The 56,409-nt window shown below is 67.7% G+C and carries 47 protein-coding genes, 2 rRNA genes and 1 pseudogene (1 of these 50 running past the window's edge); 17 read left to right on the top strand and 33 right to left on the bottom strand.

All coding sequences use genetic code 11. The features are described 5' to 3' along the window. Positions 1-1,085 carry the 5' end (the start) of an excinuclease ABC subunit UvrA gene (uvrA, locus tag AAG689_RS00265; protein ID WP_406624300.1) on the bottom strand. It extends 4,672 nt beyond the left edge of the window, so the window shows 1,085 of its 5,757 coding nt (coding positions 1-1,085); the start codon lies at positions 1,083-1,085; its stop codon lies beyond the left edge, outside the window. A 300-nt stretch (positions 1,086-1,385) separates the two neighbouring features. On the opposite strand from uvrA, the gene AAG689_RS00260 reads away from it, so the two are divergent. Continuing rightward, complete coding sequence (locus AAG689_RS00260; RefSeq protein ID WP_406624299.1) at positions 1,386-2,498, top strand: ABC transporter substrate-binding protein; 1,113 nt, start codon at positions 1,386-1,388, stop codon at positions 2,496-2,498. A 61-nt stretch (positions 2,499-2,559) separates the two neighbouring features. After that, positions 2,560-3,690: an ABC transporter substrate-binding protein gene (locus AAG689_RS00255; protein ID WP_406624298.1), complete on the top strand. Its 1,131-nt coding sequence runs from the start codon at positions 2,560-2,562 to the stop codon at positions 3,688-3,690. 78 nt (positions 3,691-3,768) lie between these two features. Here the strand turns inward: AAG689_RS00255 and AAG689_RS00250 are convergent, their stop codons facing one another. The 12 genes from AAG689_RS00250 to AAG689_RS00195 form a co-directional block, all read right to left on the bottom strand. Continuing rightward, on the bottom strand, positions 3,769-3,930 hold the full coding sequence (locus tag AAG689_RS00250; protein WP_020227779.1) for a hypothetical protein: 162 nt from the start codon (positions 3,928-3,930) through the stop codon (positions 3,769-3,771). Between the two features lie 143 nt (positions 3,931-4,073). Continuing rightward, a complete protein-coding gene (locus tag AAG689_RS00245; RefSeq protein ID WP_406624296.1) occupies positions 4,074-5,105 on the bottom strand; it encodes a porin in 1,032 nt (343 codons plus the stop codon). Between the two features lie 243 nt (positions 5,106-5,348). Then, complete coding sequence (locus AAG689_RS00240; protein ID WP_034690246.1) at positions 5,349-7,019, bottom strand: MFS transporter; 1,671 nt, start codon at positions 7,017-7,019, stop codon at positions 5,349-5,351. A 382-nt stretch (positions 7,020-7,401) separates the two neighbouring features. Then, positions 7,402-8,055, bottom strand: coding sequence for a 2-hydroxychromene-2-carboxylate isomerase (locus tag AAG689_RS00235; RefSeq protein WP_406624295.1), 654 nt, complete (start codon positions 8,053-8,055; stop codon positions 7,402-7,404). Continuing rightward, the gene (locus tag AAG689_RS00230; protein ID WP_406624294.1) at positions 8,052-8,306 is read right to left on the bottom strand and encodes a DUF1289 domain-containing protein; all 255 of its coding nucleotides are present in this window, start codon (positions 8,304-8,306) and stop codon (positions 8,052-8,054) included. Before AAG689_RS00230 ends, AAG689_RS00235 begins: the two co-directional genes overlap by 4 nt. After that, a complete protein-coding gene (locus AAG689_RS00225) occupies positions 8,303-8,806 on the bottom strand; it encodes a YbaK/EbsC family protein (protein ID WP_406624293.1) in 504 nt (167 codons plus the stop codon). Before AAG689_RS00225 ends, AAG689_RS00230 begins: the two co-directional genes overlap by 4 nt. A 3-nt stretch (positions 8,807-8,809) precedes the next feature. After that, positions 8,810-9,724, bottom strand: coding sequence for a hydroxymethylglutaryl-CoA lyase (locus AAG689_RS00220; RefSeq protein WP_406624292.1), 915 nt, complete (start codon positions 9,722-9,724; stop codon positions 8,810-8,812). 22 nt (positions 9,725-9,746) lie between these two features. Next, positions 9,747-10,667 (bottom strand): 2-hydroxyacid dehydrogenase, encoded by a 921-nt coding sequence (locus AAG689_RS00215; RefSeq protein ID WP_406624291.1) that lies wholly within the window; start codon positions 10,665-10,667, stop codon positions 9,747-9,749. Positions 10,668-10,704: 37 nt separating this feature from the next. Continuing rightward, positions 10,705-12,729: an acetyl/propionyl/methylcrotonyl-CoA carboxylase subunit alpha gene (locus tag AAG689_RS00210; protein WP_406624290.1), complete on the bottom strand. Its 2,025-nt coding sequence runs from the start codon at positions 12,727-12,729 to the stop codon at positions 10,705-10,707. Then, positions 12,730-13,443, bottom strand: coding sequence for a DUF4126 domain-containing protein (locus tag AAG689_RS00205; protein ID WP_406624289.1), 714 nt, complete (start codon positions 13,441-13,443; stop codon positions 12,730-12,732). Between the two features lie 2 nt (positions 13,444-13,445). After that, positions 13,446-14,222: an enoyl-CoA hydratase/isomerase family protein gene (locus AAG689_RS00200; RefSeq protein ID WP_406624288.1), complete on the bottom strand. Its 777-nt coding sequence runs from the start codon at positions 14,220-14,222 to the stop codon at positions 13,446-13,448. Between the two features lie 12 nt (positions 14,223-14,234). Further along, positions 14,235-15,842, bottom strand: a complete 1,608-nt coding sequence (locus AAG689_RS00195; protein WP_406624287.1) for a carboxyl transferase domain-containing protein — start codon at positions 15,840-15,842, stop codon at positions 14,235-14,237. A 132-nt stretch (positions 15,843-15,974) separates the two neighbouring features. Here AAG689_RS00195 and AAG689_RS00190 point away from each other — a divergent pair, with 132 nt between their 5' ends. From AAG689_RS00190 to AAG689_RS00150, 9 genes are all read left to right on the top strand, one after another. Further along, positions 15,975-17,048, top strand: a complete 1,074-nt coding sequence (locus AAG689_RS00190) for an AraC family transcriptional regulator (RefSeq protein ID WP_406624286.1) — start codon at positions 15,975-15,977, stop codon at positions 17,046-17,048. Positions 17,049-17,084: 36 nt separating this feature from the next. Then, complete coding sequence (locus AAG689_RS00185) at positions 17,085-17,756, top strand: glutathione S-transferase family protein (protein WP_406624285.1); 672 nt, start codon at positions 17,085-17,087, stop codon at positions 17,754-17,756. Continuing rightward, entirely contained in the window at positions 17,753-19,375 is a 1,623-nt protein-coding gene (locus AAG689_RS00180) for a GMC family oxidoreductase (protein WP_406624284.1), read from the top strand. The genes AAG689_RS00185 and AAG689_RS00180 overlap by 4 nt, the downstream gene beginning before the upstream one ends. Positions 19,376-19,459: 84 nt before the next feature. Next, positions 19,460-20,656, top strand: coding sequence for an ABC transporter substrate-binding protein (locus AAG689_RS00175; RefSeq protein ID WP_020227794.1), 1,197 nt, complete (start codon positions 19,460-19,462; stop codon positions 20,654-20,656). 128 nt (positions 20,657-20,784) lie between these two features. Beyond that, entirely contained in the window at positions 20,785-21,705 is a 921-nt protein-coding gene (locus tag AAG689_RS00170) for a branched-chain amino acid ABC transporter permease (RefSeq protein WP_406624283.1), read from the top strand. After that, entirely contained in the window at positions 21,705-23,498 is a 1,794-nt protein-coding gene (locus tag AAG689_RS00165) for an ABC transporter permease subunit (RefSeq protein WP_406624282.1), read from the top strand. The genes AAG689_RS00170 and AAG689_RS00165 overlap by 1 nt, the downstream gene beginning before the upstream one ends. Then, entirely contained in the window at positions 23,488-24,210 is a 723-nt protein-coding gene (locus AAG689_RS00160) for an ABC transporter ATP-binding protein (protein ID WP_406624281.1), read from the top strand. The genes AAG689_RS00165 and AAG689_RS00160 overlap by 11 nt, the downstream gene beginning before the upstream one ends. A 1-nt stretch (position 24,211) precedes the next feature. Next, a complete protein-coding gene (locus tag AAG689_RS00155) occupies positions 24,212-25,840 on the top strand; it encodes a GMC family oxidoreductase (protein ID WP_406624280.1) in 1,629 nt (542 codons plus the stop codon). After that, positions 25,834-27,483 carry an AMP-binding protein gene (locus AAG689_RS00150; RefSeq protein ID WP_406624279.1) on the top strand — a complete coding sequence of 550 codons (1,650 nt, stop codon included), beginning with the start codon at positions 25,834-25,836 and terminating at the stop codon, positions 27,481-27,483. The genes AAG689_RS00155 and AAG689_RS00150 overlap by 7 nt, the downstream gene beginning before the upstream one ends. 12 nt (positions 27,484-27,495) lie before the next feature. Here AAG689_RS00150 and AAG689_RS00145 read toward each other — a convergent pair whose 3' ends face one another. Beyond that, complete coding sequence (locus AAG689_RS00145; protein ID WP_406624278.1) at positions 27,496-28,890, bottom strand: PLP-dependent aminotransferase family protein; 1,395 nt, start codon at positions 28,888-28,890, stop codon at positions 27,496-27,498. Between the two features lie 70 nt (positions 28,891-28,960). On the opposite strand from AAG689_RS00145, the gene AAG689_RS00140 reads away from it, so the two are divergent. Next, entirely contained in the window at positions 28,961-30,253 is a 1,293-nt protein-coding gene (locus tag AAG689_RS00140; RefSeq protein WP_406624277.1) for a hydroxymethylglutaryl-CoA reductase, degradative, read from the top strand. Between the two features lie 59 nt (positions 30,254-30,312). On the opposite strand, the gene AAG689_RS00135 is transcribed toward AAG689_RS00140, so the two are convergent. After that, positions 30,313-30,975: an HAD family phosphatase gene (locus AAG689_RS00135; protein ID WP_020227802.1), complete on the bottom strand. Its 663-nt coding sequence runs from the start codon at positions 30,973-30,975 to the stop codon at positions 30,313-30,315. Further along, positions 30,965-33,010, bottom strand: coding sequence for a diguanylate cyclase (locus AAG689_RS00130; RefSeq protein WP_406624276.1), 2,046 nt, complete (start codon positions 33,008-33,010; stop codon positions 30,965-30,967). Before AAG689_RS00130 ends, AAG689_RS00135 begins: the two co-directional genes overlap by 11 nt. A gap of 97 nt (positions 33,011-33,107) precedes the next feature. Between AAG689_RS00130 and AAG689_RS00125 the strand changes: the two genes are divergently transcribed. After that, entirely contained in the window at positions 33,108-34,637 is a 1,530-nt protein-coding gene (locus tag AAG689_RS00125) for an ABC transporter substrate-binding protein (RefSeq protein ID WP_406624275.1), read from the top strand. Positions 34,638-34,650: 13 nt separating this feature from the next. Here AAG689_RS00125 and AAG689_RS00120 read toward each other — a convergent pair. The 4 genes and pseudogenes from AAG689_RS00120 to AAG689_RS00105 form a co-directional block, all read right to left on the bottom strand. Then, a pseudogene (locus AAG689_RS00120) lies at positions 34,651-36,207 on the bottom strand (malonate--CoA ligase); the annotation flags it as partial. A gap of 35 nt (positions 36,208-36,242) precedes the next feature. After that, entirely contained in the window at positions 36,243-37,412 is a 1,170-nt protein-coding gene (locus tag AAG689_RS00115; protein WP_406624274.1) for a CaiB/BaiF CoA transferase family protein, read from the bottom strand. Further along, entirely contained in the window at positions 37,409-38,371 is a 963-nt protein-coding gene (locus AAG689_RS00110; protein WP_406624273.1) for a Bug family tripartite tricarboxylate transporter substrate binding protein, read from the bottom strand. The genes AAG689_RS00115 and AAG689_RS00110 overlap by 4 nt, the downstream gene beginning before the upstream one ends. A 44-nt stretch (positions 38,372-38,415) precedes the next feature. Next, on the bottom strand, positions 38,416-39,165 hold the full coding sequence (locus AAG689_RS00105) for an enoyl-CoA hydratase/isomerase family protein (RefSeq protein ID WP_406624272.1): 750 nt from the start codon (positions 39,163-39,165) through the stop codon (positions 38,416-38,418). 40 nt (positions 39,166-39,205) lie between these two features. Here AAG689_RS00105 and AAG689_RS00100 point away from each other — a divergent pair, with 40 nt between their 5' ends. Continuing rightward, positions 39,206-39,949 (top strand): GntR family transcriptional regulator, encoded by a 744-nt coding sequence (locus tag AAG689_RS00100; RefSeq protein WP_406624271.1) that lies wholly within the window; start codon positions 39,206-39,208, stop codon positions 39,947-39,949. Positions 39,950-40,021: 72 nt separating this feature from the next. Here the strand turns inward: AAG689_RS00100 and AAG689_RS00095 are convergent, their stop codons facing one another. Together AAG689_RS00095 and AAG689_RS00090 are read right to left on the bottom strand one after the other, a co-directional pair. After that, the gene (locus AAG689_RS00095; RefSeq protein ID WP_406624270.1) at positions 40,022-40,435 is read right to left on the bottom strand and encodes a YchJ family protein; all 414 of its coding nucleotides are present in this window, start codon (positions 40,433-40,435) and stop codon (positions 40,022-40,024) included. A gap of 9 nt (positions 40,436-40,444) precedes the next feature. Continuing rightward, complete coding sequence (locus AAG689_RS00090; RefSeq protein ID WP_406624269.1) at positions 40,445-41,392, bottom strand: LysR family transcriptional regulator; 948 nt, start codon at positions 41,390-41,392, stop codon at positions 40,445-40,447. Positions 41,393-41,495: 103 nt separating this feature from the next. On the opposite strand from AAG689_RS00090, the gene AAG689_RS00085 reads away from it, so the two are divergent. After that, complete coding sequence (locus AAG689_RS00085; protein WP_406624268.1) at positions 41,496-42,242, top strand: sulfite exporter TauE/SafE family protein; 747 nt, start codon at positions 41,496-41,498, stop codon at positions 42,240-42,242. A gap of 107 nt (positions 42,243-42,349) precedes the next feature. Here AAG689_RS00085 and AAG689_RS00080 read toward each other — a convergent pair whose 3' ends face one another. Next, the gene (locus AAG689_RS00080; protein WP_406624267.1) at positions 42,350-43,231 is read right to left on the bottom strand and encodes a LysR family transcriptional regulator; all 882 of its coding nucleotides are present in this window, start codon (positions 43,229-43,231) and stop codon (positions 42,350-42,352) included. Between the two features lie 71 nt (positions 43,232-43,302). Between AAG689_RS00080 and AAG689_RS00075 the strand changes: the two genes are divergently transcribed. Together AAG689_RS00075 and AAG689_RS00070 are read left to right on the top strand one after the other, a co-directional pair. After that, positions 43,303-44,001, top strand: coding sequence for a class I SAM-dependent DNA methyltransferase (locus AAG689_RS00075; RefSeq protein WP_406624266.1), 699 nt, complete (start codon positions 43,303-43,305; stop codon positions 43,999-44,001). A gap of 244 nt (positions 44,002-44,245) precedes the next feature. After that, positions 44,246-44,452 carry a hypothetical protein gene (locus AAG689_RS00070; RefSeq protein ID WP_406624265.1) on the top strand — a complete coding sequence of 69 codons (207 nt, stop codon included), beginning with the start codon at positions 44,246-44,248 and terminating at the stop codon, positions 44,450-44,452. A gap of 54 nt (positions 44,453-44,506) precedes the next feature. Here the strand turns inward: AAG689_RS00070 and AAG689_RS00065 are convergent. The 10 genes from AAG689_RS00065 to AAG689_RS00020 all read right to left on the bottom strand — a co-directional run bounded on the left by AAG689_RS00065 (position 44,507) and on the right by AAG689_RS00020 (position 56,363). Continuing rightward, a protein-coding gene (locus tag AAG689_RS00065) for an IS3 family transposase (RefSeq protein ID WP_406622737.1) occupies positions 44,507-45,630 on the bottom strand; the annotation gives its coding sequence in 2 pieces (ribosomal slippage) (positions 44,507-45,375 and positions 45,375-45,630; 1,125 coding nt in all). Between the two features lie 203 nt (positions 45,631-45,833). Continuing rightward, positions 45,834-46,961: an acyl-CoA dehydrogenase family protein gene (locus AAG689_RS00060; RefSeq protein ID WP_406624264.1), complete on the bottom strand. Its 1,128-nt coding sequence runs from the start codon at positions 46,959-46,961 to the stop codon at positions 45,834-45,836. A gap of 17 nt (positions 46,962-46,978) precedes the next feature. Beyond that, the gene (locus AAG689_RS00055; protein WP_406624263.1) at positions 46,979-47,647 is read right to left on the bottom strand and encodes an SDR family oxidoreductase; all 669 of its coding nucleotides are present in this window, start codon (positions 47,645-47,647) and stop codon (positions 46,979-46,981) included. Positions 47,648-47,715: 68 nt separating this feature from the next. Further along, complete coding sequence (locus tag AAG689_RS00050; RefSeq protein ID WP_406624262.1) at positions 47,716-48,909, bottom strand: acetyl-CoA C-acyltransferase; 1,194 nt, start codon at positions 48,907-48,909, stop codon at positions 47,716-47,718. Further along, positions 48,906-50,732, bottom strand: coding sequence for a bifunctional isocitrate dehydrogenase kinase/phosphatase (aceK, locus tag AAG689_RS00045; RefSeq protein ID WP_406624261.1), 1,827 nt, complete (start codon positions 50,730-50,732; stop codon positions 48,906-48,908). The genes AAG689_RS00050 and aceK overlap by 4 nt, the downstream gene beginning before the upstream one ends. A 24-nt stretch (positions 50,733-50,756) precedes the next feature. Further along, complete coding sequence (can, locus tag AAG689_RS00040; protein ID WP_020230000.1) at positions 50,757-51,416, bottom strand: carbonate dehydratase; 660 nt, start codon at positions 51,414-51,416, stop codon at positions 50,757-50,759. A gap of 50 nt (positions 51,417-51,466) precedes the next feature. After that, positions 51,467-52,657 (bottom strand): isovaleryl-CoA dehydrogenase, encoded by a 1,191-nt coding sequence (locus AAG689_RS00035; protein WP_024001999.1) that lies wholly within the window; start codon positions 52,655-52,657, stop codon positions 51,467-51,469. Between the two features lie 53 nt (positions 52,658-52,710). Beyond that, on the bottom strand, positions 52,711-53,118 hold the full coding sequence (locus tag AAG689_RS00030; RefSeq protein WP_406624260.1) for a MerR family DNA-binding transcriptional regulator: 408 nt from the start codon (positions 53,116-53,118) through the stop codon (positions 52,711-52,713). 131 nt (positions 53,119-53,249) lie between these two features. Next, positions 53,250-53,362: ribosomal RNA gene (gene rrf, locus AAG689_RS00025) — 5S ribosomal RNA — on the bottom strand. Between the two features lie 125 nt (positions 53,363-53,487). Then, a 23S ribosomal RNA gene (locus AAG689_RS00020) occupies positions 53,488-56,363 on the bottom strand. Between the last annotated feature and the right edge of the window lie 46 nt (positions 56,364-56,409).

Raw genomic sequence — 56,409 nt, 5'->3', positions numbered from 1 at the left:
ATGCCGTACCACTGCTTGTTCCAGTTGCCTTCGCGGTAGCCGGGCGTGCCCTCGATGACCCATTTGCGCTGGTCGTCGGTCAGCTTGTACCAGGGCGTGTCGCGCGGAATGCCGGCGCTTTCGGCATGGCGCATCAGGTCGTCCTGGCATTCCTTCCACGCGGGCGTCTGGATGGGCTTGACGGCGCCGGCGCGCAGCGTGAGCTTGTCGTTGGGGATGACGAGGCCCCAGTCCACGCCGATCACGCGCCCGAACCCCCGGCACGCCTCGCACGCGCCCACGGCGGAGTTGAACGAGAACATCGAGGGGATGGGCTCGCTGTAGCGCAGGTCGCTGTCGGGGCAGTGCAGGCCGGTCGAAAAACGCCACAGCTCCGGCTCGCCTTCGTCGCGCAGGCGGTAGACGTTGAGCCGCCCGCCGCCGCGCTTCAAGGCCACTTCGATCGCCTCGACGGCGCGCACGCGCTCGGTGTTGCCCATGCGGAAGCGGTCGGCCACCACGTCGAGCAGCTTGCGGCCTTCGTGCTCGCGCTCGGCCTGCACCCTGGTGAAACCGCTGGCCGACAGCCATTGCTCCACCTGCTCGGGCGATGTGTTCGCGGGCAGCTCCACGGGGAAGGTGAGCACGATGCGCGGGTCGCCCTCGGCCTCGCAGCGCTGGCGCAGGGCGCCATAGATGGTGTCGGGCGAATCGTGGCGCACGGGCTGCGCGGTCTGCTTGTCGAAGAGCTGCCCGGCGCGCGCGTACAGCAGCTTCAGGTGGTCGTTCAGCTCCGTCATCGTGCCGACGGTGGAGCGGCTGGAGCGCACCGGGTTGGTCTGGTCGATGGCAATCGCCGGGGGCACGCCCTCCACCTTGTCCACGGCGGGCTTGTCCATGCGATCGAGGAACTGGCGCGCGTAGGCGCTGAAGGTCTCCACGTAGCGGCGCTGGCCCTCGGCGTAGAGCGTGTCGAACACCAGGCTGGACTTGCCCGAGCCGCTGGGGCCCGTGACCACCGTCAGTTCGCCCGTGCGGATGTCCACGTCGAGGTTCTTGAGGTTGTGCTGGCGCGCGCCGTGGATGCGGATCAGTCCCTGGGTCATACCGGTGGTCTTTCTGGGGTGGGGCGGGACATTCTAGAAGGCAGGGATAACCCCGGCAGGCGTGCGTCATGCGCGGTGTGCGTTGCGTCAGCACAACGCGCAAGGGGCTTTCCCATGCGACCCGTCAGGTCAATGCCACAGCTGCCCCGGCAGCACTTGCCACGAAGCCGGTAGCACGCAATAGTGGGCGTTCCTGCCTGCTCCCGCTGCCGCGGGAGCCGCGTCACCGCAGCCCCGGCAGGAGCCCCTGCCTCGGTCCACGGGGGCAAATCCCACAACACCATTCAACGGAGACATTCCATGAGGAGATGGCACAAGGCCGCCGCGCTGGCCGCGCTCGCCACCATGCTGGGCCTGCCTGCCCAGGCACAGATCCTGGTCGGCCAGACCGCAGGCTTCAGCGGTATCGTGGCCGCCGGCGTGAAGGAGACGGCGGACGGCGCGCAGCTGTACCTGGACATGGTCAACGCACGCGGGGGCGTGAACGGCCAGAAGATCGAGGTGATCTCGCTGGACGACAAGTTCGACCCCAAGCTCGCCGCCGAGAACGCCCGCAAGCTCATCGAGGAGCACAACGTCACCGCCCTCTTCCTCACGCGCGGCACGCCGCACAACGAGGCCATCGTGCCGCTGCTGGACAAGCACGGCGTGCCGCTCGTGGGTCCGTCCACCGGCGCCATGGTGCTGCACAAGCCAGTGCGCAAGCACGTGTTCAACGTGCGCGCCACCTACCAGCGCGAGGCGGAGAAGGTCGTCTCCCACCTGGCCTCCATGGGCATCACACGCATCGGCGTGGTGCTGGCCGACGACAGCTTCGGCGCCGACGGCTTGGCCGGCGCGCAGCGCGGGCTGGAGCAGGCCAAGCTGCAGCCCGTGGTGCTGGAGAAGTTCGACCGCGCCAAGCCCAACTTCGCGCCCATCGCGGCCAAGGTCGTGCAGTCGCAGGCACAGGCCGTACTCATGCTGGCGTCGGGCTCCGCCGTGGTGGACGGCTACGCGGCCTTCCGCAATGCCGGGTCGACCGCGCAGATCGTCACGCTGTCGAACAACGCCTCGTCGGGCTTCGCCAAGAGCCTGGGCGCCAACGCGCGCGGCGTGATCGTCACCCAGGTCTTCCCCAACGAGCGCTCCAGCCACTACCCGCTGGTGCGCGAGGCGCACGACCTAGCCAAGGCCAAGGGCCAGGAGATCAGCCCCGCCATGCTGGAGGGCTACACCGCCGCGAAGGTGCTGGTGGAAGGCCTGCGCCGCGCCGGCCCCAAGCCCACGCGCGAGAAGGTCCAGGTGGCGCTGGAATCCCTGCAGAAATTCGACCTGGGCGGGCTGGAGATCACCTACGGCCCCGACGACCACACCGGGCTGGACTTCGCCGACCTTTCCATCATCGGCACGGACGGCAAGTTCCGCCGCTGACGCGCCCGCGCCTCCACCGTACACTCCAGCACACCGCCGGGGTGCGGACTGGAGGCGAGGCATGAAAGCACTTTGGAAGACATGGGGCGCCCGCTGCGCCCTGGCGTTCGGCATCGCTGCGGCGGCGCTGCCCGGGGCGCAGGCCCAGCTCCTCGTGGGGCAGACCGTAGGCATCACCGGCTCCGCCGCCATCACGGTCAAGGAATCGATGCTGGGCGCGTCGCTGTACCTCGACCACGTGAACGCCACCGGCGGCGTGCAGGGGCAGAAGATCGAGCTCCTCGCGCTGGACGACAAGTTCGACCCCCAGCTCACGCTGGAGAACGCCCGGACGCTCATCGAGGACAAGGGCGTGCTGGCCCTCTTCATGACGCGCGGCACGCCGCATACGCAGGGCATTATCCCGCTGCTGGACAAGCATGGGGTGCCGCTCGTGGGCCCCTCCACCGGCGCCATGGTGCTGCACCAGCCCGTGCCCCGGAACGTCTTCAACATCCGCGCGCCCTACCAGCGCGAAGTGGAAAAGGCCATCGCCCACTTGGCGCTGCTGGGCGTGCAGCACATCGGCGTGGTCCACGTGGACGACACCTTCGGCGAGGACGGGCTGGCCGGCGCGCAGAAGGGCTTCCAGGCCAACCAGCTCAAGGCGCTGTTCGTGGAGAAGTTCGACCGCGCCAAGCCCGACTTCTCCGCCATCGCGCCGCGGGTACGCAGCCGCGAACCCCAGGCCGTGATCTTCATCGGCACGGGCGCGGCCGTGGTGAGCGGCATCCAGGCGCTGCGCGCCGCGGGGGTCGGCGGGCAGATCCTCACGCTGTCCAACAACGCCTCCGGAGGCTTCGTGAAGGCGCTCGGCGAGCAGGCCCGGGGCGTGGTGGTGACGCAGGTGTTCCCGTCGGAGCGCTCGCTGAACTATCCGGTGATCAAGGAAGCCCAGGGCCTGGCCAAGGCCCGTGGCCTGAAGGAACTCACGCCCGCCATGGTCGAAGGCTTCGTCAACGCCAAGGTACTGGTGGAAGGCCTGCGCCGCGCGGGCCCCCGGCCCGACCGTGTGCGCCTGCACGCCGCGCTGGAAGGCCTGAGCAAGTTCGACGTGGGAGGCCTGGAACTGTCCTACAGCAGCACGGACCACACGGGCCTGGACTTCGCCGACCTGTCCATCATCAGCACGGACGGCCGTTTCCAGCGCTGAAGCGGCGGCCCGCCAAGCAAAAAGCCCGCGAAAGCGGTGCTCTCGCGGGCTTTTCCATGGGAATGGCGCTTGGCGCGCTTACTGCGAGGCGCCGGACGCAGGTGCCGCTGCGGGCTCGGGCGCATGCACGGCATCCACGCCGTGCTTTTCCCCGCTCATGTCCACCTGGTCGCCGGCCTTCATGATCACGAACAACGCAATCGCCGCGAACACCACGAATCCCACCACGATCTTCCACATGCTCATCTCCTGATCAAAGTATTGTCGAAACACAAGGCCGCCAATGAAAAAGGCCTCACACGGAAGGTGTGAGGCCTGTTGTGGCTCAAGCCCCACCACATTGGATCAGGCTTGGATTGCAGGCAGCTTACGCTGCCGCGCCATCAGAAGTTGTGGCGCATGCCCAGGGCGATGGAGCTGAAGTCCTGGTCGGCAGTGCCCTTGTAGGCAAACGTGCCGTTGTTCACGCGGGTGTAGTAGCCGTACAGCTTGGTGCGCTTGCTCAGGTTGTAGTTGTAGCCCAGGGTCCACTGCGTTGCGTCCGTATCGGAACCGAGCCTGCTCCACTTGCCGGCGCGGCCCACGTTCACGTGGAATTCGGATGCGCCCAGAGCGTACATACCCGAAAGGCGGAAATTGTTGCGGGTGCCTGCGCCGCCAGCCACGAACTGGTTGTCGTCCTTGTTGCGCTGGTAGTAGCCGCCGACCGTAAATTGGCCGAAGGTGTACAGGGCGCGCAGGCCGAATTGGTTGTTGCTGTTGACCGCGCTATAGCCGGCACCCAGGTGCAGGGCGCCAACGTTGTAGTTGGCGGCCAAGTCAAACCCATTCTTCTGGGGAAGAGGCGTCGACACGCCGTTCACCACGTCGACGGTTCTTTCATGCAGCGAAACCGCAGCATCGACGGTCAGCCCGCCGAGGCTGGGAGTACGGTAGCCGACCTTGTTACGCGTGCTCATGCCGCCGAACCACACGGGGTCGTAGTACAGAGCGTCGGAGGAAGAACCCGTGTCATGGTTGTGCATGCTCACGTAATCGGCCGTGGCGTAGTACGACTCGGGGGTGAAGTTGCCCAGGCGGATCATGCCGAAGCCGCCCGACAGGTTCACTTCGCTCTGGCGGGCGAAGGTCATGCCGGTGGTGGGGTGGGTCCAGCCGGAACCCGAACCATCGTCGGAATTGAAGCCGCTTTCCAGCACGAAGCCGGCCTTCAGGCCGCCACCCAAGTCTTCCGTGCCACGGATGCCCCAGCGGGAGCTGTTGTTGAACAGGCCGGTCTTGGAGACGTCGCCGTCCTTCTGGTGCTCAACGGTGGTGTTCACGCGGCCGTAGAGAGTCACGCTGCTTTGTGCGAAGACAGCGGAGGTGCCCAGCAGAGCCAGGGTTGCGAGCAGCAAACGACTTGGTTTTTGCATGTGATTTCCTTGAATGCTTGTGTCCATCGGGTGGGTAGGCACAGTCCGCCGCCTGCGTTTGGCCGGTGAGCCCTTGTGCGACTACGAACTCAAATTCTAGGTGTAACGATCTGGTTAAGACACACGATTGTCACTTTCGGAATCCCCCTGACGTTTTGCCGCCACACTTTCCATTCGATGGAAGGTGTGGCGGCAACGGCCCGGGCTTGCAGGCCCGGACAGGGAGGCAGAAGCCGCAGGGCTTCAGTCGTCGGCGTAGATGTCCACGTCCTTGGTTTCGCGGATGAACAGCGTGCCAATCACCGCGGTCATGCCGGCGATGACGATGGGGTACCACAGGCCGTTGTACATGTTGCCGGTGGAGGCCACGATGGCGAACGAGGTGGTGGGCAGCAGGCCGCCGAACCAGCCGTTGCCGATGTGGTAGGGCAGGCTCATGGAGGTGTAACGGATGCGCGTGGGGAACAGTTCCACCAGCATCGCGGCGATGGGGCCGTACACCATGGTCACCAGGATCACGAGGTAGGTCAGGATGACCAGCATCATGATCTTGTTCATCTTGGCGGGGTCGGCCTTGGCGGGGTAGCCGGCGGCCTTCAGGTCGTCGCTCATTTCCTTCTTGAAGGCGGCGATGGCCTTGGTGCTTTCCTCGTCGAACTTGTGGTTGACCACGTTGCCGGTGGGCGCGGTGACGGTCTTGTCGCCGATCTTCACGACGGCCGGGCTGCCGGCGGGGCCGGCGGCGTTCTCATAGCTGACCGAGTTCTGCACCAGGTAGCGCTTGGCGATGTCGCAGGAGCTCTTGAAGTCGATCTCGCGCGCCACGGGGTTGCCCTGGAACGAGCAGGTGGCGGGATCGGCCGTCACCACCACGCCGGCGGTGGCCTGGGCGTTGGCGAGGTCGGGGTTGGCGGCGCCGGTGAGGGCCTTGAACACGGGGAAGTAGGTCAGCACGGCCAGCACGCAGCCCAGCATGATGATGGGCTTGCGGCCGATCTTGTCGGACAGCGTACCGAAGATCACGAAGAACGGCGTGCCGATCAGCAGCGCGGCGGCGATCAGCAGGTTGGCCGTGACGGCATCCACCTTGAGCTGCTGCGTGAGGAAGAACAGCGCGTAGAACTGGCCCGTGTACCACACGACGGCCTGGCCGGCGGTCAGGCCGATCAGCGCCAGGATCACGATCTTGAGGTTCTTCCACTGGCCGAAGGATTCGGCCAGCGGCGCCTTGGAGGTCTTGCCCTCGGCCTTCATCTTCTGGAAGGCGGGCGACTCCGACAGCGACAGGCGGATCCACACCGAGATGCCCAGCAGCAGGATGGACACCAGGAACGGGATGCGCCAGCCCCAGTCGTTGAACACTGCCTCGCCCAGCGCGGTGCGGGTGCCCAGGATCACCAGCAGCGACAGGAACAGGCCCAGCGTGGCGGTGGTCTGGATCCAGGAGGTGTAGGCACCGCGGCGGCCGTGCGGCGCGTGCTCGGCCACGTAGGTGGCCGCGCCGCCGTACTCGCCGCCGAGCGCCAAGCCCTGCAGCATGCGCAGCGCGATCAGGATCACGGGAGCGGCCACGCCGATGCTGGCGTAGTTGGGCAGGATACCGACGATGAAGGTCGACACGCCCATGATCAGGATGGTGACCAGGAAGGTGTACTTGCGGCCGATCATGTCGCCCAGGCGGCCGAACACCAGCGCGCCGAAGGGACGCACCAGGAAGCCCGCGGCGAAGGCCAGCAACGCGAAGATGAACGCGGCGCCGGCGTCCAGGCCGCTGAAGAACTGCTTGGCGATGATGGCCGCGAGCGAGCCGTAGAGATAGAAGTCATACCACTCGAAAACGGTGCCGAGCGATGACGCGAAGATCACCTTCTTTTCTTCCGGCGACATGGGCCGGTGTGCAGTGCTGGTAGCCATGTGTGCTGTCTCCTGCTTGTTGGGATGGGAAATCGGATGCGCGGAAAAATGCGCGAAAACCAAAGGGCCTGTAAGCACTTCTGCGGTGCCTGCTGCGCAATATCCGATCGCCGTCTGACCGAAAGCTGACATGCGCCGCGGGCCTGCGGAGCGGGCCGCTTACGCATGCCTGACAAACTCAGGTGCAACCCTCGCATTCCGTTTCTTGATGTGAGAATCCGGGGCCCACGGCGGTGCCGCACCGCTTCGGCCTGGGGAGAAGTTCAGGGTTAACCCGGTGTTTTGACGCAGGGTTTGCCCTTGCTAGGACAAACCCTTGATTCCTGACAAGGCGTTGTAAGCATCCCTCCCCCGTACCGGCAGGCCCGGGCAAGCGGGGCGTTCAGCCCTTGGCGGGCAGGCCAGAGGGCACGCGCGGCACGGCATCCCAGGCGGGGCCATCGAACCAGCTGTCTCCATCCAGATAGGCGCGCAGCATGGGCAGGCCGTCCAGCCCCCAGAACAGCCGTCCGTCGACCTCGTAGGCCGGAACGCCGAACACGCCGTGCGCCGTGGCGGCGTCGGTGTTCGCACGCAGGAGCGCCTTGGCCTGCGCGCCCGTGCCCTCGGGGTCGGGGCGCAGTTGCTCGGCCAGCGCTCCGGCCAGGGCGTCCAGGCGCGCGGGGTCCAGGGCATCGTGCCCGCCCAGCCACACATGGCGCAACACCGTGCCGGCGACGAAGCGGTTCACGGTGCCGTCGTCGCTGCAGGCCAATGCCTGGCGCAGCAGCGGCAGCGGGTTGAACGGATGGCGCGCCGGCATGTCCAGGCCGCAGCCCTGGGCATGGCCCAGCCAGGACACGTGGCGGTAGGTCCAGTCCCGCTTCGGGGGAATGCCCGCCGGGCCGGGGTTGCCGTGCTGCTGCAGCAGCGCGCCCAGCAGCACGGGGCGGTAGTGCAGGTGGTAGCTCAGGCCCTCCAGCACCTGCGGCAGGCGCTCGAAGGCCAGCCAGGCGTAAGGGGAGACGAAGTCCAGGTAGAACGTGATGTGCTTCATGCCAGTTCCTCGGGTGGGGTGACGCCCGCGCGGCGCAGCAGCGCGGCCCAGATGACGCGCCGCTCCGCGCCGCTGGCCTTGGACCAGGCGCGGATCTCGTCCAGCGTACGGAAGCACCCTTCGCAGTGGCTGCGGTCCGGCGTCATGCGGCACACGGACACGCAGGGCGAAGGCACTTCGGATTCAATGCCGAATTGGCCTGCAGCGCTTATTTGACAAGCGCGAGCAGCTATCAAACTTGAAGCACTCATACCGCAGGCGCCTGCACCACGTCGGCCACGGGCGCGCCAGTGAGCGCCTCCAGGTCCTGCGGGCGCAGCTGGAACACGCCGTGCGGGTGCCCCGCGGCGGCCCAGATCACGTCGAAACGGAACAGCTCGCGGTCGATCAGCGTGACGGGCGCGGTGGCATGGGCCACGGGCGAGACGCCGCCGATGGTGAAGCCGGTCTTGGCCTTGACGAACTCGGCGTCGGCGCGGCCGGTCTTGCCCACGAGCGCATCGACCTTCTTCTCGTCCACGCGCCGGTCGCCCGAGGCGATGACGAGCACCGCCGCGTCGTCGCTCTTGCGGCGGAAGATGATGCTCTTGGCGATCTGGCCCACGGCGATGCCCAGCGCATCGGCCGCCTGCTGGGCCGTGCGCGCCGCATCGTCGAGCATGACGGGCGCATGCGGATGGCCCCGGCCCGCGAGCGCCGCGGCCACGCGCTGCACGCCCTCGGGCAGTGCTGTCAGTTCGGCTCCGAACATGGCTCAGCCCGCCCGCTTGTTCAGCAGCGCCACGGCCACCCGGGAGTTGGGCTTGCGGTCCAGGAAACCGCTGATGTAGGCCCCCGCGTCGACGAGCTTGTCCAGGTCGATGCCCGTCTCGATGCCCATGCCGTGCAGCAGGTAGACCACGTCTTCGGTCGCCACGTTGCCCGTGGCGCCCTTGGCGTAGGGGCAGCCGCCTAGGCCGGCGATGGAGGACTGGAAGTTCCACACGCCCAGCTCCAGCGCGGCCAGCGTGTTGGAGAGCGCCTGGCCGTAGGTGTCGTGGAAGTGGCCCGAGACGTCGTCGATGCCGAAATGCGCGAGCGTGGCCTCGAACGCCGCCTGCACCTTGCGCGGCGTGCCCACGCCGATGGTGTCGGCCACGTCCACGCGCTCCACGCCGATGCCCTTCATCAGCCCGGCTAGGTAGCCCACGCGCGCGGGCGCGACGTCGCCCTCGTACGGGCAGCCCACGGTGCAGCTCATCGCGCCGCGCACGCGGATGCCAGCCGCGCGCGCGGCTTCCACCACGGGCGCGAAGCGCTCGATGCTCTCAGCGATGGAGCAGTTGATGTTCTTCTGGCTGAACGCCTCGCTGGCTGCGCCAAAGACGACGATCTCGTCAGGTCGGTCGGACACCGCGGCCTCAAAGCCTTTCATGTTGGGCGTGAGTACCGAGTAGCGCACGCCCGGCTTGCGCTGCATGCCCGCCATCACCTCGTGGTTGTCGGCCATCTGCGGCACCCACTTGGGCGACACGTAGCTCGTGACCTCGATCTCCTGGAGGCCTGTCTCCTGCAGGCGGTGCACCAGGCCGATCTTGATCTCGGCCGGCACGGGCGTCTTTTCGTTCTGCAGTCCGTCGCGCGGGCCGACGTCGATCAGCCTGACGCGGGCGGGAATGTTCGGGTTCATCGGGAGTCTCCTGGCTGGGTTGTCAATAGCCGCGCGCGGTGTCGACGGCGCCCGCGACGGCCTCGCCGCGCTCCATCGCCGCTATCTTGCCGGCGATCTGCGCGATGCTCTCGTCGCGCAGGGTGCGCGCCGAGGTATGGGGGGTGATGGTGATCTTCGGGTGGTTCCAGAACGGGTGGCCGGCCGGCAGCGGCTCGGTGCGGAACACGTCGAGCGTGGCGCCCGCCACGTGGCCCTCCTCGATCAGCGCGAGCAGGTCTTCCTCGACCAGGTGTGCGCCGCGCGCCACGTTGATGACGTAGGCGCCAGGCTTCAGGCGCGCGAGCGTGTCGCGGCGCATGATGCCCTGCGTCTCGGGCGTGAGCGGCAGCAGGTTGACGAGCACGCGCGTGGCGGCCAGGAATTCGCTGAAGCCCTCGGCGCCGCTGTAGGTGCGCACGCCCGCGACGGCCTTGGGCGAGCGGCTCCAGCCGAGCACGGGAAAGTCGAACTGCGCCACCGTGCGCGCCACGCGCTCGCCCAGCACGCCCAGGCCCATCACGCCCACGGGGAAGTCCTGGCGCCGCGGCGGCTTGAGATAGCCCCAGCGGCCAGCGCGCATCTGGGCCTCGTACTGGTCCAGCTCGCGGAAATGGCGGATCAGCGCATGGCTCACGTATTCAGCCATCTGCACCGCCATGCCCGCGTCGTCGAGCCGCACCACGCGCATGGACGGCGGCAGGCGCAGGCGCAGCAGCCCGTCCACCCCTGCGCCGATGTTGCACAGCGCGCGCAGGGCGGGCTGCTCGTCGATGAACTGCTGGGGCGGCGCCCAGACCACGGCGTAGTCCGCCTGCGGCGCACCCGGCTGCCAGACGCTGATGTCCGCCCGCGGCAGCGCGGCCGCCAGGCCCTGCAGCCAGGGCTCGGCCTTGGTATCGGTACAGCAAAAAGTGATCTTCATGGCGCCCGAGCGTACCGCGCCTGGCCGGCGCGCGCCGTCACTCCGAGGAAAGCCTGAGCAGCTCCGCGCCGTCCATCACCTGATCGCCCGGCGCGTAGAGCAGCTCGGCCACCACGCCGTCGGCAGGCGCGGCGATGGTGTGCTCCATCTTCATCGCCTCCATCACGGCCAGGGCCTGGCCCTTCTTGACCGCGTCGCCCGCCTTCACGGCGAACGACACCACCTTGCCCGGCATGGGAGCCGTCAAGCGGCCGCCCTCGCCCTGCGTATCGCCCGCGTGGGCCAGCAGGTCCAGCGCCTCGATGCGCGTGGCGCCGCGCGGGGTGAAGACGTGGTCGCTCTCGCCCTGCGCGTACACCACGGCGCGCGTGCGCCGGCCGGCGTAGCGTAGGTCGATGGCGCCGCCGCCCAGCGGCGTGAAGGACAGCGGCCCTTCGACAGCGGCGTCGCCCTCGCCTACGCTCAAGTGGTGGTCACCGCCCTGGGCGCCGTACGTGAGCCATGCCTTGGCGTGCGCGCCGCCGAAGTCGAATTCGAAACGGCGCCGGCAGGCGCCCAGCGAGCGCCAGCCGTCGCGGCGGCTGAAGGGGCTGGCGCCCTCCTCGGCCCGCTCGCGCAGCAGCGCACACGCCACGGCGGCGGCAGCCGCCAGCGGCAACCCCACCGGTTCCTGGCGGAACAGCGCGGCCTCCTCCCGCTGGATCAGCGCGGTGTCGAGCCGGGCGGAGGCGAACGCATCGCTGCGGCACACGTAGCGCAGGAACTGCACGTTGGTCGCCAGTCCCACGATGTGGGTCTGCGCCAGAGCCTCGTCCAGCCGCGCCAGCGCCTGTGCGCGCGTGTCGCCGTGCACGATGAGCTTGGCGATCATGGAGTCGTAGAACGGGCTGATCGCGTCGCCTTCGCGCACGCCGTCGTCGATGCGCACCGTGCCGCGCTCGAAGCTGGTGCACGCGGGCTTGCGGTAGACCGCCAGCGTCCCGGTGGCGGGCAGGAAGTTGTTGTCGGGGTTCTCGGCGCAGATGCGCGCCTCGATGGCATGGCCGATGATCCGCAGCTCGTCCTGGCGCTTGGGCAGGGGCTGGCCGCTGGCCACGCGCAGCTGCCACTCCACCAGGTCCTCGCCCGTGATGGCCTCGGTCACCGGATGCTCCACCTGCAGGCGGGTGTTCATCTCCATGAAGTAGAACTTCATCTGGTCGGGCGCGTCGTAGCCGCCCGGCTGCTCCACGATGAACTCCACCGTGCCCGCGCCCACGTAGCCCACGGCCTGGGCCGCTGCCACGGCGGCCTCGCCCATCTGGCGGCGCAGGGCCTCGGTCATGCCGGGCGCGGGTGCTTCCTCCAGCACCTTCTGGTGGCGGCGCTGCACGGAGCAGTCGCGCTCGAACAGGTAGACGCAGTTGCCCTGCGTGTCGCCGAACACCTGGATCTCGATGTGGCGCGGGCGCAGCACGTACTTCTCGACCAGCACCGCGTCGTTGCCGAAGCTGTTGATGGCCTCGCGCTGGCAGTTCGCCAAGGCGGCCGCGAAGTCCTCGCTCTTTTCCACCAGCCGCATACCCTTGCCGCCGCCGCCCGCGCTGGCCTTGATGAGCACGGGGTAGCCGATGCGGTCGGCCTCGCGCTGCAGCAGTTGCGGATCCTGATCCTCACCCTGGTAGCCGGGCACCAGCGGCACGCCCGCCTTGGCCATCAGGCGCTTGGACTCGGCCTTGAGCCCCATGGCGGAAATGGCCGAGGCTGGCGGGCCGATGAAGACCAGCCCCGCCGCGGCGCAGGCCTGGGCGAAGTCCTCGTTCTCGCTCAGGAAGCCGTAGCCGGGGTGGATGGCCTGCGCGCCCGTGGCCTGCGCGGCCTCGATGATGCGTTCCCAGCGCAGGTAGCTGTCCCTGGGCGCGCTGCCGCCGATGTGCACGGACTCGTCGCACACGGCCACGTGCTTGGCCTGGGCATCGGCGTCGGAATACACGGCCACGGTCTTCACGCCCATGCGGCGCGCGGTGGCGGCGACACGGCAAGCGATCTCACCGCGATTGGCAATCAGGATTTTGGAAAACATCTAGGCCACCTTGGGGGAAAAGAAAGACGACAGGCGCCGCACCACGGCGCGCAGGAACTTGAACAGCACGACGAGCAGCAGCACCGAGACGACCAGCACCGCCACGAGCACGACGGCGAACAGCACCGGATGGTTCGTCGCCAGCCACACCATGCCGACGACGAGCCCATCCTCCAGGAACGACAGCCCCCAGTTGGAGAACGGCTCGGGCGAGGTGTTGGCCGCCGCGCGCGTGGTCATCTTGGTGGCCAGCGCCGTGGCCGAGAGCGAGCCGCCCATCAGGCCCGCCGCCACGGCCATGGTGGCGTTGTCGGCGCCGAACACGCCGGCCGCGAGCAGCGCACCCGCCGGCACGCGGATGAAGGCGTGCACCGCGTCCCACGCGCTGTCGAGCCAGGGCACCTTGTCGGCGAAGAACTCCACGAGCAGCATGCAGCCGCTCGCGGTGAGCACGATCGGGTGCTGCAGCACCGCCAGCCCCGGCGGCAGCGGGAACCAGCCGGCCACGCCCATCAGCCCGACGATGAAGACCACGGCGTACAGGCGCACGCCGCTGGCCCAGCCTAGCACGGCGGCGAGCGCGAGCAGGCTGGGCATGTCGAGCTGCTGCGTGGCGCGCGCGGCTCCGTCGGCCACCGCCTGCGCGGTGCCTGCATCGACGTGCAGGCCCACGGTGTGGAGCCACTGCACGATCTGGAGCCACCAAGCGTCCATGGTCAGAGCCAGTTCGGCTTGCGCTTTTGCAGGAAGGACTGCACGCCTTCGCGGCCCTCGTCGCTCGCGCGGATGTCGGTGATGCCGTCCACGGTGGCGGCGATCAGGCTGGCATTGATTTCACGCTCGGCCACATCCAGCACCAGCCGCTTGCAGGCGCGCACGGCGTTGGGGCTCGCGCTGGTCAGCGCCTTGAGCAGCTCATGAACCTTGGCGTCGAGCTGATCCGCTGCCACCACTTCGTGCACGAAGCCGATGCGCAGCGCCTCGGCCGCGCCGAAGCGCTCGGCCGTGAGGAAGTAGCGGTGCGCCGCGCGCGCGCCCATGGCGCGGATCACGTAGGGGCTGATGGTGGCGGGGATCAGGCCGATCTTCACTTCGCTCAGGCAAAAGCTCGCCGTCTCCGCCGCCACGGCCATGTCGCAGCAGGCCACCAGGCCCATGCCGCCCGCGTACACGTCGCCCTGCACGCGGGCGATGGTCGGCTTGGGGCATTCGTAGATCACGCGCAGCATCTCGGCGAGCTTGCCCGCGTCGGCCACGTTTTCCTCGCGCGTGTAGTCGGCCATGCGGCGCATCCAGTTGAGGTTGGCGCCCGCGCAGAAGGCCGGGCCCTCGGCGGCGAGCACCACGGCGCGCACATCGGGCCGCGCGCCCACTTCGATGAAGGCGGCGGTGATCTCGGCGATGACCTCGTCGCTGAAGGCGTTGCGCACCTCGGGCTGGGTCAGGGTGATGGTGGCGCGGTGGCCTTCGTAGCGGATGGTGAGAGCGCTCATGGGGTCGCCTCCTTACATGCGGAACACGCCGAATTTCATGTCTTCGACCGGCGCGTGGCGCGCGGCGGCCAGCCCCAGCGCCAGCACGCGGCGCGTGTCGGCCGGGTCGATGATGCCGTCGTCCCACAGGCGCGCGGTGGCGTAGTAGGGGTGCCCCTGGTCTTCGTACTGGCGGCGGATGGGGGCCTTGAAGGCTTCTTCCTCCTCCATGCTCCAGGTGCCGCCCTTGGCTTCGATGCCGTCGCGCTTGACGGTGGCGAGCACGCTCGCGGCCTGCTCGCCGCCCATCACGCTGATGCGCGCGTTGGGCCACATCCAGAGGAAGCGCGGCGAGTACGCGCGGCCGCACATGCCGTAGTTGCCGGCGCCGAAGCTGCCGCCGATGATGACGGTGAACTTGGGGACATTGGCCGTGGCCACGGCCGTGACCATCTTGGCGCCGTGGCGCGCGATGCCCTCGTTCTCGTACTTGCGCCCGACCATGAAGCCGGTGATGTTCTGCAGGAAGACCAGCGGGATCTTGCGCTGGCAGCACAGCTCGATGAAGTGCGCGCCCTTCTGCGCGCTTTCGCTGAACAGGATGCCGTTGTTGGCCACGATGCCCACGGGCATGCCCTCGATGCGCGCGAAGCCGCAAACCAGGGTGTTGCCGAAGCGGGCCTTGAATTCGTCGAACGCACTGCCGTCGACGATGCGGGCGATGATCTCGCGCACGTCGAAGGGCTTGCGCGTGTCGGTGGGGATCACGCCGTAGAGTTCTTCCGCTGCATATTTAGGAGCTTCCGGCGCTTGTCCATCAAGCGCTGGAGCCTGATTTGCATTCAAATTCGCCACGGCCGCGCGCGCCAGCGCCAGCGCGTGCATGTCGTTCTGCGCCAGGTGGTCGGCCACGCCCGAGAGGCGCGTGTGCACGTCGCCGCCGCCCAGGTCCTCCGCCGTGACGACCTCGCCCGTGGCGGCCTTCACCAGCGGCGGGCCGCCCAGGAAGATGGTGCCCTGGTTCTTGACGATGATGGATTCGTCGCTCATCGCGGGCACGTAGGCGCCGCCGGCCGTGCACGAGCCCATCACCACGGCGATCTGCGCGATGCCTTGCGCGCTCATGTTGGCCTGGTTGTAGAAGATGCGGCCGAAGTGGTCGCGGTCGGGAAAGACCTCGTCCTGGTTGGGCAGGTTGGCGCCGCCCGAATCGACGAGGTAGATGCACGGCAGCCGGTTCTGCTGCGCCACCTCCTGCGCGCGCAGGTGCTTCTTGACGCTGATGGGGTAGTAGGTGCCACCCTTCACCGTGGCGTCGTTGCACACGATCATGCAGTCCACGCCGTTCACGCGGCCGATGCCGGCGATCACGCCCGCGCCGGGTGCGTCGTTGCCATACATGTTCAGCGCGGCCAGCGGCGAGAGTTCGAGGAAGGGCGTGCCGGGGTCGAGCAGCATCTCCACGCGCTCGCGCGGCAGCAGCTTGCCGCGCGCCACGTGCTTGGCGCGCGCGGACTCGCCGCCGCCCAGGGCCATGCGGCCGACGTGATCCTTCAGGTCTTGCACCACGGCGCGCATGGCGGCGGCATTGGCGGCGAAATCGGCGGAGCGGGGGTTGAGCTGGGATTCCAGGATCGGCATGGGCGGGCTTTCCGGCGAGGTACGAGTTGCACGATTGTGGGGCGATGCGCGGCGCGAGTCACCCGTGGTTCCCCGCCAGGCAGGTTGCAAATCGCGCCACCCGTCCGCCCGGCATGCGGCACACTGGGCGCCATGCAGACGCCACCCGCCCAGCCCCTCGTGGCCGCCACGCCCATCGCCTTCGTGCAGGCCATCCTGCGCGCCTACGAGCGCCACGGACAGCCGCGAGAGGCCGCGCTCCTGGCGCTGGAGAGGGCGCGGATCGCGCCAGAGCAACTGGCCGACCCCGGCGCGCGCATCACCGCCTGGCAGATGCAGCAGCTCTCCGACCACGCGATGCGCGCGCTGGACGACGAGGCCCTGGGCTGGTTCAGCCGCCGCCTGCCCTGGGGCAGCTACGGCATGCTCGCGCGCGCCAGCCTCAGCGCGCCCACGCTGCGGGTGGCGCTGGCGCGCTGGTGCCGGCACCACGGCCTGATCGCGCCCGACATCGTGCTCACGCTGCACGGCGAGGGCGGCGTGGCGCACATCGAGATCACCGAGCTGGACAGCCTGCCGCCCGGCATGCGCGAGTTCTGCCTGGTCTCGGTGCTGCGCAACATCCACGGGCTGGCCTGCTGGTACATCGACTCGCGCATCCCGCTGCTGGGCGCACGCTTTCCCTTCGCCGCGCCCGCGCATGCGCCGGCCTATGCGGTGCTGTTCCACGGCGGCACCGCCTTCCAGGCCGCGCACGCGGCCATTTCCTTCGACGCGCAGTACCTGCAACTGCCGCTGCGGCGCGACGAGCGCGCGCTGCGCCAGATGCTGCAGAACGCCCTGCCGCTCACGGTGCTGCAGTACCGACGCGACCGCCTGCTGGTGCAGCGCGTGCGCCAGCTGCTGCAGGACGAACCCGGCGCCATGCACAGCGCCGAGGCCCTGGGCGCGCGCCTGCACATGTCCCCGCGCACGCTGCACCGCCAGCTCAAGGACGAGGGCGCCACGCTGCAGGCCCTGAAGGACGAGGTGCGCCGCCACCGCGCCACCGAGCTGCTGCTGCGCAGCCGCCGCCCCGTCAAGCAGGTGGCCGAGGCGGCGGGATTCCAGAGCGAGAAGAGCTTCATCCGCGCCTTCAAGGGCTGGACGGGCCAGTCGCCGGCCGAGTTCCGCAAGCAGGCTCCATCGGCAACCCGCATGGCGCACGCGGCAACCCCGGCCGGTTGACAGCCGCCCGCCCCGGCGGCCACGATGCACGCCACCATGATCGTCCTACACCACTGCGTCAGCGCCCGCTCCTTCCGCCCCCTGTGGATGCTGGAGGAGCTGGGCGTGCCCTACCGCCTGCGCATGCTGCCCTTTCCGCCGCGCGTGCTGGCCCGCCCGTTCCTGCAAGACAACCCGCTGGGCACCGTGCCGCTGCTGGAGGACGGCGCCACGCGCATGACCGAGTCGGCCGCCATGTGCCAGTACCTCGCGGCGCGCCACGGCGATGGGCGCCTCGACGTGGCCGTGGACGACCCGGCCTATGGCAGCTACCTGAACTGGCTGCACATGAGCGACGCCACGCTCACCTTCCCGCAGACGCTGGTGCTGCGCTACACCCACTTCGAGCCCCCGGAGCGCCTTCAGCCCCAGGTGGCGCAGGACTACGCGCGCTGGTTCCTCGCGCGGCTGCGCGCCGTGGATGCGGCGCTGCAGCAGGGCGAATTCCTCTGCGCCGGCCACTTCACCGCCGCCGACGTGGCCGTGGCCTACGCGCTGCACCTGGCGCAGCACCTGGGCCTGGACGCGCAGTTCCCGCCCGCCGTCACCGCCTATTGGCAGCGGCTGCAGGCACGCCCCGCATTCCAGCGCGCGCTGCAGGCGCAGCACCGCGCCGCGCTGGAGCAAGGCGTAGACCCCACCCCTTCACCCGACCTGCGCCCGGCATGACCACCACCGACACCTTCGACTACGTCATCGTCGGCGCCGGCATGGCCGGCTGCCTGCTGGCCCACCGCCTGAGCGAGGACGGTCGCCACAGCGTGTGCCTGCTCGAATCGGGCCCGCCCGACAGCCACCCGTTCATCCACATCCCGGCCGGTTTCATCAAGGTGGGCTACGACCCGCGCTACACGTGGCCCTTCGAGACCGCGCCCGGCGAGGGCACGGCGGGCCGGCGCGTGACCACGCGGCTGGGGCGCACGCTGGGCGGCTCCAGCGCCATCAACGGCTTCAACTACACGCGCGGCACCGCCAGCGACTACGACGGCTGGGCGGCCCAGGGCAACCCGGGCTGGAGCTACGCCGAGGTGCTGCCCTGCTTCCAGCGCACCGAGCGGCGCATCGGCGGCGGCAGTGGCGGCGACGGGCCCCACCGCGGGCGCGATGGCCTGCTGCCCATCACCGACTGCGACTGGCGCCACCCGCTGTGCGACGGCTTCATCGCCAGCGCCCATTCCCTGGGCATCGGCCCGGCGGGTGACTACAACCTGGGCGTGCAGGACGGCGCGGGCTACTACCAGCGCTGGATCCACAAGGGCCGCCGCGTGAGTGCGGCGACGGCCTTCCTCAAGCCCGCGCGCGGGCGCACCAACCTCGACGTGCGCACCGGCGCGCACGCCACGGCCATCCTGTTCGAAGGCCGCCGCGCGGTGGGCGTGCAGGTGCGCATGCAGCCGGGCAACGCGCAGCGCACGGTGCGCGCGCGGCGCGAGGTGGTTCTGTGCGCAGGCGCCATCAACAGCCCCAAGCTGCTGCAACTGTCGGGCGTGGGGCCGCTGGAATGGCTGCAGGGCCTGGGCGTGCAACCGGTGCATGCGCTGCCCGGCGTGGGCCAGCGGCTGCGAGACCATTTCATGGTGCGCTCCGTGGTGCGCGTGCAGGGCGCCACCACCATCAACAGCACGGCGCGCGGCTGGCGCCTGGGGCTGGAGATCGGCAAGTGGCTGCTGGGCCGGCCCAGCGTGCTGGCCGTGAGCCCCTCGGTGGCCTATGCGTTCGCGGCGTCCCGGCCGGGGCTGGACGCGGCGGATTTGCAGTTCCACTTCTCGCCGGGCAGCTACGCCTCGGGCATCGCGGGCAAGCTCGACGGCTTTCCGGGCATGACGCTGGGCTTCTACCAGATGCGGCCCGCGAGCCACGGGCATGTGCGGGCACTGTCGGCCGACCCGTTCGAATCGCCGGAAATCCAGCCCGCCTACATGGCGCGCGAGGAAGACCGCCGCGTGGTGATCGACGGCCTGCGCCTCACGCGCCGCATCCTGCACGCGCCGCCGCTGCTGCCCTACGTGCTGCGCGACGAGGCGCCGCCCGCCGAGGCCGTGAGCGACGAGGATTTGCTGGAGTACGCGCGCCAGCGCGGCGGCACGGCCTGGCACTTCATGGGCACCTGCCGCATGGGGCCGGCGGGCGATGCATCAGCTGTCGTGGATGCGCAGTTGCGCGTGCACGGCATCGAGGGGCTGCGCGTGGCCGACGCCTCGGTCATGCCCGCCATGCCCTCGGGCAACACCGGCGCGCCGACGATGATGATCGCGGAGAAGGCGGCCGATCTGCTGCTGCGGGCGTAGCTGTCAGCGCAAACTGTACCTATCGCGATGGATACAGTAGGCTTACATTGCTTCGCTGCACCACATCACCACAGGAGACAAGCCATGACAGGAATCCGCCAGATCGCCCAAGCGGCAGCCGCCGCACTCACGGTGGCCTACGCCTTCGCCGCCCACGCGCAGGACATCAAGATCGGCTACACGGCCGACCAATCCGGCAGCGGCGTGGCCGAGCTGGGCATCGCCGGGCGCTGGGGCTTCGAGGCCGCCATCGAGGACGTCAACAAGGCCGGCGGCATCCTGGGCAAGAAGGTGGTCGGCGTGATCCGCGACGACCAGGGCACACCGCCGAAGGCCATCCAGACGGTGCAGGACCTGCTCGACAGCGAGAAGGTGCAGGCGCTGGTCGGCCCCGCCAACTCGGGCAACGCACTGGCCTGGCTGCACATTCCGCAGCAGAAGAAGATCCCCGTGGTGGTGCCCATCGGCACGGCCACCGAGATCACCACGCGCTACGCCAAGGAGCCGCAGAACTACCTGTTCCGCGTGTCGATGGTGGATCGTGAGCAGGTGTCGCTGCTGGCCGCGTATGCGGTCAAGGCGTCCAAGGACAAGAAGATCGCCGTGCTGGCCGACTCCACCGGCTACGGCCAGGGCGGCATCAAGGACGCGACCGAGGTGCTGGCGCTGCACGGCGTGAAGCCCGTGGCCGTCGAGAAGTACGGCCCCAAGGACACGGACATGACCTCGCAGCTCAACAAGATCAAGGCCGCGGGGGCCGACACCGTCATCATCTACGGCATCGCCGACGGCGCCGCGCAGGTGGTGCGCAGCATGGAGAAGATCAACTACATGCCCGTCACGCTGGGCACCTGGGGCAACCTGAGCTCGCTGTTCCCGAAGATGACCGGCCCCAAGCTGTCCGAGCACCTGATCCTGGCCGCGTCCACCACCGAGGACACCTCCGCCAAGACCAAGGCCCTGGGCGAGCGCGTGCGCAAGAACTTCCCCGCGCTGACCTGCTTCCCCTGCGCCGCGCAGGCCTACGACTCGGTGATGCTGCTGGCCGCCGCGATGAAGCAGGCGAACACCACCGACGGCGAGAAGGTCGCCGCCGCGCTGGAGAACGTCAGCGGCGTACAGGGCGTCATCAAGACCTACGACAAGCCCTTCAGCAAGACCATGCACGAGGGCCTGCACGTGGGCGACTTCTACCTCGCGCGCTGGAAGAACGGCACCGAGGTGCAGCGCTTCCAGGACGACGTGTACAAGTCCCTCACGCCTGCCGATCTCAAGCAGTGAGCTGAAAAACAGGAGCTGCTTGCGCTTGCTACAAGCCGGTTTCAGATGGATTTCATACTGAAACCGTTGTACGACAAGCGCCAGCAGCTCACTTTTTTGATATCTCCAGCGTCAGCGGAAGGCAGCGCATGGCCGAATCGATACTCCAGGCGATCTTCAGCGGCCTGGCCCTGGGCAGCATCTACGCGCTCGTGGCCGTGGGCTTCAACATCACCTTCAACACCACCAAGACGCTGAACTTCGGCCAGGGCGAGTTCCTGGTGGCCGGGGCCTTCGTCGCGGTCTCGGTGCTGCTGCTGCTCGCGGGCAAGCAGATGACCGACGCGCTGCTGCCCGAAGAGGTGACGATGACGCGCTACCTGCTGAGCCTCGTCGGCTCCATGGCGGTGCTGGCGCTGCTGGGCGTGCTGCTCTACTACGCGGCCGTGCGGCCCTTCGTGGGCCAGGGCGGCATGGCCTGGGTGATGAGCACCATCGGCTTCGGCATCATCATCCAGAACACGGCGCTGGCCATCTGGGGGCCGTCGCCGCTGGTCATGCCCTCGCCGCTGGGCAGCGACGTGATCCGCATCGGCGGCGCGGGCGTGCTGCCGCAGGAAGTGCTGGTGCTCGTGGCCAGCGTGGCCGTGCTGCTCACGCTGGACTGGGTGATGCGCCGCACCAAGATCGGCAAGGCCGTGCGCGCCGTGGCGCAGAACGGCGCCGCCGCCACGCTGATGGGCATCAACGTCAGTGCCATCGTGGTGCTGGCCTTCGTCATCAGCTCCAGCCTCGCGGGCCTCGCCGGGCTGCTGATCGCGCCGATCACCACCGCGTCGGTCTTCATGGGCATGACACTGGCGCTGAAAGCCTTCTCGTCGGCCATCCTGGGCGGGCTCACCAGCCCGCGCGGCTGCATGCTGGGGGGCTTCATCCTCGGCGTGATCGAGGCGCTGGTGGGCCTGTGGCACGCGGAGCTGCGCGAGATCAGCATCTTCGTGCTCATCATCGTCGTGCTCGTGGTGCGCCCGCAGGGGCTGCTGGGCCAGCGCATCGTGGAGAAGGTGTGATGGGCAGCGAAAGCAAACACTATCTCTGGCTCGCCATCGTCGCCGCGCTGGCGGCGGCCGTGCCGCTGTTCACCGACAACGATTTCTACCTGCGCGTGCTGTTCCTCATCGGCGTCAACTACATCGCCGCCGCGGGCATGAACGTGCTGGTGGGCTACACCGGGCAGAAGTCGCTGGGCCACGCGGGCCTGTTCGCCGTGGGCGCCTACACCGTGGCGCTGTTCACCGCGCGCTGGGGCTGGAACCCGTGGCCGGCCTTCGCCGCGGCCGGCGTGATGGCCGGCATCTTCGGCATCGTCATCGCGCTGCCCGCGCTGCGCGTGAAGGGCCCGGCGCTGGCCATGGTGACCATCGGCTTCGGCATCGTGGTGGAGAAAATCGTCTCCGAATGGCAGGACGTGTTCGCGGGCCAGCAGGGCATCTACGGCGTGCTGCCGCTGTCACTGGGCGGCACCATGTTCAGCTCCAAACATTGGGTGTGGTTCGTGCTGCTGCTGGGCGTGGCGCTGCACGTGATGCTGCGCCTGCTGCTGCGCGGGCGGTTCGGGCGCGCCTTCATGGCCGTGAACACCGCCGAGGTGGCGGCCGAGAGCGTGGGCATCAGCGTCTACCGCTTCAAGGTGCTGGCCTTCGTGATCAGCGCCGTCACCTGCGGGCTGGCGGGCGCGCTGATCGCGCAGCAGAACCAGTACATCAACTCCGACTTCATCACCTTCAACCTGTCGGTCTTCATCCTGCTGATGGTGCTGTTCGGCGGGCATTCGGTCTACGGGCCGCTGCTGGGCGCGGTGGTGCTCACGCTGCTGGACGCGTTCCTCTCGCGCTGGCCCGGCGTGCAGCATTTCACCTACGGCGCGCTGTTGCTGTTCGCGCTCTACGCCATGCCCGACGGGCTGGCCGGCTTCGTGAAGAAGATGGCGCGCCAATGGGCGCCCGGCTTGCTGCCGCCCGAGCCGCTGCCCCAGCAGCTCGCGCCCTGGCGCCCGCGCGGCGAAGCCGCTTCCACCGACATGCTGCTTGAAGCCCAGGGCCTCTACAAAGCCTACGGCGGCGTGGTGCCCACGAACCACGTGGACGTGCGCATCCGCGCCGGGCACGTGCACTCGCTGATCGGGCCCAACGGCGCGGGCAAGACCACGCTGCTCAACATCCTCTCGGGCATCGTGCCGCCGGACAAGGGCAGCATCCGCTTCAACGGGCGCGACGTGACCGGCCTGCCGCCCTACCGTATCGCGCGCGCGGGCCTGGGGCGCACCTTCCAGAACCTCAAGCTGTTCGCGGGCATGTCGGTGCTGGACAACGTGAAGCTCGGCCTGCACGCGCACATTCCCACGGGCTTCTTCGGCAGCCTGCTGGGGCGCGGCGGCGCGGCCGAGCGCGCCGCGCGCGACGAGGCGCTGCAAATCCTCGACGCCCTGGGCCTCAAGGACAAGGCGCAGGAGATCGCCGGCAGCCTGCCCTACGGCGTGCAGCGCCGCCTGGAGCTGGCGCGCGCGCTGGCCACGCACCCGCGCCTGCTGCTGCTCGACGAGCCCGCCGCCGGCCTGAACCCGCAGGAGACGCAGGAGCTGGCGCAGGTGATCCTGCGCATCCGCGACCTGGGCATCACCGTGCTGCTGATCGAGCACCACATGGACTTGGTGATGGCCGTGTCCGACCACGTGATCGTGCTCGACTACGGCCAGAAGATCGCCGAGGGCGCGCCCGCGCAGGTACAGAACGACCCGCGCGTGATCGCGGCCTACCTGGGCACCGACGACGCGGACGAAGAGGAGGACGCCCATGTCCGATGAACTGCTGCGCATCGACGACCTGCACGTGCACTACGGCGCCGTGCAGGCATTGAAGGGCGTCTCGCTGCACGTGCGGGCGGGCGAGGTGGTCACCATCATCGGCGGCAACGGCGCGGGCAAGAGCACGCTGATGCGCTGCATCTCGGGCCTGGAGCCCGCGAAGGCCGGGCGCGTGCTCTTTCAAGGCCAGGATCTTGCCGCCACGCTCGGCCACCGGCGCGTGGCGCTGGGCATCGCGCAGTCGCCCGAAGGCCGGCAGGTGTTCGCCGACCAGACCGTGCGCGACAACCTGCTGCTGGGCGCCTACCACCGCGACGCCGGCGCGGCGGAGATCGAGGCCGACATACAGGCCCAGTTCGAGCGCTTCCCGCGCCTGGGCGAGCGCCAGCAGCAGATGGCGGGCACCATGTCCGGCGGCGAGCAGCAGATGCTGGCCATCGCCCGCGCGCTGATGGCGCGGCCCCAACTGCTGCTGCTCGATGAGCCCTCGCTGGGCCTGGCGCCCCTGATCGTCAAGGAAATCTTCGACACCATCCGCAGCCTGCGCACGCTGGGCGTGACCATCCTGCTGGTGGAGCAGATGGCCAACCAGGCCCTGGCCGTGGCCGACCGGGGCTACGTGCTGGAGACCGGGCGCATCACGCTGGAAGGCCCCGGCCGCGAACTGCGCCGCGACCCCAAGGTGCGTGCCGCCTACCTCGGAGGGCATTGACGTGGACTTCGCGGAAAGCTTCGACTACGTGGTGGTCGGCGCGGGCGCGGCCGGCGCCATCGTGGCGCGGCGGCTGGCCGAAGACCCGGCCATCAGCGTCTGCCTGCTCGAAGCCGGGCCACCCGACCGCCACCCCTACCTGCACCTGCCGGCTGGCTTCATCAAGATGCTGTTCGACCCTGGCTATACGTGGACGTATGGCTCCGAGCCCGATGCGCGCACGCTGGACAGGCGCGTGCCGCTGCCGCAGGGCAAGACCCTGGGCGGGTCGAGCGCGATCAACGGCCTGATCTACAACCGGGGCCAGGCCGAGGACTACGACGGCTGGGCCGCGCTGGGCAACCCCGGCTGGTCGTTCGCCGAGGTACTGCCCTACTTCCAGCGCAACGAGCGCTGGCTGGGCCCCGCCAGCAGCACGCGGCGCGGCACGGCGGGCCGCGTGCCGGTGACGCCCATCGACTGGACGCACCCGATCTGCGAAGCCTTCATCGCGGGCGCGCAGGAGCAGGGCCTGCCGCGCAACCCCGACTACAACGGCGACACCCAGGCGGGCGTGGGCTACTTCCAGCGCACCATCCACCGCGGCTGGCGCCAGAGCACGGCGCGCGGCTACCTGCGCCAGCCCCCGCGCAACCTGGCGGTGCGCACCCATGCGCAGGCCACGCGCATCGTGTTCGACGGCACGCGCGCCGTGGGCGTGGCCTACGCGCACGGCGGCCCGCAGGGGAATGCCAAAGCGGTCGGCGCGCGGCGCGAGGTGATCGTCTGCGCGGGCGCGATCAACACGCCCCGGCTGCTGCAGCTCTCGGGCATCGGCCCTGCCGATCAGTTGCAGGCGCTGGGCCTGCCAGTGGTGCGCCCCCTCGCGGGCGTGGGCGCGCATTTGAAAGACCACTTCTCGGTGCGCGTGGTCGGGCACGTGCGGCGCGGCAGCGCGGTGACCATCAACGAACTGGCGCGCGTGCCGCGCCTGTGGGCGCAGGCGGCGCGCTGGCTCGCGGGCAAGCCCAACATCCTCGCGTTGAGCCCCTCGCTCGTGCACTTCTTCTGGCATTCGGGCCTGGGCGACGGCGTGCGGCCCGACCTGCAAGGCGTGTTCACCCCGGCCAGCTACCGCGAGGGCTACGTGGGCCAGCTCGACACCTACCCCGGCATGACCTGCGGCGTCTGGGCGCACCGCCCGCGCAGCGAGGGCGAAGTGCGGCTGCGGTCGAACGACCCGTGGGCCGACCCGCTGATCCGCCCCAACTACCTGGCGCACGAGGAAGACGTGCGCGTGCTCACCGCCGGCGTGCGCCTGGCGCGCGGCCTGCTGCGCACCCAGGCGCTCGCCCCCTTCTTCGAGACCGAGGCCATGCCGGGCAAGCACGCGGAGAGCGACGAGGACATCCTTGCCTACATCCGCCGCTACGGCGTCTCGTCGTACCACCTTTGCGGCACGGCGCGCATGGGGCCGTCGCCCGAAGCGGGCGCCGTGGTCGATGCGCAGTTGCGCGTGCACGGCTTGCAGGGCCTGCGCGTGGCCGATTCGTCGGTCATCCCGGCCATCCCCTCGGCCAACATCTGCGCCGCGTCGATGATGATCGGCGAGAAGGCGGCCGACCTCATTCTGGGAAGAAACCCATGCTGACTCCGCATGAAAACGCCACCATCGGCGGCGTGCTGCAGGAGGCCGCCGCCGAATTCGGCGACCGGCCCCTGCTGGTGGCCCCGCCCAACCCCGCGCGCGCCTACGACCCCGAGGGCCGCACCATCACCTATGCGCAAGCAGCACAGGCGATGCAAGGGCTCATGGACCGCTACCGCACGGCGGGCTACGGCAAGGGCCACCGCATCGCCCTGCTGCTGGAAAACCGCCTGGAGCACATGCTGCACAAACTGGCGATGAATGCGCTGGGCATCTGCTGCGTGCCCGTCAACCCCGACTACCGCCCGCGCGAGCTGGCCTACCTGATCGACCACGCGCACGTGGACCTGGCCGTGGTGCTGCAGTCGCGCCAGGCCGACTGGCAGGCCGGCGCGCGCGAGGCCACGTGGCAGCCGCCCACCGTGGTCTTCGAGCAGTTCGACGCCGCCCTGCCTCCATCTCCCTCGCCAGCGACGGACTGGACGCCCGAGGCCGACACGCCCGCAAGCATCCTCTACACCTCGGGCACCACGGGCCGGCCCAAGGGCTGCGTGCTCTCGCACCGCTACGAGCTGGCCGCTGGCGCCTACTACGCCACGCGCGGTGGCCTCGTCGATTTCCGGCCCGAGGGCGAGCGCATCTACAACCCGCTGCCGCTGTTCCACGTCAACGCGTCCATCCTCTCGTTCCAAGCGGCGCTGCTCACGGGCAACTGCCAGATCCAGACCGACCGCTTCCAGCCCACGCGCTGGTGGAGCGAGGTGCGCGATACGCGCGCCACTATCGTCCACTACCTGGGCGTGATCGTGCAGATGCTCTGCGTGCAGCCGCCTTCACCCGGCGACAAAGACCACTGCGTGCGCTTCGGCATGGGCGCGGGCGTGGAGCCGCAACTGCACGCGGCGTTCGAAGAGCGCTTCGGCTTCCCGCTGCTCGAACTCTGGGGCATGACCGAGAACGTGCGCATCCTCATCGACTGCCAGCCCCCGCGCCAGGTGGGCACGCGCGCCTTCGGCCGCGCCACGCCCGGCATCGACGTGCGCGTGGCGGACGATGCGGGCAACGACGTGCCCGACGGCACGCCCGGCGAAATGCTCATCCGCCATTCAGCCGCAACGCCGCGCAAAGACTTCTTCTCGGGCTACCTCGACGACGAGCCCGCCACCGAGGCCGCGTGGCGCGGCGGCTGGTTCCACACCGGCGACGTGGTCACGCGGGACGCCACGGGCATGCTGCACTTCGTGGAGCGGCGCAAGAACATCATCCGCCGCTCGGGCGAGAACATCGCCGCGGCCGAGGTCGAGGCCTGGCTGCTGACGCACCCCGACGTGGAGATGGCCGCCGTCATGGCCGTGCCCGACGACATCCGCGAAGAGGAAGTGCTGGCCTGCATCGTGCTCAAGCCCCATGCACGCAAGGCACCGGACACGCAGGCCCTGCTGCGCTCGTTGTTCGCGCATTGCGAGGCTGGGCTCGCGTACTTCAAGACGCCGGGCTGGGTCTGGTTCAGCGAGCAGATCCCGACCACGGGCACGCAGAAGATCCAGAAGCACAGCATCTTCGGCCCGGGCGTGGACCCGCGCACGCTGCCGGGCATGCACGACCTGCGTGCGTGGAAGAAGCGCCAGAAGAAGGCCCAAGGCTGAAACGCCATGCCCTCATCCGCGAAGCCGCTCCAGCGCGCGCGCGAAGCGCGGATCCTGCACCGCGTGCGGATTGCAGCGCGACCAGGGGCTGACCCGCTCGCTGTCCACGCTGAAGATGTTGCCGGGCGCCATCACGATGTCCATGTCCAGCATGGACTGGGCGAGCGCCTGGGCATCGTCGAAGCCGCGCCAGCGCGCCCAGATGAACAGCGAGTGCGCGGGGCGCACGAACACCTCGGCCCCCATGCGGTCGAGCAGTGCGTAGGCGTTGTGGGTGGCCTCGGCCAGTTGGGCCCGCAGTTGCTCCAGGTGCCTGGCATGGCGCCGCTCGGCCAGCAGCGTCTCGACGGCGCGCTCGGCGTATTCCGAGCTGCTGACGGCCGTGAGGATCTTGAGGTCGGCCAGGTCCTGCGCCAGGTCCGCGCTGCAGGCGACGTAGCCCACGCGCAGCGCGGCCGACAGCGACTTGGAGAAGCTGCCGAGGTAGAGCGTGCGCTCCAGTCCGTCCAGCGCCGACAGCCGCGGCGCCGTGGCGGGGCGGAAGTCGCTCAGCGCATCGTTCTCGACCAGCAGCAAGTTGTGCTGCTCGGCCAGGCGCAGCACCGCCTGTGCCTTGGCCAGCGACAGGTCAGAGCCCGTGGGGTTGTGGGCCAGCGACTGCGTGAAGAAGAGGCGCGGGCGCTCGGCCTGGAGCACGTGTTCCAGCGCCTGCAGGTCGGGGCCGTCCGCCAGGCGCGGCACACCCACGATCCGGGCGCCGGCCAGGTGCAGCTTGCCCAGCAGCGGGTAGTAGCCGGGGTCGTCGATCAGCACCACGCCGCCGGGCGGAACGAAGTAGCGCACGATCAGGTCCATGGCCTCGTTGGCGCCGTGGGTCAGCACGATCTGCTGGGGGTGGGCATCGATGCCCACGTCCGCCAGGCGCCGCACGAGGCGGTGGCGCAGCGGGGCGTAGCCCAGCCGGTCGCCGTAGCGGAACAGCGCGCCCAGTCCACCGCGCGCCACCTTGTGGTGCGAGCGATCCAGCCGCGCCCCGGCCAGCCATTCGGACGGCGGGAACGCATCGCCCACCGCCAGTTGCCCGGGCTCGTTGCGCAGCTGCATGCGCATGAGCCAGACGATGTCCATGGCCCGGCGCCGCGACGGGTTGTCGGCGCTCTCGCCGGCCTGGTGGACCTGGTGCACGGCCTCCTTGACGAAGAAGCCCGCGCCGCGCCGGGGCTCCACCAGCCCCCGGGCCACCAGCAGTTCGAAGGCCGAGACCACCGTGTTCTTGCCGTAGCCGCGCGATGCCGCGATCTCCCGCAGCGAGGGCAGCTTGTCGCCGCTGCGGTATGCGCCGCCCCGGATCTGCCGCTCCAGCGAATCCGCCAGCACGATGAACAAGGGGTCAGGTGTGGCGCTCATGTGCCCGCACTGTACCTGTGCCCGCCCGCCGCCCGTTCCGATTCCCTTACCCGCCATTGCCCTATCCACCATGACCACCATTGACTCCCGCCTGCCCCGCTTCCGCTCCATGACCGTGCCGCAGCGCCTGCAGCACCTCGTGGCCGCCGCGCACCTGAGCGACGAAGATGCCGGGCGGCTCGCCCACGCCGGCGCGCTGGACCCCGCCGTGGCCGACGGCATGATCGAGAACGTCGTCGGCACCTTCGAGCTGCCGCTGGGCGTGGCCGGCTACTTCCAGCTCAACGGCAAGGACGTGCTCGTGCCCATGGCGGTGGAGGAGCCCTCCGTGGTGGCCGCCGCCTCCTTCATGGCCAAGCTCGCACGCGAGTGCGGCGGCTTCGAGACGTCGAGCACCGCGCCGCTGATGCGCGCGCAGGTGCAGGTGCTGGGCCTGACCGACCCGCACGGCGCGCGCCAGTCGCTGCTGCGCCGCCGCCAGGAAATCATCGACCTGGCCAACCAGCGCGACAAGGTGCTCATCGGCCTGGGCGGCGGCTGCCGCGACATCGAGGTGCACGTGCTGGAGAGCACGCGGCGCGGCGCCATGCTGGTGATGCACCTGATCGTGGACGTGCGCGACGCCATGGGCGCCAACACCGTCAACACCATGGCCGAATCCGTCTCGCCGCTGGTCGAGGCCATCACGGGCGGGCAGGTGCGGCTGCGCATCCTCTCCAACCTGGCCGATTTGCGCCTGTCGCGCGCGCGCGTGGCCCTGTCGCCCGAAGTGCTGACCACGGCCGAATACGACGGCCGCGACATGATCGAGCGCATCCTCGACGCCTACGAATTCGCCGCCGTCGACCCCTACCGCGCCGCCACGCACAACAAGGGCATCATGAACGGCATCGACCCGGTGATCGTCGCTACCGGCAACGACTGGCGCGCGGTGGAGGCGGGCGCCCACACCTGGGCCTGCCGCAACGGGCACTACGGCTCGCTGACGCGCTGGGAGAAGGACGCGCGCGGCTGGCTGGTGGGCAGCCTGGAGATGCCCATGCCCGTGGGCCTGGTGGGCGGCGCCACCAAGACCCACCCGCTGGCGCGCCTGTCGCTCAAGATCATGGGCGTGCAGACGGCACAGGAACTGGGCGAGACCGCCGTGGCCGTGGGCCTGGCGCAAAACCTGGCCGCCCTGCGCGCGCTGGCCACCGAAGGCATCCAGCGCGGCCACATGGCGCTGCACGCGCGCAACATCGCCATCGTGGCCGGCGCGACGGGTGCCGAGATCGACCACGTCGCCCGCCAGATGGCGCAGGAGAAGGACGTGCGCACCGACCGGGCACAGGCGCTGCTGGCCGCCCTGCGTGCAGGAAATTAGGCCTAATCAGTCTCCAGCGCTTACCCATCAAGCGCAGGCAGCTATCGAAAACTGAGCAATCAGCCCAGCAGCGCGGGCAGCTCCGCCATGTCCGCGATGATGCGCACCGCCCCGGCCGCGCGCAGGTCCTCGGGCGAGCCATGGCCGATGCTGGAAGGGCTGTAGCCCACCACGGTGGCGCCCGCGGCCACGCCGGCGGTGACGCCGGTCACGGTGTCTTCCACCACCAGGCAACGCGCGGGGGGAATGCCCAGCGCGGCGGCGGCGGCCAGGTACACGTCGGGCGCGGGCTTGGTGGCCGGCATCTCGTGGCCGCTGAACACGCGGCCTGCGAACAGCGGGGCCAGCCCCACCTGTTCGAGCTGCATCTCCACCTTCTGCCGGTCGGCCCCGGAGGCGCAAGCGATGCGCCCGCCCAGGCGCGCATGCACGGCGCGCACGGCCTCGGGCGCATTCGGGATGGCGACCAGTTCGGCGCGCAGGCGTACGTTGCGGCGCTCGTAGAACTCGGCCAGCCAGGCGTCGGTGAACGGGCGACCGGTCTCGGCCTCGATGCGGGCAGCCTCGCTGCGCACGGTGCGGCCGATGAACAGGCGCAGGCATTCGGCGGGCGACAGGTCCCAGCCGGCTTCGCCCAGCATCTGGCACAGCACGCCGTTGGTGATGGGTTCGCTGTCGACGAGCACGCCGTCGCAGTCGAAAAGAATGGCATCAAAGGTCATGGAGGTCTTGCGGTACGGGCGCCGGCGCGTGCAGCACGTCCATGCGCCCCGGTTCATAGATGGCCACCTGGTTGCGGCCGGCCTGCTTGGCGCGGTAGAGCGCTGCGTCGGCCTGCTGGAAAAGCGCCTGCGCGGCGTCCACGCCGGCACGGGGCTGGCCCGGCGGCGCGGCCACGTCGCGCGGACGCAGGCTGGCCACGCCGACGCTGATGGTCACGCGGTCGCCCTGGGGGTTGGCGCTGTGCTCTAGCGCGAGCGCGTTCACCGCCTCGCACAGCCGCTGCGCGGCCTGCGCCGCGAAGGTGGCGTCGGTGCCGGGCAGCAGCACGGCGAATTCCTCGCCGCCATAGCGCGCGACGAGGTCGCTCGCGCGCAGCACCGCGCCCGACGACAGCGCGCGAGCCACGCTCTGCAGGCACTGGTCGCCGGCCACGTGGCCGTAGCGGTCGTTGTAGGCCTTGAAGTGGTCCACGTCGATCATCAGCAGCGCGAGCGAGCTGCCGTCGCGCTCGGCGCGGCTCCACTCCTGCGCCACGACCTCGTCGAGCGCGAGGCGGTTGGCCACCTGGGTGAGCGCGTCCAGGCGCACGCGCTCCTCCAGCGCCGCACGGTAGCGGGCCAGTTGCTCCTCGGCGTGCTTGCGCTCGGTGATGTCCTGCACGGTGCCGGTCATGCGCGCAGGGCCGGCCTCGTCGTCGCTGCCGTATTCGCCCCAGACCTCGATCCAGCGCACTTGCCCGTCGCTCGGCCGCAGGATGCGGTACTGGGTGCGCAGCGGCGCGCGGCCCGAGAGCGCGCGGCCGTGGATGTCGAGAACGCGCTCGCGCTCCCCGGGGTGCAGCATGGCGACCCATTGGCGCAGCGTCATGTAGCCGTCCGCGGGGAGGCCGAACATGGCGCTGGCCATGCGCGACATGAAGAACTCGGCCCGCGCCGCGTCGTAGGCGAAGTAGCCCACGGAGGCGGCCTGCTGCGCGTTCTCCAGCCAGCGCATATTGCGCTCCAGCTCGGTCTTGAGCGCGCGCTCGCGCCGCCATGCGCGCCACTGCCACAGCACGGCCATGCTGCCCGCCCACAGCAGGCCCAGGCTGGCCAGCAGCGCCAGGGCCAGCCATTCGCGGCGCTGGGCGTCGGTGAAGGCGTCGGCCACGTCCATCTTGGAAATGAGCAGCCAGGGCGAGTCGGGCACGGTGCTGACCATGGCCAGCACCCGCTCGTTGCGGTAGTCGCGCCCGTACAGCGTGCCGCGCGCGCCCAGCGCTGCGCGCTGCACCGGGTCGTCGTTGTCCGCCCCGGCGAGGGGCTCGCGCAGCGTCAGCGGCTCGTCGAAGCGGTGGCGCAGCGGGCTCAGGTACAGCACCTCGTCGCCGTCGCGCTCCACCAGGACGGATTCGGCCGTGCGGCTGGCCGAAGGCCAGGCGTCCAGCAGCGGATAGAGGGTGGTGCGCACGTCGCTCACCAGCCACACGGCGGCCACGGGGCGCACGCCGTCGAACACGGGCGCGAGCACGCCGAAGATGGGGAAGGCGAACAGCGCGTTGCGGTGCATCTCCACCATCGCCGGCTCGGCCTGATCCAGCGCGCGCTGCAGCACCCGGCGCGCGGGCAGCGGCAGTTGCCCGTTCGCCGGGCCCGCGGGCGACAGCAGCAGTTGCCCGTCCGGCGAGACGAGGTAGGCGGCGGTGTATTTCGCGCGCTCGACCATGGTGCGCAGCCGCTCGCGCACCAGCGCCTCGCGCTCCGGCGCGGGAGTGGCCTGCCAGCGCGCCACGGCCTGTGCGAAGAGGCTGTCGTCGAGCAGGGCCGCGCCCTCGGCAAGCCGCCGCTGGCGCCAGTCGGCCACGCTCTGGGCCTGCAGCATGTTGGCCACGCGCAGCGCGCTCTCGACCTGGTGGCGGTAGCGCTTCTCGCGGTCCTGGTAGACCTCGTAGGCACCCCAGCCCATCGCCATCACCAGTCCCAGCGCGGCCAGCGGCAGTATCCACCAGGCCCAGGGGCGCCGGCGGCGCGGGTCGTGGGACGCTGCAACGGTCATCGATGGTGCGCGGCGGAGTGAGGATTCTTGGGAGCGTGCGTGCGTGTCTGGATACTATGTCACATTTTGTAGAGCCCCCTTTCCGAGGAGCCCGCACATGACCGACCAGCCGCCCCTTTTCACGCGCCGCACGTGCCTGGCGCGCTCGCTGGCCACCCTGGCGGCCGCTCCCACGGCACTCACGCCGCTCACGGCCCTCGCCCAGCCGCGCGCGGGCGAGCGGCAGGCGGTGACGATCAACATGTCGTTCGAGCCCGAGAGCCTGGACCCCACCATGGCCGCAGCCGCCGCCGTGGGCGAGGTGACGCACTACAACGTGTTCGAGGGGTTGACCAAGATAGAGGAAAGCGGCGCCATCACCCCGCTGCTGGCCGAATCGTGGCAGCAGGACCCGGGCGGGCTGGCCTACACCTTCCGCCTGCGCCAGGGCGTGCGCTTCCACGACGGCGCGGCGCTGGACGCGTCCGCCGTGCGCTTCTCATGGGAGCGCTCAGGCGCGCCGGGCTCGACCAACAAGGCACGCAAGGCGCTGTTCGACAACATCGCCTCCATCGGCACGCCCGATGCGCACACGGTGGTGCTCACGCTGCACCGCCCCGACGCGCACCTGCTCTTCCGCCTGGGCGAGAACACGGCCGTGGTGCTGCACCCGGACAGCGCCGCGCAGGCCGCCACCGACCCCGTGGGTACCGGGCCGTACCGCGTCGCGGGCCGCCAGCCCGGCCACTCCATCACCCTGGCCAAGACCGACACCTACCGCCAGGCGGCGTCCGTGTCCATGGCGCGCGCCACCTTCCGCTTCCTGAGCGAGCCCGACGACCAGTTCGCCGCCTTGCGGGCCGGGGAGATCGACCTGTTCTTCCACTACGCCACGCAGTCCGTCAACCGGCTGCAGGACGACGCCCGCTATCAGCTGCTGATCGGCTCGTCGGGCGGCAAGGGCATGCTGGCGCTGAACCATCGGCGCAAGCCGCTGAACGACCTGCGCGTGCGCCGCGCCATCACCCACGCCATCGACCGCGAGGCCTTCATCCGCACCGTGCTCGAAGGGCGCGGCACGGCCATCGGCAGCCACTTCGCGCCCACCGACGCGGGCTACGTGCATCTGGCCACCACCTACCCCTACGACCCGGACCGCGCGCGCGCCCTGCTCAAGCAGGCCGGCGTGGGCAAGACGCTGGCACTCACGCTCAGCCTGCCGCCAGCACCCTATGCGCGCGCGGGCGGCGAGGTGGTGGCGGCGCACCTGGCACAGGTGGGCATCACCGTGCGCATCGAGAAACTGACGTGGCCGCAGTGGCTGGCCGGCCCGTTCAATGGCCGGTTCGACATGACCATCATCAACCACGTCGAGCCGCTGGACTACCTCATCTACACCGACCCGAACTACTACTTCGGCTACGACAGCCCCGCCTTCCGCGAACTGGCGCAGCGCCATGCCGCGGCCACCAGCGCGCGCGAGCGGCAGGTGCTGTTCGCCGCGCTGCAGCGCCACCTGGCCCAGGACGCGGTCAACGCCTGGATCTTCGCGCCCAAGATCGGCACGGTGGTGCGCAAGGGCCTGCACGGCGCGTGGATGAACTACCCCATCTTCGCGCACGACATCGGCGCGCTGCACTGGGCCTGAGAGCCTGCGCGTCTCAGGCGAACAACCCCTTGTGCTGCTCGCGCAGCAGGTTCTTCTGCACCTTGCCCATGGCGTTGCGCGGCAGCTCCGCCGTGACGAAGCAGCGCTTGGGGATCTTGAAGTTGGCCAGCTGGCTCTTGAGCGCGCCGATGATCTCCTCGCCATCGAGCTTCGCGCCGGGCTTGGGCGTAACCACGGCCACGCCCACTTCGCCGAAGTCCGGGTGCGGCACGCCGACCAGCGCGCTTTCGGCCACGCCGGGCATCTCGTTGATGTAGCCCTCGATCTCGGCCGGGTAGACGTTGTAGCCGCCGCTGATGATCAGGTCCTTGCTGCGGCCCACGATGCTCACGTAGCCGCGCTCGTCGACCTTGCCTACGTCGCCGGTCTTGAACCACTTTCCGCCATGTTCATCGGCGCTGAATTCTTCCCTGGTCTTCTCGGGCATGCGCCAGTAGCCCTTGAACACGTTGGGGCCGCGCACCTGGATGTTGCCGATCTCGCCCACAGGCACTTCCTTGCCCGCGTCGTCCACCACGCGCAGGCCCACGCCCGGCAGCGGGAAACCCACAGTGGAGCCGCGCCGCTCATCCTGCCCGCCGTAGCGCGCATCGGCCGCATAAGGGTTGCTGGTGAGCATGATGGTTTCGCTCATGCCGTAGCGCTCCAGGATGGTGTGGCCGGTGCGGTCCTGCCATTCCTTGAAGGTTTCGATGAGCAGCGGCGCCGAGCCGGCGATGAACAGGCGCATGTGGCTGGCGGCGGCTTGGGTGAGCGCGGGCTCGGCCAGCATGCGCACGTAGAGCGTGGGCACGCCCATGAAGACGGTGGCGCGCGGCATGGCGGCGATGACGGCCTTGGGGTCGAATTTCGCCATCCAGATCATCTTGCTGCCGTTGATGAGCGCGCCGTGGATGGCCACGAACAGGCCGTGCACGTGGAAGATGGGCAGCGCGTGGATGAGCACGTCGCCGGGCTTCCAGCCCCAGTAGTCCTGGAGCACCTGCGCGTTCGACAGCAGGTTGCCGTGGGTGAGCATCGCGCCTTTGCTGCGGCCGGTGGTGCCGCTGGTGTAGAGGATGGCGGCGAGGTCGTCGGCCGCGCGCGCCACGGGCGTGTGTTCGTCGCCATGGTGCGCGGCGCGCTCCAGCAGGCTGCCGGTGCGGTCGTCGCCCAGGGTGAAGACGTGCTGCGTGCCGGCGGTGAAGGCGATCTTGGAGACCCAGCCGAAGTTGGCGGGCGTGCACACGACGACGGCGGGCTCGGCGTTGCCCACGAAGTATTCGATTTCGGCGCTCTGGTAGGCGGTGTTGAGCGGCAGGAACACGTAGCCCGCGCGCAGCGTGCCGAGGTACAGCAGCATGGCCTCGACGGATTTGTCTACCTGCACGGCCACGCGGCTGCCTTCGGGCAGCTTCAGCGAGGCCAGCAGGTTGGCGATGCGGGCGCTGGCGCGGTCCAGGTCGCGCCAGGTGTAGCGCAGCGGCTCGCCTGCCGCCGAGGTGGTTTCGACGGCGATCTGCTCCAGGTCGCGGGGGAAGGCGGCGCGCAGCGCGGAAAAAGGTTGTTGCTGGACATCTGGATCTCACCTTCGATAGCTGAACATCAATCGCCTTCGCCTGGCGCATGCGCGAGTCCCAGTTCCTCCAGGATCCGCATCCGGTCGCCGTCCAGCGCTGGCGGCTGCCGCCGGACGACTTGCTTGCCCCCGCCCGCCATCAGCGGATTGCCTGCCACGCCGAGCGACTCCCCGCTGGGCGCGAGAACCTCGGCCAGCATGCCTCTCGCCTGGATCTGCGGGTGCTCCACCACTTCTGAAACCGAGTGGTACTCCCCCGTCGGGATTCCGTTGTCTTGCAGCAGCTTGAGCCAATGTGCGCGAGAGTGCCCACGCAGTTTGTCTTCCAACATGCGCTTGAGCGCAGCTTCATGCGCGCAGCGCGACGCGTTGGTCCTGAAACGATCGTCGTCCACCAGGCCAGGAAGGCCCAGCAGTTCGCACAACCGCTTGAACAATCCATCGTTGCCAACGGCGATCACCAGATAGCCGTCCTCTGCGGCATAGACGTCGAAAGGCGTCATCGATGGATGGCGCGAGCCGATGGGCCCGGGGACGCTGCCTGTCGCGCCATAGCGCGCAACCGCGTTTTCCAGCAGAGCCACCTGGCAATCGAGCATGGACACATCCACCCGCTCGCCTTTGCCCGTGCGGGCCCGGCGCAACAGGGCCGACTGCGTTCCGACCACCGCATAGAGCCCGGCCCCGAGGTCGCCGATGGAGACACCGACACGGCAAGGACCTGCGTCGGGATGCCCCGTCACACTCATCATGCCGCTCATGGCCTGCACCACCATGTCATAGGCCGGCTGCGAGCGGTAGGGGCCCGTCTGGCCGAAACCGGAGATAGACACCATGACAAGGCGCGGGTAGCGCGCCTGCAACTGCTCCCAGCCATATCCCAGCTTCTCCATGGTTCCCGGCCGGTAGTTCTCCACCAGCACGTCCGCACGCTCCAGCAGACGCTCGAAGACTGCACGGTCGCCCTCGGCCTTTAAATCCAATGCGATGGATTCCTTGTTCCGGTTGACCGACATGAAGTAGGCCGAAGCGTCTCCCATGAAGGGACCAATGGCACGCGCATCGTCTCCCACTCCCGGCTGCTCCACCTTGATGATCCGGGCCCCCATGTCCCCCAATGTCTGCGTGCAGAAAGGCCCTGCCAGCACGCGGGTGAGGTCCACGACCGTGATGCCATGCAGCGGCAATTCGTTCACAGCCCGGCTCCAGAACGCTCCGTCAGCGCCTTCGATCCCTTCCCCTCCTTCAATGCCCAGTCCTTGAACTCCTGCTGGGATGCGGACGGCACAGCCAGGTTGCCCTGCTTCTCCAGCCTGGCCTTGACTTCCGGATCGCCCAGCACTTGCACGCTGGCATCGAAGAGCTTCTTGGACACATCGGCAGGCAAGCCGGCCGGGCCGAACAGGCCGAACCAGAGCGTGAAGTCGTAGTCCTTGACACCCGACTCCCTCATGCCCGGCAAATCAGGAAACAAGGGGGAGCGCTCAGCCGTCGTGACGGCCAGCATGCGCAGCTTGTTGGCCTGTGCCAGAGGCAATACCGACGGAGGCGAGCCAAACGTCATGTCCACGTCTCCTGCTCCGACGGCCTGCAAGGACGGTGCCCCGCCCTTGTACGGAACGTGCAGCATGTCGATGGCCGTGGCCTGCGTAAACGAAAGTCCCGCCAGATGGGTGATGACGCCCGTCCCCGACGAGGAGTACGTCAACTTGCCCGGTGTCTTGCGTGCCAGATCGATCAGGCCTTGTACCGATTGCTCTGGAAAACCCTGCCGAACGGCCAGCAGCATGGGAGACACGGCCCAGCGGGAGATGGGCGTGAAGTCTTTCACGCCATCGTATTTCGCGCTCTTGTAGAGCAGTTGGTCGGAACCATACAGGTTCGCGCTGCCGAGCAGCAAGGTGTACCCGTCCGCAGGCGCGCGCGCCACGATGTCCGAAGCCAGCGTCGTCCCTGCCCCCGGCTTGTTGTCCACGACGACGGGCTGCCCCAGCACCTTGCCCAGCTTGTCTGTGACGATGCGCGCCACGGCATCCGCGCCACCGCCCGGCGGAAAGCCCACCACCAGCGTGATAGGCCGCGAGGGGTAGCCCTGCGCCAGGGCAACGGTGCACGATGCGGCTGCCAGCGCAGCCACGAGGGTTTTCTTGAACATGGCTTTGTCTCCTGTGTGTTGGTGTAGGGAAAACGGTTGTCCGGTCAGCGGCCCTTGAAGGCGGGCGGGCGTTTCTCGCGCCAAGCCGCGCCGCCCTCTTGCAGGTCCTCCGACTGGACCGTACGGAGCACATCGCGGGCAATTGCCTCGGAGTCCTGCAGGCCGCGGGCAATCAGGTTCAAATGCTTCTTCATGCCAAAGAGCGGCAGGGGAGCCATGGCACTCAAGGTGGCCGTCAGTTCATCCACCTGGGCCTGCAGTTCCTGCGGCGTGGCGAGATGAGTGAAGAAGCCGCAGCCCTTCATCTCCATGGCCGTCAGGCGCTCACAGGTCAAGAAAAGACGCTTGGCCACGTCCAGTCCAAGCCGGTGCACGTAGCGCTCAAGGCCTGCCTGGTAGAAGTGGAGGCCCAGCCGCGCAGCGGGCATGAACATCTCCGCATCGGTGCTGCCCACCCGGAAATCACATGCCAAGGCCATGTCGGTCGCGCCGCCATAGACCCCTCCTTGCACGACCGCGATGGTCACGGCCCTGCAGTGCTCGATGGCATCGACCATCTCGCCAAAGCTGCTGCCTTTGTTCTGGCTGTTTCTTACCTCTGATATATCATATCCACTGCAAAAGTACTTTCCCTCGCTGCGCAGAACCACGACGCGGATGTCGTCCGCCTGGTTGATACGATCGATGTGCGCAATGAGAGCTGGCAGGTCTTCAGGGGATAACTTGTTGGCTGCAGAAGGCCGCCGCAGCGTGATCGTAGCGATATGGTCAGAGAGTTCGAGGCCGGGCTGCATATGTACCAATTTAATTCATAGATATATCTTCAATTAGAAAATGAACCAGATTTCGTCCGAATCGGCACAAACCCTAGGAGCACAAAGCCTCCAGGACCGCATCCGGCTGGCGCTTGAAGACGACTTGCGCAGCGGCCGGCTGCAGCCAGGCATGGCCATCAATGAGCAGGCCCTGTGCGCACGGTTCACCACTTCGCGCACGCCCGTGCGCGAAGCATTGCTGCTGCTGGCCGCCAAAGGGATGGTGAGCATTCGGCCTCGCGCCGGGATCTATGTGCGGCATCTCGATGCCCGCGAACTGGTGGCGATGATGGAAGGGCTGGCCGAACTGGAGGGCGTGCTGGCACGCCTGGCAGCCCATCGCATCAACGTGGGCCAGAAGGAGCGTCTGGCACGCGCTCTGGAGCAGACCGCGCGTTGCGCCGAGTCTGGGGATTCGGTCGGCTACGAGCGCGCCAATGTGCTGCTGCATGACGTGATCTACGAGGCCAGCGGCAATGCATTCATCGTGGAGCAGACGCGCCAGGTCAGGCTGCGCATTGCTCCCTACCGAGGAAAGCTGTTCGAAACGGCCAAACGGCTTGCAGGCTCACACGCAGAGCATGAGGCTGTCGTGAAAGCCATTTTGCTCGGCGACAGCGAGGCAGCGGCCGAAGCCATGCGCGACCACATCTCCGCGGGCGGGCGGGTATTTGCGGACATGATTCTTCGCTCGCCCCCACCAGCGGCTTATAGCCCGAACCACCGCCGCAAGCGCACCGGCAAGGACGAAAGCGGCCTGTAGTCGATGCCGCGCTCTTGTTTCTAGCCCTGCCCTCTCTGCAATAAAGCGCGCCACAGAAGCCGCCACGGCTTTCTACGCATCGGTGGCGCAAGGCATCAGGTAGTACCAGCGCCCCTCTTCGCGCACGAAGCGGCTGCGCTCGTGCAGCCGCACCGCCCGCCCCGCCACGCGCCAGCGCGCGACGAACTCCACCTCGGCCGCATCGGGCCCTGTCGCGCGGTGCGTGCGCACCTCCAGCCCCAGCCACTTCGCGCCGGTGTCGAAGTCCAGCGCGGAGGGGCGGTGGCTGGGGTGCCAGGTGGCCAGCAGGTAGGCCGCGTCCTCGCGCGTGAAGGCGGTGTAGCGCGAGCGCATGAGGCTCTCGGCGTCGGGTGCGGGGCAACCGGCGAAGTCGCCGATGTAGCGGCCGCAGCACTGCGCATAGGGCAGCGGCCGGCCCGGGGAACGGGTGCGGCCGCAGGGGCAGGCGGAGGAGACAGAAGACATCGCGCGATTCTAGGCAGCGGCCATCTCCGCGCTCACCGCGCGCAGCGCCTGCGCGAACAGGCGCTGCTCCTCGTGCTGCGCGCCGGCCGCGCGCTGGAACAGCGTGATGGGCGGCAATGTCCAGCCGAAGCGGTGGCGCACGATGGCCACGCCGGCGATGCGCACCAGTTCCTGCGCCACGTCGGCCGGCACGATGGAGACGGCCCGCTCGTTGGCGGCCACCAGTTCGCCGATCACCTTGACCGACAGGCTCTCGACGAAGGGCGCGGGCGGCGCCACGCCGGCGCGCAGGAAGAAGTCGGTGATCTGCTCGCGCATCGGGGTCTGGCGCGCGCCCATCACCCACTCCAGGCCGGCCAGTTCGGCCCAAGCGAGCGGCCGGCGCGCCAGGCGCGCGGCCAGGCGCCGGTGCGCGATCAGGCGCGGCTCCTGCGCATAGAGCACCTCGTGCCGCAGGCCCGCCATGTCGAGGATGGCGGAGGCGCGGCCGATCACGCAGTCCAGCTCGTGCGCGCGCAGGCGCGCCAGCAGACGGTCGCTGGTGTCCTCGTGCAGCGTCACCGTGATGCGCTGGCCCGCGGGCCGCGTGCGGTCGATGGCGCGCGCCAGCAAGCGGCCGGGCAGGAAGGGGATGGCGCCCACGTGCAGGTGCGCGGCGCGGCCGTGGCCCGCGGCCTCGATGTCCTGCGCCCAGTGGCCCAGGTCGGCCAGCATGGTCTGTGCGCGGGCCAGCACCAGGCGCCCTAGCGCGGTGGGCTCCATGCCGCGCGGCGAGCGTGTGAACAGGGGCGCGCCGAACAGCGCCTCCAGGTCCGCCAGCGCCTGCGTGACGGCCGGCTGGCTGGTGGCCATGTGCTCGGCCACGCGCGTGAGCGTGCCGTGCGCGCCGATGGCCTGGAGCAGCAGCAGGTGCTTCATGCGCAGGCGCGTGGCGAGTCGGTGGACCAAGGGCGGCATGGCGGCAGGCATAAGCAGAAGGATATGGCCTTATAGAAACATACAATGCGCAGCTTATGCCATCGCCGCAAGAATCCGCACGACGACGGATGGGAGGACGGCAATGGAATCGGTGTATCTCGTGGTGGCCCTGGGCGCGGTGGTCGCGGGCTTCGTGCAGGGCCTTTCGGGCTTCGCCTTCGGCATGGTGGCCATGTCGTTCTGGGCCTGGGCGCTGGAGCCGCGCCTGGCAGCCACGCTGGCCGTGTTCGGCGCGCTGACGGGGCAGGTGCTGGCGGCCGCGACGGTGCGCCGCGGCTTCGACTGGCGGCGGCTGCTGCCCTTCGTGGCCGGAGGGCTGGCGGGCATACCGCTGGGCGTGGCACTGCTGCCGCACCTGGACATGCACTGGTTCAAGGCCATCCTGGGCCTGCTCCTGGCGGTATGGTGCCCGGCGATGCTGCTGTCGTCGCGCTTGCCGCGCATCACGGCGGGCGGGCGGCTGGCCGACGGTGCGGTGGGCCTGGCGGGCGGCGTGATGGGCGGCATCGGCGGCTTCACTGGCGCGCTGCCCACGCTGTGGTGCACGCTGCGCGGCTACGAGAAGGACGCGCAGCGCTCCATCATCCAGAACTTCAACCTGTCGATGCTGGCCGTGACCATGGGCACCTACTTCGCCACGGGCGTGGTCACGCGCGAGATGCTGCCGCCGTTCGCCATCGTCGCGCCGGCCATGCTGGTGCCCACGCTGCTGGGCGCGCGCCTCTATATCGGCATCAGCGAGGCCCGCTTCCGGCAGATCGTGCTGGGGCTGCTCACGGCCTCGGGCGTGGCGCTGCTGGCGTCGGCGCTGCCCAGGCTGGTGGACTGACGCACGGCGCGCCTGGCCAATCCCATGAGTCAAAATCGCCCTCAGCGCTTTCCAGAAAAGCGCCAAAAGCTATTAAAAACATAGCAAATGACAGTGCGCAGGCGCGTTCAACCGCTCCCCGACAGCCCCTGCGCCAGCGCCTCGAACACCCGCTGTATACGGCGCGAGGTGCGCAGTTCGCGGTGCGACACCAGCCAGATCGGGAAATAAACGGGTGGCACGTCGTCGAGCACACGCACCACGCCCGGCGTCTCGCGGGCGATGTCGTCCATGATCGCGCCGATGCCCATGCCCTGGCGCACCAGCGCCCAGTGGGCGACGTTGTGGTCCGAATAGCAACTGAAGCTGCCCTCGCCGAGCGGCAGGCCGTGCTGGCGCAGGTAGGCCAGGTACTGGCCCGCGCGGTCGGAGCCCACGAAGGGCAAATGGGCAGCCTCCTGCGCAGTGCGCGGGTGGCCGTGGGCGGCGACCCAGTCTTGCGACGCATAGAAGCCCGCGCTGGCATCGCCGATGCGGCGCGCGATCAGGTCGGGCTGCTCGGGCTGCACGTGGCGGATGGCGATGTCGGCCTCACGGCGCAGCAGGTCGTTCACGGCATTGGACGAAATGATCTCGATGGCGATGCCGGGCTCCTCGCCCCGCAGTTGCCGGACCAGCGGCGGCAGCAAATGCGCCGCCACCATGTCGGTCGCCGAGACCGACACCACCCCGCCTACGGCCTGCGAGCGCCCCGTGGCGGCCAGGCCCAGGGCCTCGGCGGCGGCGCCCATGGCGCGGGCGTGCTCCAGCAGGTCGAGCCCGGTGGGGGTAAGCGCCATTGCCTTGCCCACGCGCTCGAACAAGGTCACGCCCATGCGACGCTCGATGGCGGCCACCTGGCGGCTCAGCGTGGGCTGGGTCAGGCCCAGCTTGCGCGCGGCGGCGGAAAGAGAGCCCGTTTGCGCCGTTTCGAGAAACGCCTTGAGCTGGTTCCAGTCGAGATCTTCCATACGCAAATGTATATGTTGGCTGCGATTTTTCGCAATTTCCTGATGAAACATGCATGGATAGCATCCATCCCATGCCTTTTCCCGCCACCGATCTTCCGCTCACGGCCACGGCTGTCCTTCCATCCGCCGCCCGCAAGGCCCGCTTCTGGGACCGCATCGCGCCCCAATACGCCGCCGGCGCGATTGCCGACATGCCGGGGTACGAAGCCACGCTGCGGCGTGTGCAGGCGCTGCTGCTCGCGTCCGGGCAAGCGCAGGACGTGCTGGAACTGGGCTGCGGTACCGGCAGCACGGCATTGCGCCTGGCGCCCCTGACGCGGCGCATGCTGGCGACGGACGTTTCCGCCGGGATGATCGCCATCGCCCGCGAAAGGCTGGCGGCCCAGCCCATGGCGCAACTGAGCCTGGCCGTGGCGGATGCCGACGCCGGCACCTGGGGGCAGGCCTGCTACGACACCGTGCTGGCCTTCAACCTGCTGCACCTGGTGAGCGATCTCGACCAGACCCTGCTGCTGGCAGCCCGCGCATTGCGCCCGGGCGGCCTGCTGGTCTCCAAGACGCCCTGCATCGCCGAGATGAACCCGCTGATCCCGCACCTGGCCATACCGCTGGCGCGCGCGCTGGGCAAGGCGCCTGAAGTGCGGTGCCTTGGCGAACGCGGGTTGACGGCCGCCATCGCCCGCCAGGGCCTGCACGTCGAGGCCGTCGAGCGGCACGGCACCCGGGGCAAGGACATCCGGGTGTTCATCGTGGCCCGCAAGCCCGGCTGAGTTTTTCGTTTTTCCCTTTTTAGCGGCACCTGATCCCGGCCACAGGGCCGGTATCTGGCGGCCTGCCGCCGCTCGGATTTTTCTCCCACTGACCAAGGAGCGTCCATGTCCCATTTATCACGTTCGTTCAAGTCTGCCATGCGCGGCAGTTTAGGCAGGGCAGCGTGCTCGTTTCTTCAAGTCAGGCGGCGCCGGCCGCCACACGATGCAGCCTTCATTCTTCTCTTGACGAAGGACGCACACCATGCCCCGCCCCCCACTCCCCGTTCTTGCCAGCCCGCGCCGCCGCGCGCTGGCCGCGCTGTGCCTGGCCTCGGCCGTGGCTGCCTGCGGCGGCAGCGGCGATGACGAGCCCCCGGCCGGCGGCCTATTCATCGAAGGCACGCTGGATGGCTTGGGCAGCGGCAAGAGCGTGACCCTGCGGAACAACGGCGGCGATGATCTGGTGTGACCTGCCCCCGTTAGACGTGCCAGTCCCGAGTTAGCGAGTCCAAGGTTGTGGAGACTACTTGATCTCCGGTGATTGCCTTGCATCGCCAGCGCGCTGGCGATGCAAGGCAGCAAAGCTGGCCGGCGAGATGCGCCCCAGTGAACTGTGGGGCCGCACCTCGTTGTAGTCACGCCGCCATCGGGCCACCTCCTGGCGAGCCTGCACCAGCGTCTCGAACCATTGCTCGTTCAAGCACTCATCCCTGAATTTGCCGTTGAAGCTCTCGATGTAGGCGTTCTGGGTCGGACAGCCTGCATCGTTGAGCAGGTGCCGCACGCCTCGTGCCGCTGCCCACGCAATGAAAGCCCGGCTGGTGAACTCCGGCCCCTGATCGGTGCGGATGGCCAGTGGATAGCCTCGGAACTGCGCGGCCTGGTCCAGCAAGCGCACGACGTACTCGCCGCCCATGCCGTGATCCACCGCGATGTCCACGCACTCGCGGCTGAAGTCATCGACCACCGTCAGGCACTTGATGCGCCGGCCATTGGTCAGTGCGTCCATCACGAAGTCCGTGCTCCAGGTGTCATTGACATGGCGGCTGCTCACCAAGGGCTGACGCTCGCCCGTGGGACGCTTGACCTTGCGGCGCTTGCGCACCGACAGGTTGGCCAGCTTGTACAGGCGCCACACGCGCTTGTGGTTCACCTGATGGCCTTCCAGGGCCAACAGGTCATGGATGCGCCGGTAGCCGAAGCGCCGGCGCTCATGCGCCAACTCGACGATGCGCGTGCTCAGGCTGGCTGTGGACTCGTTCATGCTGGGCGGCTCCCGGTAGCTGGTTCTGGACAACCCCGCATAGCGACAGGCGCGGCGCTCGCTGATGGACAGTTCTTGAACCATCCTGGCAGCGGCCTCGCGCCTGGCCTGCGGGGTCAGCGCTTTACCCCGAAGCCCACCTTCAGCGCTTCGATGTGTAGATGGGCCTCGGCCAGCAGTTTCTTGAGCTTGGCGTTCTCGCCCTCGATCTCGCGCAGCCGCGTGGCCTCGCTAGCCTGCATGCCACCGAACTTGGCACGCCACTTGTAGAAGGTCGCATCGCTGAAGCCGCCCAGGCGGCACAGTTCCTTGACCGGCATGCCGCCCTCGGCCTGCTTGAGAAATCCGATGATCTGCTCGTCGGTGAATCTGCTCTTCTTCATGTCCGTTCTTCCTCTGAAAACGGACTCTACTAACCTTCAACTGGTACGCCCTATAGGGAGCAGGTCACTACGATGTTTTCCGGTACCGCCGCCGTGCTGGCCGCAGCCCGGCAGATGCAGGCGAGCTGCTACGCCAAACGCCAATAGCTATCGAAAAGATAGCTTTTTGCACTTGATACACGGGCGCTTTCGCCCTATTTCCTTCATAGCGCGCGCTGGATGATGATCTTCTGCACGTCGCTCGTGCCTTCGTAGATCTGGCACACGCGCACGTCGCGGTAGATGCGCTCGACGGGAAAATCCTGAACCACGCCATAGCCGCCCAGCGTCTGGATGGCGGCGCTGCACACGCGCTCGGCCATTTCGCTGGCGAACAGCTTGGCCATGGCCGCTTCCTTCAGGCAGGGGCGGCCCGCGTCGCGCAGCGCTGCGGCGTGCCAGATGAGCTGGCGCGCGGCCTCGATCTGCGTGGCGCAGTCGGCCAGGCGAAAACCCACGGCCTGGTGGTTCAAGATGGGCTGGCCGAAGCTCTCGCGCTCCTTGGCGTACTGCACGGCGAAGTCGAAGGCGCTGCGCGCCATGCCCACGCTCTGCGCGGCGATGCCGATGCGCCCGCCTTCCAAAGCGCCCAGCGCGATCTTGTAGCCCTCGCCCTCGGCGCCGATGAGGTTGTCAAAGGGGATGCGGCAGTTGTCGAAATTGATCTGCGCCGTGTCGCTGCTGTGCTGGCCCAGCTTGTCCTCCAGCCGCGCCACCACGTAGCCGGGCGTGTTCGTGGGCACGAGGAAAGCGCTCATGCCTTTCTTGCCCGCGCCCTTGTCGGTCACGGCGATGACAATGGCCACGTGTCCGTTCTTGCCGCTGGTGATGAACTGCTTGACGCCGTTGATCACATAGGCGTCGCCCTGTTTCACGGCCGTGGTGCGCAGCGCCGATGCGTCGGAGCCTACGTGCGGCTCGGTGAGGCAGAAGGCGCCGAGCATTTCGCCGCGCGCCAGGGGCGCGAGCCATTGCTGCTTTTGCGCCTCGCTGCCGTAGCGCATGAGGATGGCATTGACCGGGCAGTTGGTCACGCTGATCGCGGTGCTGGTGCCGCCGTCGCCCGCGGCGATTTCCTCCAGCACCAGGGCCAGGCTCACGTAGTCGAGCGCGGCGCCGCCGTATTGCTCGGGCACGCAAATGCCGTAGGCGCCCAGCTGCGCCAGGCCCTGGTGCGCCTCCTTCGGAAAGTGGTGTTCCTTGTCCCAGCGCGCGGCATGCGGCCACAGCTGGTCTTGAGCGAAGTCGCGCACGGCGTCGCGGATCATTTCCTGGTCTTGGGTCAGCAGCATGCTGTCTCCTTGTTGTATTACCAATGGGCGGCGCGGCGGCCGTCGTGGTGCAGCAGGCGGCCCTTGTCGGCGGGGGTGAGGCCCGCGAGCGTCTCGCGCATGCCGCGCACGCTGGCCTGCACGGTGAGCGGCGCGGCGGCGCCGCCCATGTCGGTCTGCACCCAGCCGGGGTCGATGGTGACCAGCGTGGCGCCGGGATAGTCGTGCTGCGCGGCGGCCACGGCCATGTTGAGCGCGGCCTTGCTCGTGCGGTAGAGCCACGAGTCGCTGCCCGGCACGCTGCCGATCTGCGACATGGACGACGACAGGAAGGCGAACACGCCGCGCGCATCGGCCACCAGCGGCGCGACCTGCGGGATGGCCTGCATGGCGCCGAGCACGTTGGCGTGCATGACGGCATCGAAGTCCTCGCGCGTGGGCGGCGTGAGCGCGCCGGGGCGGCGGATGACGCCGGCCACGTAGAGCGCCACGCCGATCTTCTCGCCGTCGAGCATCCAGGCCAGCCCGCTCACGCTCGCGGGGTGGGCCACGTCCACCGTGAGCGCCTGCGCGCCCAGGGCCTGCACGCGCTCGCGGCCCGCGTCGTCGCGCACGGTGGCGATGACGCGGCAGCCGGCCTCGCGGTACTGCCGCACGAATTCGAGGCCGATGCCGCGCGAGGCGCCGATCACCAGGATGGTTGTCATGGGTTATGCACCAAAAAGGCTTCCAGCGCTTATGCAGCAAGCGCCAGAAGCTATCTAAACAATAGCAATCAAACCAGCTCGATCGCCATCGCCGTGGCCTCGCCGCCGCCGATGCACAGCGTGGCCAGGCCCTTCTTCTTGCCGCGCGCCTGTAGCGCGTGCAGCAGCGTGACGAGGATGCGCGCGCCGCTGGCGCCGATGGGGTGGCCCAGCGCGCAGGCGCCGCCGTTCACGTTGACCTTCTCGTGCGGAATGTCCAGCTCGGCCATCAGCGCCATGGGCACGACGGCGAAGGCTTCGTTGATCTCCCACAGGTCCACGTCGGCCACGCTCCAGCCGATCTTCTTGAGCAGTTTCTCGGTGGCGCCCACGGGCGCAGTGCTGAACCACTCGGGCGCCTGGGCATGCGTGGCGTGGCCCACGATCTTCGCCAGGGGCTTGCAGCCTAGCGCCTTCGCGGTGGACTCGCGCATCAGCACCAGCGCCGCGGCGCCGTCGTTGATGCTGGAGCTGGAGGCGGCGGTGATGGTGCCGTCCTTCTTGAACGCGGGCTTGAGGCTGCCGATCTTGTCCAGGCGCGCCTTGAGCGGACCTTCGTCTTGGGCAACGGTGACGTCGCCCTTGCGGGTCTTGACGGTGACGGGCGCGATCTCGGCCTGGAAGGCGCCGGATCGGGTGGCTTCCTGCGCGCGCTGCACGCTGGCGATGGCGAAGGCGTCCTGCTGCTCGCGCGTGAACTGGTACTTGGCGGCGCAGTCCTCGCCGAAGGTGCCCATGCTGCGGCCGGGTTCGTAGGCGTCCTCCAGGCCGTCGAGCATCATGTGGTCGAACACCTTGTCGTGGCCCATGCGGTAGCCGCCGCGGCCTTTCTTGAGCAGGTAGGGCGCGTTGGTCATGCTCTCCATGCCGCCGGAGACCATCACGTCGCGGCTGCCGGCGACGAGCTGGTCGTGCGCCAGGATGGTGGCTTCCATGCCCGCGCCGCACATCTTGGAGAGGGTCACGGCGCCGGTGCTGCGCGGCAGACCGCCCTTGAAGCCCGCCTGGCGCGCGGGCGCCTGGCCCTGGCCCGCCATGAGGCAGTTGCCGAACAGCACTTCGTCCACCTTCTCGGGGTTGACGCCCGCGCGCTGCACGGCGGCCTGGATGGCGGCGCCGCCCAGGTCGTGCGCGGCGAGGTCGGCGAAGTCGCTCTGGAAGGCGCCCATGGGCGTGCGCGCTGCGCCGACGATGACGATGGGGTCGCTCTGGGATGGGTTCATGTCGAGTCTCCTGAAGTGATGGATGAAGAAGGGACGGCGCCGAAGCGCCGCTCGGTGTCGTAGGGGAACACGTCGTACACGTGGCCTGCCTGGATGCGCTCCTTGTGCGACTGCCAGAACGCCACGTCGAGCAGGTCGGCGTGGTGGCGCATGAAGACCTCGCGCACCGCGTCGTTGCCGAGCAGGAAGGGGCCGAAGGTCTCGGGGAACACGTCGCGCGGGCCGACGCTGTACCAGGCCTCGCCGCTCATCTCCTCTTCCTCGTTGCGCGGCGGCGGTACCCGGCGGAAGTGGCAGTCGGTGAGGTATTCGATCTCGTCGTAGTCGTAGAACACGACCTTGCCGTTGCGCGTGAGGCCGAAGTTCTTCCACAGCATGTCGCCGGGGAAGATGTTGGCGGCCACGAGGTCCTTGATGGCGTTGCCGTATTCGGTGACGGCATGCTCCATGGCGCTGCGTGCGTCGGGCTTGTCCAGGCCCGCGTCGAAGCATTCCTGCAGGTGGATGTTCAGCGGAATCATGCGCCGCTCGATGTAGAGGTGGCGGATGATGACCTCCTGCTGGCCGTCGCCATCGCGGTCGCTGATCTCGAGCTGGCTGGGCGCATGCCTGCGGATCTCCTCGATCAGCGCATCGGAAAAACGGCTGCGCGGAAACGCCACCAGGCTGTATTCCAGCGTGTCGGCCATGCGGCCCACGCGGTCGTGCTGCTTGACGAGCTGGTACTTGGCCTGGACCTGCTCGCGCGTGGTGTCCTTCGGCGCCGGAAAATGGTCCTTGATGAGCTTGAACACGTAGGGGAAGCTGGGCAGGTCGAACACCAGCATGACCATGCCCTTGATGCCGGGGGCGATGCGGAACTTGTCGCTGGAGTAGCGCAGGTGGTGCAGGAAATCGCGGTAGAACAGCGACTTGCCCTGCTTGGCCAGGCCCAGCGCGGTGTAGAGCTCCGCGCGCGGCTTGTGCGGCATGAGGCCGCGCAGGAACTGCACGTAGGCGCTGGGGATCTCCATGTCCACCATGAAGTAGGCGCGCGCGAAGCTGAACAGCATCTGCAGGTCGCGCTCGCCGAACAGCGCCGCGTCGACCACGAGCCGGCCGCGCTCGCCGTGCAGGATGGGCAGGGCGAAGGGCAGTTCGGTGTAGCCGTTGATGACCTTGCCCACGAGGTACGCGCCCTTGTTGCGGAAGAACAGGCTGGCGAGCACCTGGATCTGGAAGTTGGTGCGCAGCTTCGCCGGTCCCAAGCGCTGCTGCACCGCCCGCGCCACGCGCGCAGCGTCGCGCACCAGGTCCTCGAAGCCGCGCTGCAGTTCCAGGTGCTCCAGGATGCGGGCCACGGTCTGGCGCAGGTCTTCGCCCTGGGGGTAGTAGGCGCGGTAGGTGGGGCGGGCGCCAGGCTCGTCGCTTTCGATGTATTCGGTGCTGACCGCCGGGCGCACGAAGATGAAGTCGTTATGGAAGTGCGTGCGGTGCAGGATCTTGGTGGTGACGGAATTGAAGAAGGTCTCCGCCAGTTCGGGCTGCAGGTGGTTCACCATCAGCCCGATGTAGTGCAGCTTGACCTGGTGCCACACGTCCATGGGCAGGGCGCCGGCGTTGAACTCCTTGTCGAGCCGGCGCACGCATTCGCGCACGCGCAGGTCGTAGAACTCGATGCGCTCGCGCTGCGCGCGCTGCTGCCCATGCCAGTCGGCCGTCTCGAAGCGGTGCTTGGCGCGCGCGGACTCGGCGCGGAACAGGCGGTAATGGCGGTTGAAGCCGTCCATCATCGCCTTGGCGATGTGGTGGGCCTGGGGGGCGTCGAGCCGTTCGGGAAACATGGCCAGGCTGCCGCGCCCGCGGTGCTAGCGCTGGCGGCTGGCGACCATCTCGACCGCCTTCTGGTGCACCTCTTCCAGGCCGCCCACGCCTGGCACCGTCATGTGCAGGTTGGTGATCAGGCCGTTCTTGAGGCTGTAGCACCAACCATGCAGCGTGATCTGCTGGCCGCGCGCCCAGGCGTCCTGCAGCACCGTGCTCTGCGCCACGTTGACCACTTGCTCGATGGCGTTGAGTTCGCACAGCGCATCGTGGCGCCATTGGGGCGACAGGGTTTTGAGCAAGTCGACGTGCTTGTCGCGCACGTCCTTCACGTGGCGGATCCAGTTGTCCGCCAGGCCGATGCGAGCATCCTCCAGCGCCGCCAGCACGCCGCCGCAGCCGTAGTGGCCCACCACCATCAGGTGCTGCACCTTGAGCTGGTCCACCGCGTACTGGATGGTGGACAGGCAGTTCAGGTCGCTGGGCCCCACCACATTGGCCACATTGCGGTGCACGAACACCTCGCCGGGCTCCAGGCCGGTGATCTGGTTGGCGGGCACGCGGCTGTCGGAGCAGCCGATCCACATGTACCGGGGCTTCTGCTGCGACATCAGGCCGGTGAAGAAGCCGGGCCGCTCACGCTCCATCTGCTCGGCCCAGGCGCGGTTGTGGACGAACAGTTCTTCGATGGAGGTCGTAGTCATCAGGCAATCCTTGTGTGGGGAGGGAAGCAGGAGCGGCGCCGCGGCAGCCGTCAGCAGGTTTCGGCGAACAGTTCGCGGCCGATCAGCATGCGGCGGATTTCGCTGGTGCCGGCACCGATTTCGTAGAGCTTGGCATCGCGCCAGAGGCGGCCCAGCGGGTATTCGTTGATGTAGCCGTTGCCGCCGTAGATCTGTACGCCCTCGCCAGCCATCCAGGTGGCCTTTTCGGCGCACCAGAGGATGACGCTGGCGCAGTCCTTGCGCACCTGGCGCACGTGCTCCGTGCCCAGCATGTCCAGGTTCTTGGCTACCGTGTAGGCGAAGGAACGGCCCGCCTGCAGCACGGTGTACATGTCGGCCACCTTGCCCTGGATGAGCTGGAACTCGCCGATGCTCTGCCCGAACTGCTTGCGGTCGTGGATGTAGGGGACCACGTTGTCCATGACCGATTGCATGATGCCCAGTGGGCCGCCGGTGAGCACGGCGCGCTCGTAGTCCAGGCCGCTCATCAGCACCTTGGCGCCGCCGTTGACCTGACCCAGCACGTTCTCGGCAGGCACTTCCACGTTCTCGAACACCAGCTCGCCGGTATGGCTGCCGCGCATGCCGAGCTTGTCGAGCTTCTGGGCGATGGAAAAGCCCTTCATGCCCTTCTCGATCAGGAAGGCCGTCACGCCGCGCGCGCCCAGTTCGGGCTCGCTCTTGGCATAGACCACCAGCGTGTCGGCATCGGGGCCGTTGGTGATCCACATCTTGTTGCCGTTGAGCAGGTAGTAGCCGCCCTTGTCCTCGGCCTTGAGCTTCATGCTGATGACGTCGGAGCCCGCGCCGGGCTCGCTCATCGCCAGCGCGCCCACGTGTTCGCCGCTGATGAGCTTGGGCAGGTACTTGGCTTTCTGCACCTCGTTGCCGTTGCGGTTGATCTGGTTCACGCACAGGTTGCTGTGCGCGCCGTAAGACAGCCCCACGGAGGCGCTTGCGCGCGAGATTTCCTCCATGGCCACCATGTGGGCGAGGTAGCCCATGTCCGCACCGCCGTATTGCTCGGGCACGGTGATGCCCAGCACGCCCAGGTCGCCGAACTTGCGCCACAGGTCCATGGGGAACTGGTCGGTACGGTCGATCTCCGCCGCGCGCGGGGCGATCTCGGCCTGCGCGAACTCACGGACGGCATCGCGCAGGGCGTCGATGTCCTCGCCCAACTGGAAGTTCAGGCCTGGCAACGGGGTGGAAATGCTCATGGATTGTCTCCGGCAGGATAGAAGTAGAGATCTTACGTTTACGTAAACGTCAATTATCCAATACTTTCTGAATGGGCGCTTTCGATTTTTGTCAGTAGTTCGCGTGCTTCCCGCTCATGCTCGCAAACCTCATCCAAATTGGCCTGCAGGTCCCTCATCTGCGACTCCAGCTGCCTGCGGTGAAGCTGCAGCACTTCCAGGAACTTGCGCAACTGCACACCCGTGTCCCGCGGGCTGTCGTAGAGATCGATGATTTCCTTGGCTTCGGTGAGCGAGAGCCCCAGGCGCTTGGCCCGCAAGGTGAGTTTGAGGCGCGTGCGGTCGCGTGCGCTGTAGACCCGGTTGCGTCCCCCTGACCCGGCGCGTTCGGGCTGCAGGAGGCCCATGTCCTCGTAAAAGCGCATGGCGCGCGTGGTGAGGTCGAACTCTTTGGCGAGGTCGCTGATGGAGTAGGTGGCCATGGGAGCGGAGCGGGAGGGCATGGAAGGCGTATTGACGTGGACGTCAACGCCGATGCTACAGCACCGATACGCCCCGTAAAGCAAAACGCCCCCCTGCACGTAGGTACAGGGGGGCGGTTTGGGCTGTAAGAGCCTGACGATGACCTACTTTCACACGGGAACCCGCACTATCATCGGCGCGAAGTCGTTTCACTGTCCTGTTCGGGATGGGAAGGAGTGGTACCAACTTGCTATGGTCATCAGGCATAACTTGGTGCTGCTGCGGCGCGATGCCACAGCGGCGAATTCATAGAGTCGACTCTTTAACTTGATTGCGTGCTTGGCATAACTAGTCATGAACTGCGCCTGTGGATGGGCAGTCAAAGTTATAGGGTCAAGCCGCACGGGCAATTAGTACTGGTTAGCTCAAGCGCTTGCACGCCTTCCACACCCAGCCTATCAACGTCGTGGTCTACAACGACCCTTCAGGGGGCTCGAGGCCCCGGCAGATCTCATCTTGAAACGAGTTTCCCGCTTAGATGCTTTCAGCGGTTATCTCTTCCACACTTAGCTACTCGGCGATGCCACTGGCGTGACAACCGATACACCAGAGGTGTGTCCACTCCGGTCCTCTCGTACTAGGAGCAGGCTTCCTCAAATCTGCAGCGCCCACGGAAGATAGGGACCAAACTGTCTCACGACGTTTTAAACCCAGCTCACGTACCTCTTTAAATGGCGAACAGCCATACCCTTGGGACCGACTACAGCCCCAGGATGAGATGAGCCGACATCGAGGTGCCAAACACCGCCGTCGATATGAACTCTTGGGCGGTATCAGCCTGTTATCCCCAGAGTACCTTTTATCCGTTGAGCGATGGCCCTTCCATACAGAACCACCGGATCACTATGTCCTGCTTTCGCATCTGCTCGACTTGTCAGTCTCGCAGTTAAGCACGCTTATGCCATTGCACTATCGTCACGATGTCCGACCGTAACTAGCGTACCTTCGAACTCCTCCGTTACACTTTGGGAGGAGACCGCCCCAGTCAAACTGCCTACCATGCACTGTCCCCGATCCAGCTAATGGACCTAGGTTAGAACCTCAAACGCACCAGGGTGGTATTTCAACGTTGGCTCCATGAGATCTAGCGACCTCACTTCAAAGCCTCCCACCTATCCTACACAGATCCGTTCAAAGTCCAATACAAAGCTACAGTAAAGGTTCATGGGGTCTTTCCGTCTTTCCGCGGGGAGATTGCATCATCACAAACATTTCAACTTCGCTGAGTCTCAGGAGGAGACAGTGTGGCCATCGTTACGCCATTCGTGCAGGTCGGAACTTACCCGACAAGGAATTTCGCTACCTTAGGACCGTTATAGTTACGGCCGCCGTTTACTGGGACTTCAATCAAGAGCTTGCACCCCATCATTTAATCTTCCAGCACCGGGCAGGCGTCACACCCTATACGTCCACTTTCGTGTTTGCAGAGTGCTGTGTTTTTATTAAACAGTCGCAGCCACCGATTTTTTGCAACCGCTTTGGGCTCCCTTTGTACAAGTTCACCTACTTGCGGCATACCTTCTCCCGAAGTTACGGTATCAATTTGCCGAGTTCCTTCTCCTGAGTTCTCTCAAGCGCCTTAGAATACTCATCTCGCGCACCAGTGTCGGTTTGCGGTACGGTCGTCAATAGCTGAAGCTTAGTGGCTTTTCCTGGAAGCAGGGTATCACTCACTTCGTGTGCAAGCACACTCGTTATCACCCCTCATCTCAGCCCGGCGGATTTGCCTACCGGGCACGACTACAGGCTTGAACCAACATATCCAACAGTTGGCTGAGCTAACCTTCTCCGTCCCCACATCGCACTATTGATCGGTACAGGAATATTGACCTGTTTCCCATCAGCTACGCATCTCTGCCTCGCCTTAGGGGCCGACTCACCCTACGCCGATGAACGTTGCGTAGGAAACCTTGCGCTTACGGCGAGCGGGCTTTTCACCCGCTTTAACGCTACTCATGTCAGCATTCGCACTTCTGATACCTCCAGCATCCATTACCAGACACCTTCACAGGCTTACAGAACGCTCTCCTACCACGCACAGTAAACTGTGCATCCGCAGCTTCGGTAACTGGCTTAGCCCCGTTACATCTTCCGCGCAGGACGACTCGATCAGTGAGCTATTACGCTTTCTTTAAATGATGGCTGCTTCTAAGCCAACATCCTGACTGTTTTAGCCTTCCCACTTCGTTTCCCACTTAGCCAATTTTAGGGACCTTAGCTGGCGGTCTGGGTTGTTTCCCTCTTGAGTCCGGACGTTAGCACCCGGTGCTCTGTCTCCCAAGCTGTACTCTGCAGTATTCGGAGTTTGCCTTGGTTTGGTAAGTCGCCATGACCCCCTAGCCAAAACAGTGCTCTACCCCCGCAGGTAATACTTGAGGCACTACCTAAATAGTTTTCGGAGAGAACCAGCTATTTCCAAGTTTGTTTAGCCTTTCACCCCTATCCACAGCTCATCCGCTAGTTTTGCAACACTAGTCGGTTCGGACCTCCAGTACCTGTTACGGCACCTTCATCCTGGCCATGGATAGATCACTTGGTTTCGGGTCTACACCCAGCGACTGAACGCCCTATTCGGACTCGATTTCTCTACGCCTCCCCTATTCGGTTAAGCTCGCCACTGAATGTAAGTCGCTGACCCATTATACAAAAGGTACGCCGTCACCCCTAAGGGCTCCGACTTTTTGTAAGCATGCGGTTTCAGGATCTATTTCACTCCCCTCCCGGGGTTCTTTTCGCCTTTCCCTCACGGTACTGGTTCACTATCGGTCGATGATGAGTATTTAGCCTTGGAGGATGGTCCCCCCATGTTCAGACAGGGTTTCTCGTGCCCCGCCCTACTTTTCTCTAGCTCAGTACCACACGTCTGTTTTCGCATACGGGGCTATCACCCACTATGGCCGGCCTTTCCATGCCGCTTTGCTAACAGTCGTGCTATCACTAGAAGGCTCCTCCGATTTCGCTCGCCACTACTTTCGGAATCTCGGTTGATGTCTTTTCCTCGAGCTACTGAGATGTTTCAGTTCACCCGGTTCGCCTCGCTGACCTATGTATTCAGTCAGCGATACCCTTGCGGGTAGGTTTCCCCATTCAGAAATCTCCGGATCAATGCTTATTTGCCAGCTCCCCGAAGCTTATCGCAGGCTATCACGTCTTTCGTCGCCTATCATCGCCAAGGCATCCACCACATGCTCTTAGTCACTTGACCCTATAACTTTGACCTCTCTTGCGAGAAGCCTCCATTTGAGTTCAAA

This window comes from Acidovorax sp. SDU_ACID1, from assembly GCF_045291395.1.
Lineage (GTDB): Bacteria > Pseudomonadota > Gammaproteobacteria > Burkholderiales > Burkholderiaceae_C > MR-S7.
Note: the sequence above shows the minus strand (reverse complement) of the source record. Positions and strands in the feature narration are given on the sequence as shown.

What these genes read in the sequence shown, in the direction of transcription:
- AAG689_RS00220 (WP_406624292.1), bottom strand. Translation starts at nt 9,724, where the DNA reads ATGAACCCGAACATTCCCGCCCGCGTCAGGCTGATCGACGTCGGCCCG.
- AAG689_RS00215 (WP_406624291.1), bottom strand. Translation starts at nt 10,667, where the DNA reads ATGAAGATCACTTTTTGCTGTACCGATACCAAGGCCGAGCCCTGGCTG.
- AAG689_RS00185 (WP_406624285.1), top strand. Translation starts at nt 17,085, where the DNA reads ATGATCGTCCTACACCACTGCGTCAGCGCCCGCTCCTTCCGCCCCCTG.
- AAG689_RS00190 (WP_406624286.1), top strand. Translation starts at nt 15,975, where the DNA reads ATGCAGACGCCACCCGCCCAGCCCCTCGTGGCCGCCACGCCCATCGCC.
- AAG689_RS00260 (WP_406624299.1), top strand. Translation starts at nt 1,386, where the DNA reads ATGAGGAGATGGCACAAGGCCGCCGCGCTGGCCGCGCTCGCCACCATG.
- AAG689_RS00105 (WP_406624272.1), bottom strand. Translation starts at nt 39,165, where the DNA reads ATGCAGCCCGGCCTCGAACTCTCTGACCATATCGCTACGATCACGCTG.
- AAG689_RS00180 (WP_406624284.1), top strand. Translation starts at nt 17,753, where the DNA reads ATGACCACCACCGACACCTTCGACTACGTCATCGTCGGCGCCGGCATG.
- AAG689_RS00060 (WP_406624264.1), bottom strand. Translation starts at nt 46,961, where the DNA reads ATGCTGCTGACCCAAGACCAGGAAATGATCCGCGACGCCGTGCGCGAC.
- aceK (WP_406624261.1), bottom strand. Translation starts at nt 50,732, where the DNA reads ATGTTTCCCGAACGGCTCGACGCCCCCCAGGCCCACCACATCGCCAAG.
- AAG689_RS00225 (WP_406624293.1), bottom strand. Translation starts at nt 8,806, where the DNA reads ATGTTCGGAGCCGAACTGACAGCACTGCCCGAGGGCGTGCAGCGCGTG.
- AAG689_RS00170 (WP_406624283.1), top strand. Translation starts at nt 20,785, where the DNA reads ATGGCCGAATCGATACTCCAGGCGATCTTCAGCGGCCTGGCCCTGGGC.
- AAG689_RS00100 (WP_406624271.1), top strand. Translation starts at nt 39,206, where the DNA reads ATGAACCAGATTTCGTCCGAATCGGCACAAACCCTAGGAGCACAAAGC.
- AAG689_RS00165 (WP_406624282.1), top strand. Translation starts at nt 21,705, where the DNA reads ATGGGCAGCGAAAGCAAACACTATCTCTGGCTCGCCATCGTCGCCGCG.
- AAG689_RS00200 (WP_406624288.1), bottom strand. Translation starts at nt 14,222, where the DNA reads ATGAGCGCTCTCACCATCCGCTACGAAGGCCACCGCGCCACCATCACC.
- AAG689_RS00230 (WP_406624294.1), bottom strand. Translation starts at nt 8,306, where the DNA reads ATGAGTGCTTCAAGTTTGATAGCTGCTCGCGCTTGTCAAATAAGCGCT.
- AAG689_RS00135 (WP_020227802.1), bottom strand. Translation starts at nt 30,975, where the DNA reads ATGACCTTTGATGCCATTCTTTTCGACTGCGACGGCGTGCTCGTCGAC.
- AAG689_RS00090 (WP_406624269.1), bottom strand. Translation starts at nt 41,392, where the DNA reads ATGCCGCCCTTGGTCCACCGACTCGCCACGCGCCTGCGCATGAAGCAC.
- AAG689_RS00125 (WP_406624275.1), top strand. Translation starts at nt 33,108, where the DNA reads ATGACCGACCAGCCGCCCCTTTTCACGCGCCGCACGTGCCTGGCGCGC.
- AAG689_RS00140 (WP_406624277.1), top strand. Translation starts at nt 28,961, where the DNA reads ATGACCACCATTGACTCCCGCCTGCCCCGCTTCCGCTCCATGACCGTG.
- AAG689_RS00205 (WP_406624289.1), bottom strand. Translation starts at nt 13,443, where the DNA reads ATGGACGCTTGGTGGCTCCAGATCGTGCAGTGGCTCCACACCGTGGGC.
- AAG689_RS00240 (WP_034690246.1), bottom strand. Translation starts at nt 7,019, where the DNA reads ATGGCTACCAGCACTGCACACCGGCCCATGTCGCCGGAAGAAAAGAAG.
- AAG689_RS00195 (WP_406624287.1), bottom strand. Translation starts at nt 15,842, where the DNA reads ATGCCGATCCTGGAATCCCAGCTCAACCCCCGCTCCGCCGATTTCGCC.
- AAG689_RS00070 (WP_406624265.1), top strand. Translation starts at nt 44,246, where the DNA reads ATGCCCCGCCCCCCACTCCCCGTTCTTGCCAGCCCGCGCCGCCGCGCG.
- AAG689_RS00055 (WP_406624263.1), bottom strand. Translation starts at nt 47,647, where the DNA reads ATGACAACCATCCTGGTGATCGGCGCCTCGCGCGGCATCGGCCTCGAA.
- can (WP_020230000.1), bottom strand. Translation starts at nt 51,416, where the DNA reads ATGACTACGACCTCCATCGAAGAACTGTTCGTCCACAACCGCGCCTGG.
- AAG689_RS00095 (WP_406624270.1), bottom strand. Translation starts at nt 40,435, where the DNA reads ATGTCTTCTGTCTCCTCCGCCTGCCCCTGCGGCCGCACCCGTTCCCCG.
- AAG689_RS00150 (WP_406624279.1), top strand. Translation starts at nt 25,834, where the DNA reads ATGCTGACTCCGCATGAAAACGCCACCATCGGCGGCGTGCTGCAGGAG.
- AAG689_RS00110 (WP_406624273.1), bottom strand. Translation starts at nt 38,371, where the DNA reads ATGTTCAAGAAAACCCTCGTGGCTGCGCTGGCAGCCGCATCGTGCACC.
- AAG689_RS00080 (WP_406624267.1), bottom strand. Translation starts at nt 43,231, where the DNA reads ATGGAAGATCTCGACTGGAACCAGCTCAAGGCGTTTCTCGAAACGGCG.
- AAG689_RS00235 (WP_406624295.1), bottom strand. Translation starts at nt 8,055, where the DNA reads ATGAAGCACATCACGTTCTACCTGGACTTCGTCTCCCCTTACGCCTGG.
- AAG689_RS00075 (WP_406624266.1), top strand. Translation starts at nt 43,303, where the DNA reads ATGCCTTTTCCCGCCACCGATCTTCCGCTCACGGCCACGGCTGTCCTT.
- AAG689_RS00050 (WP_406624262.1), bottom strand. Translation starts at nt 48,909, where the DNA reads ATGAACCCATCCCAGAGCGACCCCATCGTCATCGTCGGCGCAGCGCGC.
- AAG689_RS00250 (WP_020227779.1), bottom strand. Translation starts at nt 3,930, where the DNA reads ATGTGGAAGATCGTGGTGGGATTCGTGGTGTTCGCGGCGATTGCGTTG.
- AAG689_RS00085 (WP_406624268.1), top strand. Translation starts at nt 41,496, where the DNA reads ATGGAATCGGTGTATCTCGTGGTGGCCCTGGGCGCGGTGGTCGCGGGC.
- AAG689_RS00210 (WP_406624290.1), bottom strand. Translation starts at nt 12,729, where the DNA reads ATGTTTTCCAAAATCCTGATTGCCAATCGCGGTGAGATCGCTTGCCGT.
- AAG689_RS00160 (WP_406624281.1), top strand. Translation starts at nt 23,488, where the DNA reads ATGTCCGATGAACTGCTGCGCATCGACGACCTGCACGTGCACTACGGC.
- AAG689_RS00175 (WP_020227794.1), top strand. Translation starts at nt 19,460, where the DNA reads ATGACAGGAATCCGCCAGATCGCCCAAGCGGCAGCCGCCGCACTCACG.
- AAG689_RS00145 (WP_406624278.1), bottom strand. Translation starts at nt 28,890, where the DNA reads ATGAGCGCCACACCTGACCCCTTGTTCATCGTGCTGGCGGATTCGCTG.
- AAG689_RS00245 (WP_406624296.1), bottom strand. Translation starts at nt 5,105, where the DNA reads ATGCAAAAACCAAGTCGTTTGCTGCTCGCAACCCTGGCTCTGCTGGGC.
- AAG689_RS00255 (WP_406624298.1), top strand. Translation starts at nt 2,560, where the DNA reads ATGAAAGCACTTTGGAAGACATGGGGCGCCCGCTGCGCCCTGGCGTTC.
- AAG689_RS00035 (WP_024001999.1), bottom strand. Translation starts at nt 52,657, where the DNA reads ATGAGCATTTCCACCCCGTTGCCAGGCCTGAACTTCCAGTTGGGCGAG.
- AAG689_RS00130 (WP_406624276.1), bottom strand. Translation starts at nt 33,010, where the DNA reads ATGACCGTTGCAGCGTCCCACGACCCGCGCCGCCGGCGCCCCTGGGCC.
- AAG689_RS00030 (WP_406624260.1), bottom strand. Translation starts at nt 53,118, where the DNA reads ATGGCCACCTACTCCATCAGCGACCTCGCCAAAGAGTTCGACCTCACC.